Below are 57,671 nucleotides of genomic sequence, written 5' to 3'. Positions count from 1 at the left end.
TGGTAAGATCAACGGCTGATCGTGTTGCTGAAAAAACGTCGTGATTTTTTGTAAGATCTCAGCAGTCCCATTGAACTGCAAAACGGTAAAGGGTGCTGCTAGTGGCACCCGCTGTTGCGCCAGCAAATGGAGGTACTCGCTTTCGTTCAATTCATCATTCAACCAAAGCAGCAGGCTTGATTCTTGGTACAGTTCTTTTTCTGCCAACAGTTTTTGCTGCTCCTCTAACTCAGCTGCAATCGCTTGTACACTGCTGCGTAGTTCTTCTTTGTTAACAGGTTTGACGAGATAATTACGCACACCTAACGCCATGCCTTGTTTGACAAAGGCAAACTCCTGATAGCCTGATAGAATGATCGAGAAAAATCGATTCCCATACGCTTGTGCTTGGCGGATCATATCGATGCCGTTCATTTCTGGCATCCGAATATCCGTGATCAGCAAATCAACAGAATGCTCTTGCAAGTACTCGAGGGCTTCACTAGCACTTTTCGCTGTATGCACCACTTCAAAGCCCAGTTCTTGCCAAGGCAAGATCATTTGCAGCCCCTGCAAGATCATGTATTCATCATCAACGAACATTGCTTTATACATCTGTCTCATGCCCCCTTTGCAAACGTTTCTCATCTAAGCGGATCTTGACCGTAAACCCAGCACCTGCCTGAGACGTAACGTCCATTTGATAGGCGCCGTTGAACATGCCCCGCAACCGTTCGTGAACATTTTTGATCCCGATCGAGGTTTGGGCTCCGATCTCCTGATTTTGCAGTTCTTCTTGGATCATCGCCAACTGCTGTGCATCTGCGCCTTTGCCGTTGTCTTTGACCTCAATCACGATCTGATCGGCTTCTTTATAAGCCTTGATACTGATGGCGTTATCGTTGCGCTGATAATCGATGCCGTGAACAAAATAGTTTTCGACAAGCGGCTGCAGCGTGAACTTCGGCAATTCCAACTGTTCTAATGCTGAATCGATGGTTACATGATAGGCGATCTTATCTGGGTAGCGCATCTGAAACAAGTAGACATATTTTTCACAAAAATCGATTTCTTCTTTTAAGGTCTTCGTCTTTTCTTGCGTCGTATTGTTCCGTAGCAGTGCCGAAAAGGCATAGACGACATCCGCCAGCTCTTCTTGGTTGCGACTCAAGGCATACATTCGAATGTATTCTAACGTGTTATACAGAAAATGCGGATTGATCTGTGCTTGCAGCGCCCGCATATCGGCGTCTCGCTGCTTGATCTCTAACGTGTAGATGTCTTTGATATACTCGTTGATACTGTAAGTCATTTGATTGATGGCTTCTGCGATTTCTTTCAGCTCTTGTTGGACATTGGCGGTATCGATCCGCTTATCAAAATTCCCTTGACTGACTTCTTTCGTCGCATAAACGATCTGTTGTACTTGCGAGGTATAGCGCTTGAAGGTCCGATGGAGCACCCATAGAACCAATAAGAGAATCCCAATCCCAAAGCTAAAGATCCAAATGGCGCTAGAAAAAATATCCCGCCAGATCACACCTTTTGACAACAAGACCAGTGACAACTCTCCGCTGACGGTTGTTTGTTTTTTGATATAAAAGTCTTTCGACAGAGTGTCGTGAATAGTTCCATGAGCCACCGCCTGATCAATTTTCGCTAAGGTCTGCTTGCTAAGGTTCGCGGCATCCTTGTATAGCCGCTGCCCATTGGAGGTATACAAAAAACTGTTAATACCATGCGCTTGGTTGTCTTCTTGTCGATTGGCTAAGACATCGTCTGAGTGAAAAATCACGTAGACTTGCCCTAACGGTTGCGCATAATTACTTGGTTGGGCGATCGAACGAACAAAAAACAGACGATTTTTCAAATCGATCTGCTTGCCGTTGCGTTTTTCTCCATAAGGGGTATCTAGGGTTGCCACTAGTGTCTCATTGCTTTCATCCAGTTGAATAATGATCTCTTCGATACTAGGATGATTACGGATCAAGCGATAGAGGATATTTGGCAAATACACACTTTGTCCCGTCTGGCGAAAAATATCATTACTATAGGAAAAATAGTCTGGCAATGAAAGCTGTAAATAATTGCGCAGCGATTCAAAAGCAGTATCCGAACTGGTAAATTCGCCTAATACCGTTGAGACGACCGCGTTTTGATCCTGCACGTATGCATCCAACTGCATACTGGTAGCTTCCACGAGGCGTTCGCTGCTATTGAAGCGGTCTGCCCCAGTATATGCCGTCAGAACCAGCATGATAATAATCGAGATGATCACCAAAAGGACGCTATACAACTGCATCAACTGATTGATCAAAAAGTCATGTTTAAACAAACGAAAGCGCTGCTTAGTCATGTGCCAAGTCCCGATCAATGACGGTTTTTTCCTGACTAATCGCCACGTGGCACCACAAAATCAATAGACTGAAGGTTCCAAAGAGCAAGAGCCCTTTCATCATCCAAGTAAAAGCGAAAATACTGGCAATCCCCACTAACAATTTTAGAAAGGTCGCCATATGAAGAAACAGACACACGAAGGACAATTTCAGGTTATTCCACAAGGAAATCTCATAGGATGTGTCAAAAACCACACTTAGTAAGTACAATAAGATACTCAATCCGCTGACGACAACTAAAACAAAAGAGATCATCAGCCAAATCAAGCCTTGGATCTGGGTAGCTAAATACAAGTTATACACTAAGAAACCTGTCAGTAGGAAGAAAAGATAAAACTGTTTATTGGCTTTGACAAAGACGCTGCGCCAAATGCGCCATGCGCTGCGAAAGCTTTGATGCTCATAATTTAAACCGTCTTCGTGGATCAAGGTACTAATGGTATGAAACGCTGGACCGATCCCTAAGATTCCGCCACCTGCCAATGTCAATACAACGAAAAACAAATTCAACTTCACGATCGCCCAAATCAAGCGAAAGCCCTTGACCAACCCACTATTTGCTGTTTCTTCCATTTAAAATTCCTCCCTTATTTGTTCCCTATCGAAAATGTAGCATGATTTTAGCTTCCTACTCAAGCTACCTGAGAATCTTTTAATGCTATGTACGTTTTAGATGCTCCATGCTTGCTGCTTGAAGGTTAAAAAACAAAAGTAACGTTATTTTTCCATCAAAAAATTTCGCTATTTACTTTAAAGAAAAAGCAGCCAGAAGCTAGACGTGGGAACCATTGGTCCTGATGCGTTTAGCCTCCGGCTTACTTGATCTATTGATTGGTGAGCGGCGCCTGTTGCTTATTCTTGGCTTGCACGATACTCATCAAATTGTTTTTGCATTTCATCGCGGACCTTCTCCCAGCCAGCGGTTTTTAATTCTTCGTTTAGTTTCGGAACATTTTCTTCTGGATCGATCGTTCCCGTTGCTAAACTTGCTTTGTAACGGTTCATGACATTGGCGATATTCGTGATTTCTGTTTTCACATTATCAGTCTTGAAGTTGAACCCTAAGATTGGTGATGCTTCAGCGTTAGCAATATTTTCATCACGCTCTTTGATCATATCGTCTGTGATGGATTCTTGTGTATAAAGGATCATGTTGTTCCCAGTGTTCCAAGCAGCCATCCGAGTATTTGGCAAGTAGCCATCAAGGAGACGGATTTTGTTGTCTTCGCCCTCGATTTTTTCCCATGCTTCGCCTTCGACACCCCAAACCAATCCATTCAACAATTCAGGGTCGCTGTTCAACAAGCCCAACACTTCCACTGCTTTTTCTTTATTTTTCGAAACATTCGCTACGACAAAGTTTGCCATTTGCGCTTGACCTGTTGATTTTAATTGTTTCGTGATTGGACGTGAAACCAATTCATGACCTGCGGCATTGCTTAAGATCGTATCGCCGTAATCCATTGGTCCTTGGGTTTCTTCACGCATGAACCATGTGTTGCCTTCTAATGGGTAACCAGTCGTATTAGTGGCTGCATCAGTTGGGATCAAGCCTTCGTTGTACCATTTGTGCATCAATTTCAAGTTTTCCATTTGTTCATCATCTTCGTATTGATTGATGATCTTCGTTGTATCGCCGTCCAATTTAACAGCAAATGGGTAATCTTTCCCGATCACATAATCATAGTTTCCAGAAACATTAAAGGTTTGTCCGATCGCAAACGGTGCGATGTTTGGTTCTTCTTCTTTAAACTTCTTCAACACGTCTTCGGCATCTGCATAAGATTCGATCCCGCTAATATCCAAATCATATTTATCTAAATACTCTTTATTGAAGGTCAAGACTTGTTGGGCATAAATATTGCCATTGACTGGAAAGGCATATAATTTTCCGTCGATCGTATTGCCTTTGATATAAGATTCGTCTAATTGATCATACGCTTCTTTGGCATATTTTGGTGCTAACTCCGTCAAATCTGCATACGCGCCTTTTTGCGCATTCGCAACATAGTTTGAGGCAAAGGAAATATCGTAGTTTTCACCCGATGAAATGATGGTACTCATTTTTTGATCCCAATCACCCCAGCCGATATACTGCAGATCGATGCGAGCGTTGGTTTTTTCTTCAATGCGTTTATTGGCGATCTCCATTAATTGATCAAAGTTTTCTGGCTTGTCCCCGACTTGATACATCAATAAAGTCGTTACGCCGTCTGCATTGTTTTCTGAATCGGATGTTGCGCCGTTCGACCCACAGGCAGCCATTCCCAAAGTTGCCGCTGCGGCCATCCCAGCAAAAGCTGTTTTTTTCCACAAATTCATTTTTGTTTCCTCCCTATACTTATTTGATTATTCTTTGACGCCACCAATTGTCAGACCACCGACAAAATACCGTTGGAAGAATGGATAGGTGATCGCAATCGGTAAGGTTGCAACAACAACGATTGCCATGCGAGCAGTTTCGCTTGGCAAAGCGGCCAAACCACCTTGGATCTGGGCAGCCATACCAGAGCTTTTGGCTAGATAGTCCAAGTTGCTTTGAATCCGCATCAAAAGTGCTTGTAACGGCACTAAAGAGTCTTTTTGAATATACAACAATGCATTGAACCAGTCATTCCAATAGCCAAGAGCGGCAAATAGACTGATCGTTGCGATCCCTGGAACGGCTAACGGCAACACGATGGACAGAAAAATCTTCATTTCGCTGGCCCCGTCGATGCGCGCAGATTCTATAATACTATCTGGTACCGTCTTTTTAAAGAAGGTCCGCATAACAAGGATATTAAAAGGCCCTAAGGCAAGGGGTAAAATCAACGCCCAAATCGTGTCTTTCAATTGGATCAAGTTGACCATCACTAAGTAATTGGCAACCATCCCTGGCGCAAACAACATGGTGATCAAAGCGAAGATCGTAAAGAAACGACGGAATGGAAAATTTGAGCGAGAGATGACATAGGCATATAGCGAAGTCATCGTTGCATTGACGAAGGTACCAAAAACAGTGATAAAAATAGATACGCCAAATGCTTGGAAAATTTTGCTGCTCATTTGTCCGCTAAACAGGTAGGTATACGCTGCGAACGAAAATTCTTGTGGCCAAAAGCGATAGCCGTTTTCTGCCAAAGAGGTTTCACTGGTCAATGAGATCGCGATCACAAAGAGAAACGGCAAGACACAGGAAATCGCGAACAGACCGATCACGATATTAAAAATCAGGTTGACCGTTGGGTTAAAGGAGCGGATCTCGACTTTCGTTACTTTTTTCTTCATTTATCCATCCTCCTTAGAATAATGCTGAATCTGGTTCTAGTTTACGAACAACCAAATTCGCTGTTAGTAATAGTAATGCCCCAACCACTGATTGATAAAGGCCGGCAGCTGCGGTCATCCCGAAGTCGCCTGTGGCAGTCAGTCCATTATAAATGTACGTATCTAAAACGGAGGTGACTTGGTACAACGCCCCAGAGTTTCGTGGGACTTGATAGAAAAGTCCGAAGTCGGCACGGAAGATCCCACCGATGTTCAAAATCAACAAAACAGAAATCATTGGAATCAGCTGTGGCAACGTCACATTTTTGATCTGCTGCCATTTGCTGGCGCCATCGACCATCGCGGCTTCGTAATACGTCTGATCGATCCCGACCACTGACGCATAATAGATGATGCTGTTGTAGCCTAAGCTCTTCCAGACATTCATAAAGACGAAAATAAACGGCCACCATTTCGGATCAGCATACCAGTTGATTCCTTCACCGCCCATACCCGTGATCCATTGGTTAATGATCCCTTTGTCTGGACTCAAAAAGGCATAGACAAAGTACGAAATAACCACCCAAGAAAGGAAGTACGGCAACAGGGACATCGTGTGATACACTTTTACCAAGCGCTTATTGCGCAGCTCACTCATAATAATGGCAAAGGCAATCGCAAAGAATAGGTTGAATGCTAAAAATACGATATTGTAGAGTAGGGTATTTCTAGTGATCAGCCAAGCATCATTGGATGCAAATAAAAATTTAAAGTTATCAAAGCCGACCCATGGGCTTTGTTTCAAACTGGCAAAAAAGCCGTCTGGTGAAATGTGGAAATCTTTGAACGCCACCACATTTGCGAATACAGGTATATAGAAAAAAAAGATAAACCAGACAACACCTGGCAAAGCCATCAATATCAATGCTTTGTATTGCCAGACATTCCTCCAAAACCCCTTTTTCTTCACATCTCATCATCTCCTTCATGCTACTAGAATAACGCTTTCATCCCTAAAAAATAAGGAACAAACTAAAGATAAAATGAAACAAATTAAAGGTCTTTGTTTATATTTTGTTTTTATTCTCTAAAAACCTGAAAAACGTCCTACCTTTTGCAAGATAGGACGCTTCATTGATTTGTTTTTTATGAATGATCAGTCGACAAAGCCGTTTTGTAGAATCACTTCGTGGAACCACTCACCAGACTTTTTGATGGTCCGTTTTTGGGTAGCCAAATCGACAGCAATAAACCCGTAACGATTTTTGAATTCATTCAGCCAAGACCAATTGTCCATGCAGGTCCACATGTGATACCCGCGGCACTGGCTGCCTTCTTGGATCGCTTGGTGAACATACCGCAAATGATCTTTGATAAAGGTGATACGGTACTCATCTTGGATCTGACCGCTGGCATCGATAAAGCGTGTTTCATCTTCGACCCCCATGCCGTTTTCTGAAATATAACAGGGGATATTGCCGTAGTTGTCTCGTAGGTTGATCAAGGTATCATAGATGCCTCGTTCATAGATCTCCCAGCCTCGATGGGGATTGATTTTCTTTTCTGGCCAATCATACACATCGAAGTAATCTTCTGGCATTGGTGTGTCCGCTGTTTTGGCAGAACGCTTTTGCTGCACCCGCCGTGGCTGATAATAGTTGACCCCCAAGAGATCGACCGTGTTTTCTTTAATGATCTGCAAATCTTCTGCTCTGGTTTCTGGCATGATCGCCAACTCGTTTAAGACAGCGATCAATTCTACAGGAAAGGTGCCTTTGACCGCTGGATCTAAGAAGGATCGGTTAAAAAAGGCATCTGCCAGTTGCGCCGCTTGGACATCTTTTTCATCGTTCGGATCTTTCGGATAAGTCGGTGTCAAATTCAAGATGATGCCGATTTCGCCTGATTGCTGAGATTGACGGAAGCGTTGGATCGCTAAGGCGCTGGCGAGTGCTTCATGGTAGCCGACTTGCACCGCATGTGCCAAGTTGATTTCTGCTGGGTAATGCTGTTGATACAAATACCCCATCTCCACTGGCACGATCGGTTCATTTTGCGTGAACCAATGACGGACTTGATCACCGAACAACTCAAAACACAAAGCAGCATAATCTGCAAATGCTGTGACAGTCTCGCGATTGAGCCAGCCGCCTTCTTTTTGCAGTGCCATCGGCATATCAAAATGATACAAATTGATGAAGGGTTCGATGCCATTTTCGATCAAAGTGGCGAAGTACTCGCGATAAAACGCCACCGCTTGTTGATTGACCGCCCCTCTTCCTTCTGGCAGCAAGCGACTCCACTGGATCGAGGTTCGAAAAGAATTAAAGCCGATCTCTTTCATCAACGCCACATCTTCTGGGTAACGCTGCAGCAGCTGGACGGTATCTTTTGGTCCCCGTTTTTGATAAAAACGTTCTGGCTCCGTTGCGTACCAATAGTCCCAAATCGAATCACCTTTGCCATCATCGGCCGTTCGTCCTTCAGTTTGCGGACCGCTGGCAGCAGCTCCCCACCAAAAATCTTTAGGAAAATACAGGTTAGTCATGGGCAGTCACCTGCTCTTTGCCTAACAAGAGACAGCCGATAATCCCGCTTTTGTTCGGCAAGCCCCAAGTGACGATGTAGTCTTCCACTGGTGGTGTCTCCATATAGCCTGCCATTTGTTTTTGGAAGGCTTGTTGGATTTGAGCGAGTAGATGCGGCTGATTCATGACCCCACCGCCTAAAATGATTTTCTCAGGTGCTAAGGTCAACGTGATATTGACCAGCGCTTGCCCTAGATAAAAGGCCTGCAACCCCCAAATCTCGTGCGCTTGCGGCAAGTCTTGTCCTTTGATCCCCGTACGTCCTTCTAAAGAAGGCCCTGCGGCTAATCCTTCCAGACAGTCGCCGTGATACGGGCATGTACCAGCATACGTATCTTCACTGTGACGTTTGACATAGGTATGACCGATTTCTGAATGACCGATCCCCTCGAAAATCTTTCCTTCACGAACGACTCCTGCGCCAATGCCGGTTCCTACTGTCAAATAGACACAGCTGTCTTTGCCTTGCGCCGCTCCTTGGCGTAATTCCCCATAAGCGGCAGCATTGACATCTGTTGTCCAAGCAAATGCTGTCTCTGGGTAGCGCTTCTTCAATGCACCGAGAAAATCGAACTGCTGCCAGCCCTGTTTCGGCGTCGCTAGTATGTGGCCATAGGTCGCTTGGGTTGGATCGATCCCGATCGGACCAAAGGAACCGACCCCTAATGACACGAGATCGTAGGGATCGAAAAAGGCAAAGATCGCCGCTAACGTTTCCTCCGGTGTTGTCGTTGGGATCGACTCTTGGGCGATGATCGTCAACTGTTCATCGGCAACGGCACAAATCATTTTTGTGCCGCCGGCTTCAATTCCTCCATAAACCATCATTTCTCACTCCTTTACTCCAATGGTACGAATTTCATATGGGTGTAATTGCTGATTGACGGTCGATGCTTGTTCTTCCTCTAAAAGGTTCAACAGACAGAGCGTCGCCTGCTCTTTTTGCACGTGAAAGGCAGTGGCTCGATCCGCCAAATTATAGCCCCGCAAAACGATCTGCTGGTCTTGGCGATTGCGTTTTAAAGCGGTGATAGCTACCGTCGTTCCATGAGCTTCCATGTATTGGTTGCTGCTGGCTAGCTTGCCTTGATGCTTGTCGGTCTGACTTGCCGTCCAAGGAACTTGGGCAGCTTGTGCTTGGCGATACGTTTCATAACGTTCTTCAGGAGCCCCATGACAGGCTACACCGTATTCAAAGGTGTGGCTGCCTAAGCATTGCGCTTCTGGTGTTGGGAAGTAGCCCCAATCGCCTAGCTCTCCCGTACAGCGCAACAAGGTCAAGCAGATCTGATCCTTCACGATTTCATATTCGTTCAAACCAAAATTAGAAACCGTCATGCCGCCAGTTTCATCATGCAAGTTGACAAAGGCGTGCTGATGCTGCGGATTTGTTGGGTTTTCCCAATGACTGGAAACCTGATTCGGCCGTTTTACGACTTCATAAATGCTGTCAGCTTCATGGAAATCCGTGATGATCCCTGTTGGGAATAACACCCGCAGTCGGTGATCTTTGCTTTGGTTGTTGACGGTGGTTTTAAATGCCAGGCGGTTGCTGGTTCGTTCTAAGCGAATCTCCGTCTCGATCTTGAATGCAACCAATTCTTGACTCCGCTGTGCCTTACGGAAACGGAAATCGACAACAGCTTTTTGTTCTTCTAACAAACGGTCATCTGCTGAAACGGGAATCTGCAATTCTTGCGTCAGTCGCACGATCCCCACCAGTGGATCGTTTTGTTCGATCGTCACGTGATGCGGAAATTGTGTCGATAAGATTGCTTGATCCCCTTCTGGTTGTTTGAAGATGTACTCATTGGCGATATCCCCCACATCCTCGAAAACCAGTAAATTGCGATACGTTTTTTGGGTTGCTTTGTCTGTAATCGTCAAGCTGCCGTTTTCAGTAATGACGGCTTCCAAATGTGCGTTGGCAAGTTTGCGCCCTCCTTCTGAAACGATCGGGGCGCTCTCTACTGGCGTAGCGGCTTTTTCTACTAGGGCAAAGGTCTGCCATGAAAATTCTGGCAACTGGTTTGCTTCAACTTGGACCTTGACAAAGCGTTTCATGAAAGGAATCCGAAAAGCATCTTTAGGCAATTCATAGTCAAAAAGGACCTCTTCTTCACTGATAATCGCAGCAACAGGGTTCCCCTGTTCATCGATCACCGAATAAGAACCTTTTGGCTTCGCCAACAATTCGTGGTAAAGCTTGCTTGGCAATCCTTCACGGAATGTTTTACGCTCAAGTTCGATCACGACTTCCACTAAACCAGAACGGGTGCTGCCAGTGGTGTTGAAGACCACGAAAGGGCGACTCTCCTCAGGAAACTGGCTCGTGTCGATGGCGGCTACTAAATTGCGTAACGCTTCATCTGCCACGAACTTGCCGATTTCATTGGCTTTTTCAAAGCGCGGCATCATTTCTCGGTGTACTTCGTCCACTGAACAGCCGCAGATACTGTCGTGAGGATGATTTTGCATCAGGGTTTTCCACGCATGATCCAACATATCGTGAGGATAGCTGCCGTTTGCTTCATAAGCCATAGTTGCTAATGGCTCCGCAACATTTTCTAATTGGCGGGAAACCTTTGTATTCCATTGTTTTAGATAAACTCGGGAAGAGGCGGTATTGGCTAAAGTATACCAACCATCGGTTTCTTGACTGGTCAATTCACCTGTGACAGTTCCTAGGTCATCTGGCAGATCTGCTTGCACCGCTTCAAGGTATTCGGTAAAGCTGGCGTGTTTGAATTCATACTCTGGGAATAGCTCGTTGGCTGTACGAATCGCTGCCGAAATGTCTTTTTGGACGGGTTGATGATCGACCCCATTCATCATTAAGTAATGATTGGTGGCACCAAATTTTTCTACATCTTGCAGTTTTTGTGTCCAAAAAGCTTTGGCTTCTGCTTTATCCACTGGAATCTCATTGCCATTGGAGTACCAGTTGGCAAAAAGTAGACCAAAGATTTGACTGCCATCTGGACCTTCCCAATGCATTTCAGAATATTGGGAAGTAAATTGATCATCGGGTAAAACTTCGTTGTCAAAGCCGATCGGTTTGACGCCACGCCCAAATGCAGCACTTTCAAGATTGGCTTGCAGCATCATTTGCGGAGTTTGTCCCATATTGCCGAAAGTATCTGGGAAATACCCCAACATAACGGGGGTGCCCCACTTTTTGCTTTCTGCCATTCCAATCAGCATATTACGGGTGTTTGATTCGGCACTGATCAAAAAGTCATCTTGCAAAATATAAAACGGACCGATCTGTAATTTCCCTTGTTTGATGGCCGCTTTGACCGCCTCGCGTTTTTCAGGCCGCACTTCTAAATAGTCATCCAAGATGATCGTCTGTCCATCTAGATGGAAGCTGTGGAACTCAGGGTCATTTTCAATTAATTCTAAAAGATCATCCATCAATTCCACTAGCCGCATGTGATGCTGTTCGTAAGGCATGTACCATTCCCGATCCCAGTGGCTGTGTGAGATGATATAAACTTGTTTCTTCATTGATTTTTACTCCTCGCTGTTTGCGTCGTTGGACTGCTTTTTGTGTCACTCGAATGGTGATGGGTCGTGCTGCTTATTTTTCCACTCGGATATCGAAATAATCCATAACCAATTCACAAAACATCATGTTCGCCCACGAGAACCATTCTCTCGTGTATTGCGAAGGATCATCGACATCGAACCCTTCATGCATCAAATTTGTACCCGCATCTGTCGCCACTAACTGATCCAAAATTCGTTTCTTTTCTTCTTTGTCAGTGGTGGTCATCCCTTCCATTGCCATGGCGATCGGCCACACATAATTTTCTGGCGTATGAGAGCTACCAATGCCTTTGGCGTATTTCCCTTCATAGAAATACGGATTTTCACTGCTCAACAACGTTTTACGGGTTTGAAGATAAAGGGGATCTTCCATGCTGCCATACCCCAAGTAAGGGGCGGCGATCAAATTCGGCACATTGCTGTCATCCATCAGGGTGCCATTGCCGAATCCATCCACTTCATAGGCGTAGACTTCTTCGCCAGCTTGGTTCGTGGTCAACCCATATGCTTTAATCCCTGCTTCGATATCTGCTTGCAATTTTTTCGCTTGTGCCACGATCGCTGCATCTTCTAAAACCGTCGTAAAGATTTCTCGGATATAGCCTAAGACCACCACCGCAAACATATTGGAGGGAATCAAATAGCCGTATTTGCAGGCATCATCACTTGGTCGAAAGCCTGACCAAGTCAAGCCGACGGGTTTCACTGGTGCGCCTTTGCCGTCATGAGTCAAGGTATCTTCTTTTCGCCAGGTATCCCGTTCAAAGCGATATGGAGACTCCTCATGGTTTTGTTCTGTCACAAACACCTCCAAGGCTTTTTTGATGCCTGTTACAAAATCATCATTGAACTGATCGGTTCTGCCTGTGTTTTTATATAGCAGATAGGCCAGTTGGATCGGATAACACAAAGAGTCGATCTCATATTTGCGTTCCCAGATCCAATCGTTCATTTCTGTATCGTCTGTTTGGTGGCCAGCGCCATTGGCTGATTCGTTAAAGGCATTTGCGTAAGGATCGATCGTAATATAGTAGAATTGCTTTTTAACTAACCCGCTGATCATGCTTGCTAAGTCTTCATCTTCTTTGGCGATCACCAAATACGGACGAACTTGTGCAGTGGAATCTCGCAGCCACATGGCTGGAATGTCCCCCGTCAGTAAAAAGGTCGTGCCATCCTCATGACGCTTGACCGTCGTTAATAGTGTATTGGCAAAGGCTGCGTTAAAATTTTTCGCCCAATCGGCATGCGTTTCTCCGCATAGATCCGTAATCGTTTCCATAAATTTTGCTACTGAAGTTGGTATTTCTTTATAAACCATTCCATCACCTTCCCTGATTTGATATATCAATTTACGAACCTAGTATATCATGAATTAATTGAATGTCTAGCGCTTTTTCAAAATAATTAAAGGGTTTTCATTTTTATTGGTTTATGGTATGCTAACAAATATGATATATCAAAAGGGGTTTTCTTATGAAACAACCATTATATAAAAAAATTTACGCGGAGCTTCACGAAGCCATCGTTGAAGGGCGATTAGCGCCTGGCAGTCGTGTCCCTACTGAAAAAGAACTATCTGAACAATACCAAGTCAGTCGGATCACCTCTAAAAGAGCCTTGACGGAACTGGAACAAAATCAGCTGATCTATCGCGTGCAAGGCAGCGGCAGCTTTGTCCGAGAATTGAAGGAAAAAAAAGCGACTGGACGAATTTTGTTTGTCTTGCCCTTTGCCAATGATCTCTCTTTAGGAAACTTTACCGAAGGCATTTACCCCGTGATGCAAGAACACGGCTTTGAACTTTTGATGACACCAGTGGATTATTTGGAAAAAACGACGGCAGCTGAGCTGATGCAAGAATTCGACGGCCTGATCTATTACGCCAGCAATACGTTTTCTTACTATGACTTGCTGTTCGAATGTGCTGAAAAGCACTTTCCTATCGTGACCTTAGATAAAAAGCTGCATGAGTTTGATTTTCCAGCGGTGATGCCAGATAACTTTCAAGGCGGACAGCTAGCCACGGAGCATTTACTTGCGTTGGGGCATCAACGGATCGCTTATATTTTTGGTGATACCCATCATCCGCAATCCGTCCGTCAGCGTTATCTAGGTTACATCGATGCGCTGAAAAAAGCCCAAAGAACCTTTCGCACCAAGCTCGACGACACGGCTGCCAGCATCGCGAATGCGCTTGCCTACTTGGAAGAACATCAGGTCACGGCAGCCGTCTGTGAAAATGACTTGATCGCCATTGAATTGATGCGTGCTTTGCGCCAAGCAGATTTGCACGTCCCTGCCAACATTTCCCTAGTTGGTTTCGATAATATCCAAGCCGCAGCCCTCGTTGATCCAGCACTAACGACTATCGGGCAGAATTTTGCCGAGATGGGGCGCTTGGCAGGAAACCAAGTGATTGAGAAAATCAACGCTGCGAAGGCAGCAACCCCAGTACCAACGGAGACGACCACCCATCTAGTGGCGGTTTCTTTGATCAAAAGAGAATCAACCCAATTAAAGGAGTGAACCAAGTGAACGTATCAATGATCGACACACGACACGGAACAGACAACCAATATAGTTTTTCCCACGGCAACTGCCTGCCTTATACAGGGGTTCCTTTTGGCATGAACTACTTTGCCCCGCAAACCAGCGATCAACGCGGCAGTTGGTGGTTTCATCCAGAAGATCGAACCTTTCAGGGCTTTCGCCTCACCCATCAGCCTAGCCCATGGATGGGGGATTTCAGCCATCTGACGATGCTGCCGATAAACGGCACGCTTTCTGAAAATACCCTTTTCCATGCGCAAAGCTCGTATCGTCCCGAAGAAAGCACCTTTAATCCAGCCTTTCTTAAAATCAAGACGCAGCGGTATTTAACAACAACGACTTTGATCCCCAGTATGTATGGCGGTGTGCTGACTATTGAAAACTGCGGGGATCAGCCAGGTCTTGGCTTGTCACTGCCGGGTGACTATGTCTTAGAACAGGTGGATGAACAAACAGTGGCTGGTCAACTGATCGTATTTTCAGGGTGCGAAGATGAACGCTTCACCTTCCATTTCGTCTATCGTTTTGAAACACCCACCACGGCGATCGAAGGTGCCTTGACAGGCAAAGAAGCCTTCGTCGTTCTCCGCTTTGATGATTGCCAAACACAGACGATCCGTTTTGCGACCTCGTTTCTCAGTCGCGAACAAGCTTGTTTGAACTTGCAACGGGAACAGCAATGGGCTCCTGACGATTATCTGGCTTCTGTCCAACAGCAATGGAATCATTTTTTGCAAAAAATCGAGATTGAGCATCACGATCAAACACAAGTTTCTACTTTTTATCATAATTTTTATCGCTTATTCTTGTTTCCTCAAACCTTCTTCGAAATCGACCAAGAGGGCTGCAAAATGCATTGGGATACCTTGGCAAAAGCAATCAAACCAGGACCACTGTATACAAACAACGGCTTTTGGGATACGTATAAAACTGTCTACCCGCTCTTTTCACTCTTGGCTGTCGAACAATTGGAAGACATGCTGGAAGGCTTTTTGAACAGTTATCGCGAAAGCGGCTTTTTACCAAAATGGCTATCGCCAGATGAGCGTGGATTGATGCCAGGGACGCTGATCGATGCCGTGATCGCTGATGCCGCAGTAAAAGGCATTCGTCCTGATTTGATGCCCGAATTTTTAGCAGCGATGAAAAAAGGCGCCACCGTCCAAAGTGAAAATCCCAATTATGGTCGGCGCGGCACGACGGACTATTTGACTTATGGGTATGTGCCATTGACGCATCATGAATCGGTCAATCACACCCTTGATTATTGTTACAGTGATTTTTGTATTTCACAAGTCGCGCAACAGCTGGGTGACGAGCAAGCAGACTATTATCAGCAGCAATCGCAAAACTACCGCAACATTTTCGATCAGGAAACTGGCTTTATGCGGGCAAAAGATCCCGATGGTGCCTTTCGTCCAGAATTCAGTGACATACGCTGGGGCTTAGACTATGCAGAAGGCAGTGCGTGGCAAAGCAGTTTTGCTGTTTACCATGATTTCGCTGGCTTGATCGCCGAACACGGCGGCAAAGCGGCCTTTGAAGCAAAACTGATCGACTTGTGCAATCAAGAACCTCGCTATACGACAGAAGGCTACGGCTTTGAGATCCATGAAATGAGCGAGATGGCTGCACTCGATTTTGGTCAGCTGGCGATCTCCAATCAACCAAGCTTCCACTATCCGTATCTATTCAGCTATTTGGGCAAACCAGAAATGGCACAGCCCTTGATCAAGCAGCTATTGACACAATGCTTCAATTACTCGCCCAAAGGCTTTCCTGGCGATGAAGACAACGGTAGCATGGCTGGTTGGTACATTTTCAACTCCTTGGGCTTTTATCCAGTCACACCAGGGACGGGGGAATATGTCATCGGCATGCCATTATTTGATCAAGCAACACTACATCTTGCTTCAGGCAAAGACTTAGTGATCAAGAGCACGCCCAATGCGCCGCAACAGCTCTTCGTGGATAAAATCACATTGAACGAAGAACCCTTCGAGCGATTGTTTTTCACCCACCAAGAATTGACTGCCGGTGGTACATTGAACTTCCAGCTAGGTATCGTCCCTCGCAGCAAAGAGTGGTCAGCCGATGCCTATCCTTATAGCGTCAGTCAACCACATGCATAACGAAAAAACCGCGCCTTAGCAACAGGCAGCACTCTACTTTCAGTCAAATGAAAGTACGTGCTATCCCTGCTAGGGAGCGGTTTTTTTATTGGTTCATTTGTAGCGGTAACAGACATTCGATGGTTTTCAGCACGCCATTTTCATCGTTTGACTTGGTCACAAACGCTGCCGCTGCCTTGACTTCCTCAAAGGCATTGCTCATGGCGAAACTAAACGTGCCAGCTGCCATCAACTCCAAATCGTTCAAGCCATCGCCGAAGACCATAGTCTCTTCTGGTGTGACGTGCAGCAATTCTTGCAAGTGTGCCACAGTCGTTCCTTTGTGGACGCCTTGATTGGTGATATCGATCCAAGCGGCTTCCGAAGCCACGATGTAGGCGTCGTTTGTAAACTCACCTAACTGTTGGACATGCTTAAAGCAACGTAGTTTGGGATCAAAAATAGTGAGCTTCACAAAATCTTCGGTGATGGTTTGATAATCCGTCACCGTTTTGACCACCCGATAAGAGCCTCGAACTTTCTGGGCATCTGCTTCATTGGTCGTTTCCGCAATGTATGCCGCAGTCGGTGTACAGGCGATGATCACATGATCTTGCGCAATCGCAGCGAGCTTCGCAATGATCCGCCGCCCTAATTCGTTTGGCAGCAGTGATTCAAAGATGTATTCGCCTTGATGTTTGATGCGGGTCGCGCTATCCCCAAGAATCCAAACATCCGCTGCTGCTTCACCAAACAGTTCTTCCACTCGTTCACACTGTTTGCCGGTACACGCAGCAAAAGCAACACCCGCTTCTTTCATTTGTTGGCTGACTTGTTCATAATAAGGCCGATCAAAACTGCCTTGGCTGTTCAAAAATGTACCGTCTAAATCTGTGATGACTAATTTGATCATACGTTTCTCTTCCCCTCTACCTCGTGTCCTCTTTATGGCGAACCACTTAATTAACATTGTTAATTAAGTATACTTATTTTCAAGTTTTCCGTCAAGTCAGTCTTTTAAAAACTTTACATCGTTCCATCCCGTCGGTATACTTAATTAAATCACTTCATTAAGGAGAACACCTATGGCTTCTACCACCCATTCCATTCGCCAGCAAAACAAACAGCTGGTTTTAAAAACCTTATTTCAAAACGGGGCATTATTCGCCTCCGATTTAGTAAAGAAAACCGGCATCAGCATGGTCACCACTAACTCATTATTAAAAGAATTGTTGGCAGAGGGGGAAATCACTAAAGGTCCGCTGGAGCAAAAAGAGCTAGGGCGCCCTGCTGTGACCTATCAGCTCAACCAAGACCGAGGTCATTCTCTTTTGCTTAGCTTTATTGATCACGATGGTTCCTTGGCTCTTTGGTCCATGCTGATCGACCGCAAGGGGAAGGTTTTGGCAAAACACGACCAGCCGTTTCCTGATGTTGCCCCTCATCGCTTTCAAGAATGTGTAACGAACGAGCTAGCATTATTTCCCTCTGTGGAACAGATCGCCCTCTTTTTACCAGGAAAAATCAGTGGAGGAACCGTGACTTCCAGCTGGTATGAAAAATTCAATGGCTGGCACCTGGCAGCCCTCGTGGCAGAGGTCACTGCACTGCCCTTCTACTGTCAAAACGATGCCCATATTTTAACGATCGGCTATTGCATCGCCCAACAGATCTCTTTGCAGCAAACCATCGTCGGCATGTACAATCCCGAAAAAAGCATGCCTGGTATCACGCTCCTGGTCAATGGTGCACTTTTAGAAGGAAAAGACGCCCTAGCGGGAGAGGCAAAGTTTTTGCCCGGCTACTTGGATCAAGGGGCACCGCAAGACCGCACGGCTTTGGTTCAGCGCCTGACAAGCTTACTGCCATTTTACAATGCAGCTTTTGCCCCCCACTGTATTATTTTAGCCAGCAGTGATGCAGTAAAAACCGATCTCTTAGACGCGATCCAAAAAAATCCATTGCTGCAGCAACAACCCAATCAGCCTGCTTTCCATTATATCGATGCCATCGAGGAAGCCATGGTGCTAGGCATGCACTGGCTGATTTTCCGCAAGACACCTTTTGACTTAGCCCGTTGATGACACAAAGACCATAGAATAATTGAGGCGGTGTGATATGAAAATAGCTATCATTGGTGCTGGTCCTCGTGGACTTTCACTTTCAGAACGACTGATCGCTCATAGCAAACAAAACAAACAAGCCATCGACTTGCTGCTGTTTGATCCCTTTCTTCCTGGGGCAGTTTGGCGCACGGACCAATCGGCGGATCTGCTATTGAATTCTGTAACCAGTCAAGTCACCCTTTTCACGGATGACACATTAAGCACCGGCGGTCCCGTGGTCAAAGGACCTACCTTATACGAATGGGCAGTGACAGAAGGGAAACATTTCGCAGCCACGCATGCTCCTGAGCTCGTTACGGAATGCACAGCACTTGATTCACTTGATCCTAACGGGCATTGCTCGCGGGCGTTATATGGCCTCTATCAGCAGTGGTTTTATCAGCAGCTATTAAAAGAGCTGCCTGAATCCATTACCGTCAACCATCTGTCAGACAGTGTCAGCTCCTTGACCCCTCTTTCCAAAAATCGCTACCAGTTGACGACGGCTCACCAAACATTTCTTGTTGATGCCGTCGTCTTAGCTACAGGCCATTCACAAGCCCAACTGTCAGCAGCAGAACAACGATTGGCGGCGGCCGCAGAAAATAATGGCTGGTTTTATGCACCGCCAGCCAATGCGGCAGATACGGATCTAACGGCGGTGAAAGCTGGCGAACCTGTGATTTTACGGGGACTAGGACTTGCCTTTTACGATTACGTCACCCGCTTGACCAGCGGTCGGGGCGGCACCTTCGTCAAAGTCAATGGATCCCTCGTCTATCAACCTTCTGGTGAAGAACCACAAATCATCGCAGGTTCTCGTCGGGGTGTCCCGTATCATCCTCGTGGCCGCAATCAAAAAACACCGACGCAGCAGCAAAAGCCCGTTTTTTTGACCCCTGAACGCCTCGCTGCTTGGCAAGCAGCCAAAACGGTTGCTGGCAAGACCCTACTCTTCTATTTAAAAAAAGAGGCAGAACTCGTCTATTATCAGACGCTGCTTTTAGAAAAACAGCTGCTGGATAAAGATCAGCTTGCCGCTTTTACCGCCGCCTTTGTTGCCTCTGAAGGAGCTGAAGACTTGCTGAAAAAATGGCAGCTTCCTACGACGGAGTGGTGGTCATGGCAACAACTAGCCGACCCCTTTGCTCAGAAAAAGCAACAGTCGTTGCAAGACTTTTTCATTGCACTATTACGTACCCAAATCCAAGATGCCGAAAAAGGCAATCTAACAGGACCTATCAGCAGTGCCTTGGAAGTCTTTAAAGATCTGCGGGACCCGATTCGGTTTGTTCTCGATCATCAGCTAATGCCAGTACAAGACTTTAAAACACTCTTTTGGCAGTCTTTCGTTCCCTTGAACAGCTTTTTATCGATCGGACCGCCAGTTCAGCGACTGCAGGAACTGGTGGCATTGATGGAAGCGGGAGTGGTGACCTTACTAGGTCCTGACATGACTGTTGAGATCGAGGAGGCTTACTGTACGTATTCAAAGCGATTTGACGACACACGCTATCACGCGACGCAACTAATTGAGGCTCGCATTCCATCGACAGCGATTCGTCGAACCAACAATTCCTTGTTGCGGCAACTGCTAAACGATCGGATTATTCACCCGCACCAGTTGGCGATCCCCAATGAGGTGCCTTTTGAGACGGGTGCGATCGCCATCGATCCTGAGACCAATCAGATCCTCGGACCAGATGACCGCCCTTACCCTACCCTCTATTGTTTTGGGATTCCCACAGAAGGCATCCACTGGCTGACGGCTGCCACTGCTCAGCCAGGAACCGATGCTTGGAATTTACGGCAGGCGGACCAGATCGCCGCTGACCTCTTGCACCACACCTTCTAGTCGCTTCTGTTCTATCAAACGCAAACTTCCGAGGAAACGCTTCGGAAGTTTTTTGTTTTTCTTTCGCAAATCCGCAGAAAGGATTTCTCTTTTTTGAATATTCTTGAAATTTTCTTTAATTGTTACACGAAAATTGCGACAGTCCTAGAAAACCGTTACAATGGAAGAAACGAACGTAGGGAGGTTATCAGATGACCGCTGAATTACAAAAAATAGATGCCTTGATCGCAGAAGTGGAAAAAGTGATTTTAGGCAAACGAGATGTGATCCAATTTACCGTGACTGCGCTGCTTGCTGGCGGACACGTTTTATTCGAAGATATCCCTGGTGTTGGGAAAACGATGTTGGTCAAATCGTTAGCCAAAGCCATTCAAAGTGACTACAAACGGGTACAGTTTACCCCAGACCTTTTACCTAACGATGTGTTAGGTGTGTCGATTTTTAATTCCCAAAGCCACCAGTTCGAGTTTCGTCCTGGCCCGATCTTCACCTCCGTCCTCTTGGCAGATGAGATCAACCGAACCACACCAAGGACGCAAGCCTCACTCTTAGAAGCCATGTCAGAAAATCATGTCACCATCGACAATCAAACGTACCCATTGAGTCCCCACTTTTTTGTTTTAGCCACGCAAAATCCAATCGAGTATGAAGGAACGTATCCTTTGCCTGAAGCCCAATTGGATCGTTTTTTGTTCCGCCTGCATATCGGTTACCCAGATTTTCAAGATGAGCTCGCCCTCTTGACTGGAAAACGACAGCAAAGCTTGGATCAGATCCAAACCATTTTACATGCTGATGAAGTGACTGCTTTAAAAGCGATGGTCGATGACGTGTATGTCGATGAGCGGGTCGCCCGTTACGCATTGCAGCTGGTTCAAGCGAGCCGTCAGCATAATGCCATTGACCTTGGTATCAGCCCTCGTGGTGGGATCGCCTTCTTAAAAGGGGCAAAAGCGTTAGCGTTGACGGAAGGTCGGACCTTTGTCACGCCGCAAGACTTGCAGCGAATTTTACCAGCAGTCTTCGGTCATCGTTTATTACTGAAAGGTGGCGTTCATGCCAGCACGGAGACCCTTTCAGACTTGATGAAACAGATGATCCAACGAGTGCCTGTCCCAACGAGGAGATAGCGATGAAGAAAAAGAAGCTTGAACGCCTGCTGCGCCTCCTGTTGTTTAGCGCTGCCTATTTTCTGCTGCTGGCTTATTGTGTGATCTTCAATAATAATGCTGGCTGGAGCCTTTGGTTTTTACTGACTTTGTTATTGTTGCTTGATGCAGTATTCTTGCTCCCCTCCCTCAAGAAGGTCCAAATCATTTTAGAAGAATCGATCCAAGCTGAAACACACACAGCGATCACCTTACCGCTGCAAGTCTTCAAGTATCGCCCGACGCTGCTGCCGCTGGTCGATTTCACCTTAAAATTTGACGATCGTTTCAAGGAAAGTCATCACAGCGCCTTTTATCGAGGCAATCTGATTCGGCTGCAGCTGCCTTGGACCCCAAAGGAGCGAGGCATCTATGAAGAATTGCCCGTTCAATTGTACAGCCATGATCTCTTTGGCTTTTTTGAAAAAAGCTACGCTGCAGTTGCGAAACAATCGATTTTGATCCTGCCTAAATTGGCGCCAGAAGCCGTTACCCTGCTGCCATTTTTTAAACAGCAAGTCCGCAGCCAAACCCACGGGGAACCCAATTTTTCTATTCGACAGTTCCGTCAATACCAGTTAGGGGATTCCTTAAAAAATATCGATTGGAAATTATCCAGCAAACAACAGGAATTGATCTATCGCGAACGAGAACATGAAGAAGAACAAGACATCGTTCTGCTCTTTTGGGGAGAAGATCATCCTGCTTTTGAAGAGACTTTATCACTGTTTTATTCGATCCACCATTTCTCGCAAAATCAACGACTTTTTCAGCCGCTCTTGATTGGTGACGGATTGACTTCTCCTTACCAAACGGATGCCGCTGCCTATGCCCAGATCCTTCCCTTCGAGAAAGTTCCTGAAGGGGTACCGCTTTTGACTGGCAGCCATCTTGTCTTCATTACCCCGGTTTTTACCCCACAACTGGAAGACTACCTCAGTCAGTTGGAAGCAAAAAACAGCTGCCAAGTGTTTACCTACGCTGATTTAATGAGGCAGTTGAATAAACTTGAGGAGGCGGTAGGATGAGATTTATTAAGAAAGCGCTGATTGGTCTTCTGACCTTTCTCAGTCTATCACTGGTGATCTTGCCGTTTATCGCAGTTTATGACCTTGGCAATCAGTTCACCCTTTTAACTTATGCCTTTAGTGTCTGTTTGATTTTGACCGTGGTGCCGAAAGTCCGTTACAGTTTGCCTTTGCTGGCAGCCGCTTGGCTGATCGTCTTGTATCGGATCTTTCCTTATGGGACTGCCTTTTCTTTTGATTGGCTGCTGCGTTTTTGGCTAGACCTGCACCGTGCCTTTCAAGAGATCCTCAGCGGTGAAGTCGGCTATATCACCGAACTGGCGGCGGTGACATTGATTGTTAGTTGGGTTTTGTTTTTAGCGATCTTACCGATCGCTTATCAACGCTTTTTCTTGATTTACGCTACCATGATCGGCTACTTGCTAACAGTCGTGATTTTTAATCAATTTGATCTGACGTGGCATTTGATGGGTATTTTTCTTTGTGCCTTGGCTTCTTCACTGATCCAGCGCAGCGTCTTTCAATCCAGTCAAACGATCGCTCCCTGGTTCGCTGTGATGCTATTGATTGGTGGACTAGCCGTCACTGCTGTCTACTTGCCGCAAACGAGCCTGCGGGAACAGTTGGCAGCCCGTTCCACGCCTATACGGACAAATCTGAATCAGCTGGGTTTTTATCAATTTATTGAAGAACATGGCACGCCCAGCGGCTCTCGCACTGGATTCAGTGAAAACGACCGTCAATTAGGCGGACCACTACTGGATGATGCGACGATTTTATTTGAAGCGCAACAAGAAACCCCGCATTACTGGCGGGTGGAAAGCAAAGATTTTTATTCTGGTAAGGGCTGGATCAGTACGAGCCGCGAAGAGGCTCGCTTAGAAGCAGAGGGCGTCACGATCGCGGATCAAAGCTATCAGCAAGCCTATCTTGAGAACGAATCCGTTCGGGTCCAATTTCAAAACCATGGAGACTATGTCCCATTGCCCTATGGACGCAGCACGTTGTCCCTTGAAAACGGTGCTCGCGGATTTCAGATCAGCGACGCCATCCAGCGGGTCGATCTCATTGATCCACTCCCAGACACCACCTTGACCCTCGATTGGGACCATCCAGACTTTGCCGCAGAAAATCTCCAAAATCTGCCTTTGATCTATCCGGATTCTCTGATCGATTATATCCAGTTACCCGATTCTTTGCCGCAGCGGGTACGAGATCTCGCAGCTGAGATCACCGCTGAAAGCAACAGTCTGTTTGATCAAGTCACGGCGGTTGAAAGCTATTTGAAAGATCCGCTCGTATTCCGCTATTCCAAAACCGATGCCGTCGTGCCTGCAGAAGAGCAAGATTATGTTGATCAATTTTTATTTGAATCACAAGTCGGCTACTGCGACAATTTTTCCACGGCAATGGTCGTGCTACTACGGAGTTTAGAGATCCCTGCTCGCTGGGCAAAAGGCTTTTCTCCTGGATCTCCTGCAACAGAAAACGGCATTACTACCTATACCGTTCGCAACTTGAATGCCCACTCATGGGTGGAAGTCTACTTTGACGGCTACGGTTGGGTACCTTTTGAACCGACCCCTAGTTTCCAAAATCCAGATCGTCCCGTGTTGACTCAAGAATCTACTAAATCCGAAGAAACACCGACCGCTAGCAGCGAAACAACACCATCGAGCAGCAGGGAAACAGAAAGCAGCGAAACCACGACCAGCAGTTCTGCAACAGCCGCGGTTTCCGATGACGTTTGGTTGACTGAGGAGTTGAAACAAACGCTGCGCAATGGCTTCTTTGGAGGCTTAGCTATCCTAGGACTTGGCCTACTTTTCTATTTCCGCCATTCGTTTTTCCGTATTCATTTATGGTTGATCTGCCGCTTTACCAAACAGCCGCTAGTTGCTGCCTATCCTTTGTTTTTACGGCAAACGACGAAAGTTCTGTACCGTAACGAGGCGGAGCCGTTGATCGATTATGCCCAACGACTCGAAGCATTCTATCCACTGTTCCATGGTGATTTTATCCGCTTGACGCAGCAATACGAAGCCTACCTTTACAGCCAAGAACAGCCGGCTGGTCAAGAAGCCTTCTTGAAGCAAGTCGCTGCCCAAATCAGTCAGCTGAAAAAAATCAACTAAGCAGTGAGGATAAACGACAAAAAAACGTATCGATCAAACGATCGATACGTTTTTTGCTTTAGGCGTTTCCTTGACGTTTTTGAACGGCAATAATAATCAGTTTCGTGATTTCCATCAAAACAACTGCCACAGCAGCCATTGCGATACATAGACCGACATGTCCTAAAGTGAAGGTTGCTGGAATCGCAAAGACTTCACGGATGCCAGGAATCAAGGTAATGCTGTATAGTCCACCACAAACGACGATCGCCAACCACACCATTTTATTGGCAAAAAGGCCAGCTTGCCAAGCAGTCTCAGTGTTTGAGCGTGCTGGTAATGTTTGCAATGTTCGGCTCCAGATAAGTGTTGAGAAGGCCATCGCTACACCTAATTCAGGTGATTGGTTCATTCCTAACCATTGTGCCAAAATCACGACAGCGGCAATCAAAATACCACGATACGTTACTGAGATCAATGTTTTTCCAGTGAAGATACCAGCATTTGGATCTCTTGGCTGGCGCTGCATGATCGTTGGTTCGGCTTTTTCCATTCCTAGAGCAATCGCTGGTAATGAGTCGTTGACTAGGTTGATAAAGAGCAGCTGCAAGGCAGTAAATGGATTGTCCCAACCCATCACTAAGGCAAAGACGATCGCAATGATCGCACCTAAGTTTCCAGCAAACAAATACGAAATAGCTTTTTTGATGTTGTCAAAGACGTTTCGGCCAACTTCTACGGCACGAATGATCGAGGCAAAGTTGTCATCCGTCAAGACCATCGCCGCTGCGTCTTTGGCAACGTCCGTTCCGGTTCCCATTGCGATCCCGATATCCGCTTGTTTCAAGGCGGGTGCATCATTGACCCCATCCCCGGTCATGGCAGAGATCTTGCCTTTGTCTTGCCAAGCCCGCACGATACGGATTTTGTTTTCTGGCGAAACACGAGCATAGACTGTGATTTTGTCTAATTGATCCGCTAGTTCGGTTTCAGAAAGAGCATCCAATTCCGTACCGGTCAAGGCTAAGTCGCCCTCGGCTGAAATACCGATCTCTTGTGCAATCGCCACGGCTGTCGTTTTGTGGTCCCCTGTGATCATTACTGTTTTGATACCAGCAGATTTAGCATCCGCTACGGCTTGTTTGACTTCTTTACGAGGAGGATCGATCATCGCCATCAAACCAACCAAAATCAGCTCGTTTTCATCTTCAAGTGTCAATTCTCGTGATTGGGCATCGGTCAATGGACGGTAAGCAAACGCCAAGACCCGTAATGCCCGTTTTGAGAATTCTTCGTTTTGATGTTGTAATTTCTGCTTGATTTCATCTGTTAAAGGCACGACTTGATCATCGATCAAGACTTTGGTACTGCGCCCAAAGACGATGTCTGGCCCACCTTTGGTCAACAATAAATGTTCGCCATCGATCTCATGTAAGGTAGACATCAATTTACGATCAGAATCGAAAGGCAATTCTTGCAAACGAGGAAACTGTTGACGAATTGCCCGATAAGGCTGATTTAGTTTCTCACTGTAATCCAGAAAAGCAATTTCAGTAGGGTCTCCTAGCTTCGCCCCATCTTCACTGATGGCAGCATCATTGGCCAAGACACTGATCTCTACTAAGCGTTTTTCAGGCAATGTCCAGGTGGTTGGCTCATCGGAGAACGTGCCCGTTTGCCCATTTGGTAAATAGTAGTCAACAACGGTCATTTTGTTTTGGGTCAAAGTCCCGGTCTTATCGGTACAAACGATACTCGTTGAACCCAATGTTTCAACCGCTGGTAGTTTTCGAATGATGGCATGACGCTTCGCCATTTGTTTTGTTCCGATCGAAAGAACGATCGTCACGATCGATTGCAAGGCTTCTGGAATCGCTGCAACGGCTACGGCTACCGCAAACATAAAGGCGTTGACTAAGTCTTGTGTCATATCACCTGTTCCGTCACCTAAGAACAACCGTGCGACTTGAACCCCTAAAATAATCAATGAAAGGACTAAGATCGCCAAGCTCAGTTTTTTACTGAAGCTGTCTAATCCTCTTTGCAATGGTGTTTTGTGTTCAACTGTACTTTCCAATAAGCCAGCCACTTGACCGATTTCCGTCACATTACCAGTCGCAGTTACGATAAACCGACCACGTCCATAAGTGACGATCGTTCCACTGAAGACCATGTTGTCACGGTCGCCGATCGGTGCGGTACGATCGATCACCCCTAATTCTTTTTCCGCTGGCGTTGATTCCCCAGTCAGCATTCCTTCATCGACCTTCAAAGAACCCTCTTCGATCAATCGACCATCTGCTGGTACATAGTCCCCAGCTTCTAAAATAACGATATCGCCGACAACCAATTCTTTCGCCAGCACACTTTGTTCTTTGCCATCCCGAATGACGTTAGCATCTGGTGCCGACAGGCTTTTCAAAGCGTCTAACGACCCTTCGGCTTTTTTCGTTTGAATCACACTGACGACGGAATTCAACAAGAGTACTGCGAAGATAACGATCGACTCAACGTGGGCACCCATAACCATTTGGATGATTGCCACGATCAGCAAGACGATCACCATCGCATCTTTGAAGGTATCTAAGAATAAGGCAAAGCTAGATTTCTTAGGTGCTTCCTTCAGCTGGTTCAAGCCATTTTCTAACCGCTTGGCTGCCTCTTGCTGCGTCAACCCCTCTGGACTGCTCTGGACCTCTGCCATAATTTCCGAGATTTCTTTTTGATACATTTCTTTCGCCAATTTTTTTGCCCCTTTTAATTTTATTTTCCTTAGGCACTCTGCTAGAAAAAAAGAGACCTAAGACAAGTATACGCTTGTCTTAGGTCTCACCATTTCAAATAATACCAGAAAGCTGTCGCCAGCTTACTTACTGTTGATATTATCGCAGCTTGCGCCACCGGTTACTCCCCTAAGGAATAATAATAAGAATGTATCATTATCATAACGGAAACTTTTGTGCTTGGCAACTATAAAACATCAATTTGAAAATTTTTTGAAAACATTCTTTTTGTTCCCATTCCTTTTTTTCTGTTACACTAAGGAAGAAAGAAATTTGTACGTTACAGGAGGAAAAACGATGGATCTTTTTGATACTTTTACCCGCCACAGCTCTGTCCGAGATTTTCAACCCCGCCCACTATCAAAGGAACTCAAGCAAAAATTAGTAACGGTTGCCCAGAGCGGTTCCAGTTCGAACTTTGTTCAAGCCTATTCGATCATTGAGGTCAGTGATCCTGAAAAACTGGCTGCCATCGAAGAAATTGCCGGTGCCCCAAATTACATCACTCGAACGGGCGTCTTCTATCTTTTTGTCGCCGACTTACATAAACACCAGCAGCTGCTGACCCAAGCAGGGGTGCCTGATACCCACTTAACCACGATGGAACCATTTATTGTGTCTGTCGTTGATACGACCATCGCTGCCCAAAACATGGTAGCTTCCGCTGAAGCGCAAGACTTAGGAATTTGTTACATCGGCGGCATCCGCAATGATTTGCCTCGTATCGCAGAACTTGTCGGCTTACCAAAATTGACGTTTCCGTTATTCGGTTTAACGATCGGCTATCCGCAACACAGAAATGAGCCGAAAGTCCGCTTGCCCCAAGAAGCGATCGTAAGTGTCGATCAGTATCAACCGCTGACGCAGGAGCAAACAGCCCAGTACAATCAAACGACAGAAGCCTATTATGCACAGCGCAGCAGCAATCAACAGCAAACCAATTGGCAAACGAAAATGACGGAATTTTTCCGTGAACCGCGACGTCCAGATGTCGCGGCCTTTATGAAACAACAAGGCTTCTCAGACCACTTCGGCGAATGAGGACACTAATTACCACGGGAAAATAAAAAACGATCTTTGGCAAGGAATCTTGTCAGGATCGTTTTTTGCTTAGTGTAAAAAATCAGGTTCAGGCGGCTCTTGTATCTTTGTCATGCTAATCAACGTGCGGCTTCTTGTGCGGCTTCGTTGACGGCAACTGCCTGCTCACATTTTTCCATTAATGCTACTAACGCTTTATCTAACACTGCTTCATTTTCGGAGGTTCGCTGACTGATTTGCGTCATAGGCTGCGCCGCAAGATCCAGCAAATAGGTAGGGATTGCTTCTTTTTCAGCAAAAGTGCCCTTGATCAGCGGCTGGTAGACAGACTCGCCACAGGGTCCGGTTTTGATAAAGGCTAGTTCGAACTGCGCCTTCCCTGACAAACGCAACCGATAGACCCCTTCTTTGGTCAGCAGTTTTTCATCGGCAAAGCGTGCCTGTAATCGTGCGAAACGTTCGTAATCCATGGTATCTGCTCCTTTTTGATTCCTTCTTTTCTCTAGTGTAGCAAATTTCTTGTTAGCATAACATCTTTTTCATAGAGAACGCCTCCTTTTTCCTCGCTTGGTAATTTTTCACTTTACAAACAGAACAAACGTTCGTATAATTCGAGTGAGGTGAATGTGTATGCCAGCTGCAAAAATTGCTTATGCAAAACAAGAAACCTATGCATTTGAAAAACACTATTATGAATTGGTAAACTTTCCCACACCAGTGGCGCTTTTGTTTGATGAATTCGCACTGACGATGGAGCGCAATCAAAAATCGTATATTGCGATCCCCGCGCGCTATTCCGTCTTAAAGGTTCCGCTCGTCTTTGTTTTTCGACTAGAGACTAAGGATGCGCCTGTTTATTATTATGAGCACGTACTCGCTGAAAATAAGATCATTCGCCGCTACAACCCCGAGCGTAACTATTTGCCCGGCGGAAGATAGACCAATGGTTCAACCCGTTTGCCATACTTAGCGGTTGCACTCTCCTGATGCATATCACTGAGCAGCAGTTCGAATATTTGTCATCCAAACGAAACCCCTCTATACTAAAAAGAAAGGGGTTTTTCACAATGACGAAAAAACCGCCGCAAACGTCTGAAGAAAAGGAAGCCGCTTCTAACAATATGGGACTGGGGATCGGTGTCGGAATGGCATTAGGTGCTGCGTTTGGGATGCTGTTTTTTGACAATCTAGCATTAGGCATGGGTTTAGGCATCGCACTAGGTGTAGCGATCGGTGCGGGCATGGATCAAAAAAGCAGCAAAGACAAGAAATAGCTGCAGCAAGGAGCTGTGTTTATCTGTCACAGCTTGCTGCCCAGTAAATACCAAAAAAGCCTAGGTTCTGCACTTGTTGTGCAGAACCTAGGCTTTTTTGCTACTTCGAGCAATATTCTCGAAAGCAGCTGCTTCACAGTTGGTTACAACAGATTTCTTTTCGCCATTTCTGCGCGATACAGTTCATAGACCGCATCACTTTGCTTTGCATGGCTGCGGTAAAAGAGCCCATAAGAGAAAATCGCTTGGAAATTGCTTCCTTGATTTGCTCGTGCTACAGCGTGGTACAAATTCGCCAACTGCTGATCAGACATCTTCCCGCTTTTGATTCGTTTGGCAACTGCTTTTTGGGAAAGGGTAAATAAAATCGTCGTAAATACTTGATAAACCACCCAAATCGCCAGAATAACCAAAATAAATTTCACTAAATCAGGCATCACTTTTCAACTCCTTACAAAAAGTAAATCATTCGGATGATTTGATGTCAATAACAAAATATAACATTTTCATTAATAATAGACACAAAGATTTTTAAATTACCACAAAAGATGATGTTCTTTCAATCATCAGAATTTCTGAATTGATACTCTCCTCTTAAAAAAATATTGCCTATTGTTCAGTATTTATGACACTGGTACAATAAAAAAGCAACAACTCTTGCTTAAGACTACTAGGTACTAGTGAAAAATAAGAGCGCTACCATTGCAATCAGATCTGTAGAGAATCGCGAAAAAGGAGTTGTACACTATGTTAGCAAGTTACCCTGCATTGTTTTATTACACCGATACAGACGAAAGCGAAGTGAAGTATTTTATTTCTTTTCCTGATTTTCCTGAGCAAGTCGGCACTCAAGGCTTAGACATCGCCGATGCTTTATTCATGGCATCCGATTGGCTCGGAATCGTTTTGGCAGATTGTATTGAAAATAATCGGGAGATTCCGCTCTCTACCCCCATTAATTGTTTATCACTGGAAGCGAATAATCCGTTTATAACGATTTAGATTTTGAATTCGATTACGACAAAGAAAAATCATTTCTATCGATGGTCCTTGTTGATGTTTCAGAATATTTAGAGAATCAAACCTTCGTCGAGAAAAAACTGGCGATTCCTCAATGGGCGGATAAACTAGGACGAACTATGCATTTAGATTTTTCAGAAATCCTCACTGACGCAATCCTAAAGAAAAAATGTAAAGACTAATTGCTTCTACACCTCATCACTATGAGGTGTTTTTTACTACTCATCCCCCTGTTCCATACTAAAAAAGTGCGGCATTCTCTCACATGAAAAAGATACGAGAATGCCGCACGAAACGTTCAATTGTATTTATTTAGCGAGTGAACAGACCCAATCAATCTCTCTTTATTTCGCCAAACGGTAGATAGCATCTGCATAGATCACCGCTGCGTTGAATAGGTCATCCAAGCTCATGAATTCATTGGCTTGGTGCATGGTGTCAACATAGCCAGGGAACATTGCGCCATAAGCAACGCCGCGTTTCAATAGACGGCCGTATGTGCCGCCGCCGATGATTTGTTCGAAGCCTTTTTCGCCAGTATGTTCTTCATAAACCGCCAATAAAGTTTCTACCAATGGATCATCTGCTGGCACGTAGTGAGGTTCCATGTTGCGGTCATTGCGGGTAACGGTTGCCCCTTCCATACCGACGGTGCGTTCCACACCGATTTCAAGTCCTTCCGCAGTTACGCCTTTAGGATAACGGAAGTTCAATGCGATAAAGTTGTCTGCTTGCGTTCCTGCTTGGTTCGCTTTAAAAGCAAATAAACCAGCATTCATAGTCAATTTACCCATTTTTTCATCTTCGTACGCCACACCTAATTTTTCACCGTAGAAATCTTCATGGACATAGGCTGCTGCTGCATGGATGAATTGTTTTGCGCCGCCGCCAAAGGCATAGTTATCTAAGAAGACTGCTAAGAAAGTCCCCGCATTGATTCCTGATTGTGGGCTGGCACCATGAGCACCTTTACCGACTAATTCGATCGTCACTTGTTCATTTTCTGTTTCAATCGTCCCCGTCACTGGATTGGCTTCAACGTAATCGAAAAAGGCTTTTTCGATCGCTAATGCTTCTTCTGTTGATGGAGCAATGAAGCTTGCTGTTGCCGTTCCTGGTACCATATTTTCTCGCAAGCCAGCAGTAAAGCTTTGCAGCGTGAAGTCTCCTTCATTGTTGCCTTGGAAATGGATCCCTAATGTCACATTTCCTTTTTCTCCATTAATGATTGGGAAATTGGCATCTGGTGAGAAGCCAAAATCAGGCTTTTCTTCATGCTCAAAGTAGTAATCCATATCTGCCCAGCCGCTTTCTTCATCAGAACCAACGACAAAACGGATTTTTTTCGATAATGGCAAGCCCAATTCTTTGATGATCTTCATCCCATAATAGGCAGCCATTGAAGGACCTTTATCATCAGAAGAACCACGAGCATAGATTTTGTTGTCATTGATGACTGGATCATAAGGATCGGTTGACCAGCCGTCACCTGCAGGAACAACATCCATGTGGCCGAAGATCCCTAATGTTTCGTCTCCTTCACCAAATTCGATGTGACCAGCGTAGTTATCGACGTTTTTGACTGTGAAGCCATCACGTTCGCCATAAGCTAGCATGTGTAGCAACGCATCACGAGGTCCAGGACCAAATGGCGCATCCGCAGTCGCTTTATCATCTTCTCTTTCACTTTTCACTTTCAATAGATCAATCAAGTCGTTCAGCAAATCGTCTTTGCGGGCTTCGACCTCTTTTTTCCAATCGATTGTCATAGTGTTCCCTCCATTTCTGTTCTCGCTATTTATGATAACACTCTTAAACCAAAAAAGGAAAAAAAATTGCGCCTTTTTCCATGGGTCTTTTCTATGAAATTTCTAGGAAACAGGTATAATAAATATAACTCGATTTTGATTAACGAAAGGAGTCATTGCATGGAGCAACTTGATTCTGCAATTTTATCCAAAGTGATCCAACAGCGCCCGACAAAAAGCCACAAAGGCACTTTTGGCCGAGCCGTTTTAGTAGGGGGGAACCGCCAATTCGGTGGGGCGATCTTAATGGCTGCGCAAGCCTGTGTGTATGGGGGAACTGGTTTGACCACCGTGATCTCCGATGGCGTCAACCGAACCGCCCTGCACGCCCGCTTGCCTGAAGCGATGTTTGTCGATTGGCAGCAAACAGAACTGATCGATACGGTCACCGAATCGGCGGACGTCCTACTGATTGGTCCTGGATTAGGCGAAGGAAAAAGCAATTTTGATCTGCTGCAGCGGATCGTTTCTGCCCAAAAAGAACACCAATGGTTGGTGATCGATGGTTCGGCGATCAATTTGGCTGCCAAATATCCGCTGATCATCCCCTTTCCTGAACAAGTCGTCTTCACGCCGCATCAGATGGAATGGCAACGGCTCAGCGGACTGGCAATTGCCGACCAGACAGAAGAAAACAACCAGCAAGCCCAACAAAAACTCGGAAGTCTGGTAGTCTTAAAAAGCCATCGCACACAAATTTACGGCAGCAACATCGCCCAAAATCCCCTCGGAACACCCGCAATGGCGACTGGTGGGATGGGTGATACGCTGGCAGGCATGATCACCAGCTTTTTGGCACAGTTTGAAAAAACAGAGGAAACGATCCAAGCGGCTGTCTATCTCCATAGCCTGATTGGCGAAGCATTGGCAAAAGAGCACTATGTCGTTTTGCCGACACAAATCAGTGCCGCATTGCCTCAATGGATGAAAAAGCACCAAGCATCCGATCCAGAATGATTTCTGATAAACCATTCATCAAAAAAACGTCCCTTTCTGCATTTGTCGAAAGGGACGTTTTTTCCAATGGTCAGCTAATTGTTAAAATAAACCACTCGCACTTCATACGGCGCCAAGGTTGCTGTTTGAGGGACTGCTTGATTGGTCTCTAAATCAACGACTTCTTTGATCAAGTGTAGTGTCTGCTCTTTCTCAGAAAAATTCATGATGAAAAAGTACGTTCGTTCTGGACTGATCCTGCCTTGGATCGAGACTGCAGGATTGGCATGCGCGATCCTTTCCTCTGCCAAGGACAGCTCACGGACCAAAGAGGCATAAAACTGTTCGAAAAAGTCATAGTTGGTGCGAGCCGCCAGATAGTAGGCGGTGCCGGCACCAAAGGTATGTTTGGTGATCGCAGGTGTTCCTTGGTAAAAATCCGCTTGATACTCCCCTAGTACCTCCGCTGTTTCGGCTTCGATGATTGCAGAATAGTCCCGTGTTTCAAAGGGCTGTCCTTGAAAAACCAACTGATTGTGTTCAGTGTCAAAAAGAGTTTCCAGCTCCAACACGTTGATGCCTAATAATGCTCGCAACGGCTGTGGCAAGCCCCCCAGATACAACAAGTCGGTTTCATTGACCATGCCGCTAAAGTAACTGGAAATCAAGGTACCACCGGCTTGTGTATACTGGCAAAGTTTTGCCATCGTCTCTGATGTCATCAAGTAAAGCATTGGAGCGATCACCAACTGATAGTCAGAAAAATCTTGCTCTGGCGTCAAAATATCGACAGCGATGTCTTGTTCCCAGAAATAACGATAATGCTCCTGCAACGTTTGCGGATACCGTCTGGTTGGTCGACCAAACCCGCCGCCTCGCTTCAATGCCCAGTTGCTTTCCCAGTCAAAAAGGATCGCCACTGCTTTTTTTCTTGTGGTTCCTTGAATCTCTTTGATTTTTTCCAAGCGCTTGCCGTAAGCCGCAACTTCTTTGAAGACCCGATTCTCCGTGGAATCATCATGTCCCACGACTGCTCCATGGAATTTTTCTGAATTGCCGCGGGATTGGCGCCATTGAAAATACAAGGTACTATCTGAGCCGTGAGCGATCTGCTGCATGGCACTCAACTGATGGACACCAGGCTTTTTCGCTTTATTAAAGGAATGCCAGTTAACAAAACTCGGCGTGCATTCCATCACTAAAAAGGGCTGTTTCTTCAATGACCAGTATTGATCATGTACATAGGCGGATTTCATCGCTGTCGCTGCCAAGGATTCAAAGTTGTTGTTCCAATCAGGGTAACTATCCCAGCTAACGATGTCCACATGACGAGCGAACTTGCTGTAGTCAATGCCTTCTAAAGGAATAAAATCTTGGGTAGCATGTCCTTCCGCCATAAAATTCGTCGTCACAGGAATGTCCGGTGTCAGCTGACGGATCGGCGCACATTCATGCAAATAAAAATCGATCGTCCTATCTGTGACAAATCGTTTCCAATCAAGATCCATGCCATGCACTTTGTGTTCCCCTAAAGGTGAAGGCGGTAAAACCTGCGACCAATCAGAGTACGTACCGCCCCAAAAAGAAGTCCACCAGGCATGATTCAACGTGGCTAAATCACCATATTTTTTTTGCAGCCAGCTGCGCCAGTTTTCCTGACAATAGGAGCAAAAGCATTCCCCAGAGTACTCATTGGAAATATGCCACATGGCTAATGCCGGATGCTTGCCGTACCGTTTTGCCAACTGCTGATTGATTTGCGTCACCTTTTCCCGATAGATCGGTGAAGAGTAACAGTGATTGTGGCGAAACCCATGGGTATGTTTTTGCCCTTGGGCGTTGGTCCGATTGACTTCGGGATACTTTTGGCTCAGCCATTGAGGACGCCCACCGCTAGGAGTGGCCAAAATGACTTTGCCGCCGATGCCATGGATCTGATCAAACACACGATCCAACCAGTCAAACTGATAAACGCCTTCTTGCGGCTCTAAGGCACTCCAAGCAAACACCCCTAATGTGACAGTGTTGACATGGGCTTGCTGCATATAAGCAAGGTCCTTTTGCAAGATTTCTGGATAAGCCAGCCATTGATCGGGGTTGTAATCCCCGCCATGCATAAACTGCTGATCAAACAATTGATTGCTCATCATTCTACTCCTTTTTAGCTTGTAACTGGTAGACAAATGATTGAAAATCGCCAGTGACTTGCGCTGTTCCATGGTTGACGGCATTAAACTGATAGGGTTTACGCAACCCTAATTGCCTTAACAGCTGACCAGAGACAGTTTCGCCATTGACCTGATACACCTGTTGGGCATTAAGAAAGGCTGCGGGCAAAAAGTCTTCCGCCGTCGGATTGGCTTGTGCCAACACGCGAAAGAAAGCAATCAATGCTTCTTCGTTTTGCGGATCATACACTGCCCAAGTCGTTTCATTGGCATGGTCCAACTGCTGCAGCTGGTAAAAAGTGCCAAAGGTCAGCAATTGCCGCTGTTTTTTATAAAAGACGATTTGGGATTTGATTGCCTGCTTTTCAGCGTCAGACAAATGAAAGAGATCGAGTTCATACCCCAAAGGCCCAAACATTGCGACGGTTTGCCGAAAGTCTAAAGACGTTGCCCGGCCGACTTGGTGGTTTGGTGCCGCCGACACGTGATTGCTGAAGGAGGACAAAGGATACCCTAACAACGTTCCGCTTTGGATGGCTAAACGTTCCACTGCATCACTATCATCACTAGGCCAAATCTGCGGACTGTAAAATAAGATCCCTAAATCGTATCTGCCCCCGCCGCCAGCACAGCCTTCAATCAAAAGGGTCGGAAACGCCGCTAAGATTTTTTCATATAAGCGATAAAGACCTAAAATGTAGCGATGATAAAACTCCGTCTGAGAAATTCCCTGTTCCGCTAAATAGGGAGAGTAAGCTTCCGTGATATTGCGGTTCATATCCCATTTGATGTAATCCAGCTTGGTTTCAAGGATCACTTTTTGCATCACTTCGAAAATCGCCTCGACCACTGCTGGATTGGCAAAATCCAACACGTATTGCCCGCGCCCCACAGAGATCCGCTCATAAGGATGCTTGACTACCCACTCAGGGTGCTCTTGGTACAACTGACTATCTGGCGAAACCATTTCTGGTTCAAACCAAATCCCCAGTTGCAGCTGCATGGCATGAATTTTCTCAGCAAAAGACCCGATTCCTTTTGGAAATTTGGCAGGGTCCGCCACCCAATCGCCTAATGAACTGCGGTCGTCGTTGCGTTTTCCAAACCAACCATCGTCCAGCACAAAGCACTCCATCCCTAATGCCTTGCTTTCTTGGGCTAAGGTCAACAGCTTTTCTTCATTAAAATCAAAATAAGTCGCTTCCCAATTATTAAAGACGATCGGTCGCTGCCGCTTTTGCCAATAAGGGGCAATCACATGCTTTTCGATAAATTGGGCGGATTCTTGACTCAAGCCATTCAGACCAGCAGCGGTGAAGGTGAAGAGACATTCTGGGGCTTCAAAAGTTTCTCCTTGTGAAAGCTGCCAGCTGAAATGCTCAGGATGTATCCCCAACATCAATCGAACGTTGTCCCACTCATCCATTTCCGCTTGCGCCAAAAAGTTGCCGGAATAAATCAGGTTGGCACCATAGACGTGACCAGTGTCATTGGTGGCTTGCTGTTCTTTTAAGGCGACAAAAGGATTGTGCTGATGACCAGACGCTCCTTTTAACGAGCCGACACTGATCGTCCCTTGGGTCAAAGGGACCGTCTTGATGTGCCGTTCTTTCAGCCATGCGCCTGAAAGATGCAGCAGTTCAAAATCGCGATTTTTCAGTTCCAAGACACCACTCAAAAAGCGCTGGATGGTTCTCGGCTTGCTCCCCGTATTGGTCAGTGTTTGCTGCCGCGTGATCGTTCCTGATCCTTTGAAGATCGTATAGGTGATCGCCAGTTCCAGCTGCCGCTCTTGATCTACTAATTCAAAGACGATGCTTTGGCTTTCATCAGCAGAAGCAAAGCTGGCTGGTTGCGCCAGCTTTCGTTCTTTGCCCTCAAAACAGTGAAAAGCCACAAGTTTAAAATCAACATAAAGTGGGGTTTCTTCCTCAAAGACCGACACTGCCCCTTCTCGAAAATCAGAAGTCCCATACGTTGGCAATTCTTGAAAACGGTCCGCCAAAGTAAAAAGATTGTCTGCTTCAAAAAATTTGACGGTTCCTGCCGATTTATTCTCTTTTTTCTCAAGGTACGCTTGATCAAACGGCGCCAGTGTGCCTAGAGATGGCCCAAAATAGACATGACCCAGTTGCTGATTTGGTAACACATTTATGATATAACTGATTTTTTCATTGTATAAGTGAAAGAGTTGTTCATTCCTAATTTCTATCATTGCTATCCTCAATTTTCCCCATTTTTTTCATTTGTCCCTGCTCGTTGACAAGCTGCTTCAAGATAACGCAAGCGTTTTTTGACACCGCGATTGAAAAAGAATTTGTAAAACAGCGCCGCCAGCATAAAACTGTAGGTTGTTTTCTGCTGCTCAAAACGGCTTTGTTCCGAATACGTGACTTGCAACTTCCCTTTTCGTCCTGGTGCAAAACTGTACCGTTGATCGATCACTCCTTCTTCATGGGTCGTACGAAGCCACAGCTCATCCGCGGCAATTTTTTTGACCGTCATGACGGCAGGTACCAACCGCGGGGCGGTTTTGGTTTGGATCATCGTTTCAATACGGCAGCCTTCCCCGAACGGTTCTTGGGCTTGTTTGGCTAGAAAGAATTTCTCTTGTTCCGCCAATAACACACGGGAAAAGTCCGTAGGTGTGGTATTCATTTGATAACTGCAAGACAATGTATCGGTTCTCATCACAAATTCCTTTCTAAAGGGTGCGCTATTGCATTCCTTTCCGTTTCTGGGCTTATCTTTCTTCTACCCTTTGATTGATCGTTTCAGATGCCGCTTGTTCATTTAATGCCGCTTCCGCTTTTTCTTCTTTCAAGTACCCGCGATCCATTACGATCAAGAATGGCACCCAAATCAAGGTCATTACGGCAACCGTCACTAACTGTAAGATTGTGCCGGCAACAGAACCCGTGCCTAACCAACCAGATAAGAAGACCGGGGTCGTCCAAACAACCGTTGCTCCGATTGGCCGCGGCACCAAGCCTGCGGCAATCGCAAAGTAAGAGATCGTTGTACTGGCTAATGGGGCTAAGATCCATGGGACAAAAGCGATCGGGTTCAAGACGATCGGCAAACCAAAGGTCATCGGTTCAGATACGTTGAAAACAGATGGAGCGATCACCGTCTTCATTAATTTTTTCATCCGAATCGAACGAGCGATAAAGAAGGCCATCGTAATCGAGATCCCCAGCTGCATTCCTTGATTGACGAACACGCCCATAAACGTAGTGTTAATGATATGGGGCAGTTGTTCCGCCCCTGCTTTGTAGGCTTCATAGTTTTCGATCGCTAACGCATTCATGATTGGATCGATCACCGCATTGACCACTAGTGTTCCGTGAATCCCAAACCACCAGAAGAATTGGGTGAACAAGACGGCGATCAGTACTGCTGGCAACGTACCGCCTAAGCCCATTAATGGTTTTTGCAAAATCTCATAAACGAAATCAACGGCATTGCCCCATGAAGTAAAGGTGAACAAGTAGCGAATCAAATTGAAAAGGAACAACGGTGCCGCACCAGGAATGATGGCGACAAAGGATTCTGCGATCATTGGCGGAACCGAACCTGGCATTTTGATCGTCAGCCCAGCCGCACTGATTTTGCAATAGATCTGCGTAGCGATAATGGCCGTGATGATTCCGACAAACATTCCCTCAGCCCCTAATTTCGACAAGGGGATCACTGTACCTAACTCTTCGGATGAGCCAAAAGGCAGCAGCATCAAAAACGAAGACAGTGAGATGGCACCCGCAAATAATTTGGCTTGTCCATACTTGCCAGCCAACTGATAGCCGATCCCAAAAACAACGAAAATAGCGGTGATACTCATGGTCGCATTTCCGATAGGACCAAAAAAGTCGTTTAGAAACGTGATGAATCCCTCTGGAAGTTTTTCCGAGAGTCCGAAAGTAGCAGGCAGATTCTGAATAATAATCATAATTGACGCAAACATTGTTGCAGGAAAAGCGACCATAAACCCATCACGCAGACTTAACAAGTATTTGTTGTTGGCAATGATCTGAGCAAAAGGCACCATCTTTTCGGCTAATTTATCAATAAACTTCATTTCGTTTTCTCCTTTATTTTTAACTGTAAACGTTTACTACAATCAGTATAGTTGTTTAGTTAATGTTTACACAACCCCTAAAATAAAAAAAGATCAGACGTCACTGATCTTTTTCGGCAATCGATTCTCTAATGATCAATTCACTGCCACAAACGACGCGAACAGGCATCGTTCGCACCCCAAGGATTTTATTTTTCGCTAATTCGACACTCATCTGCCCCATCTCTTCAGCTTTCATCTTGACGGAAGACAGTGCGGGCGTCATAAATTGCGCCATTTCGATATCATCAAAACTAACGACTGACACATCTTTAGGAATCGATAGCCCCGCTTCAGCGAGTGCCTTGTAAACCCCGACAGCCATAGGATCGCTGGCAACGACGATCGCTGTGGGGCGAGGATTCATTTGCGCGATCTGCTGACCAAAATGCAAACCAGTCTCTGGTGACCATTTCCCCTGCAGCACGGTTGTGAACTTTTCCAATTTATTGAGCAGCATCCATTGGCGGTAGTTTTCTGCTCGAATCTCTTGTTCATCGTAAACGACTTCGCCAGAAATCGTCACTCGGCTGGCAACACCGCCCACAAAGGCAATATTCTCATGGCCCTTCTCTTTTAACAACGTGAGGATCTGGTGAGTCTTTTGGGCAAAATCGGTTTGGATGCAATCGTAGCTGGGTGCTTCACTATAATTATCCACCAGGATAATATTGGCATTTTGCTGACTGATCTCTGCCAAAGCATCGCTGGTCATCTCTCCAATAATAATGACTGCGCCATACTTCGCCAATTGTACCAAATCTTTTTGAGGCTCCCGCATGGAAAAGGCCCGAATCGTTTTTAAGCGCCACTTCGCCGCTTCCTTTTCGATCCCATTGCGGATCATCATAAAATACGGATCGTTTCTTTCCGACTCTCGATCGTGGCGGGTAATGATGGCAATCGTGTTTTGGTCGCCGACTTCACGGGAATGGGGTTGATTTTTTTCTTTTGAATAATTCATTTGGTTGGCGATCTCAATGACTCGCTGACGCGTGTGTTCATTGATACTGAAGGTTTCATCATTGTTAAGGATTCTAGAAACACTTGCTACCGACACCCCGGCTAATTTCGCGATATCTCTCATACTTGCCATAGCTGCACCTCATCTGTTTACTGTTTACTAAATTTACATTCAGCATAGGCATAATTTTTGACCCTGTCAACCTTCTTTTCACAAAAAAACCGAAACTCCTTAGCTTTTCACTAAGGAAGTTTCGGGATACCCATTTGTTTTCTATTTGAGCGCTTGGTCACAGAGCACGACATTGACCAAATACAAGGTGCTGATCCCTAAGACCAATAAGTAGACAGGACCAAACAGCAAAAAGGTCAAGACAAGCGTCACTGTTGCTAAAAGATGCGCCAGTACTCGTTTGGGTGAACGAGCAAACTGATAAAAACTATAAAACAATGAGCTGGGCTGCTGCGGATAGGTGTGAAGCAGCCTCGTTTGATAAAGTAAGACCAAGCAAAACAAGCCAAAGGTGAACGCTAACGCGTAACTAGCGATCTGAAACAGCGGGTGCTGCAAACGGCTAAAGATAAAGCTGTCCGCCAAAAGCAGCAGGAAGAATAGACTGAGCAAACGGTCTTGCCCTTTTCTTGTTGTCCACTGTTGATGAAATGCCTGCTGAAAACGAGCTTTGCTGCTTGCCTCCAAGCCATCGTTACGCAGTTCCGTCAACGTCTCGATCAATGCTCGACTAGCGGTGGTACTCGTGATCAAAGGCAAGGAATACAACAGCCACATGCCTTGTAAAACCAGTAAATGCGGAAGCCAGTTGATGCCAGTCAACAGCGCTTGGTTTAAGCGTTGCGGGGTAACTTTTGTTCTCATCCTTTGGAACCTCCCGTCAGATCCATTCCCTCAATAAAGTAACGTTGAGCGAGGAAGAACAGCAAGATCGTCGGCAATAGCACAAGCGTTGCTCCTGCCATCAAGTAGTTCCACTGGGTCGTTGATTGGTTTTGGAAAACTTGCAGGCCAATCTGCAGCGTGTACTTTTCTTGGTTTTGAATATACAGTAATGGTCCTAAGAAATCATTCCACGCCCCATTGAAGGAGTTGATGGCAATCGTGATCAGCGCGGGTTTCGTCAATGGGATCATTAGATGGCTCCAAATATAAAGATGATTGGCGCCATCGATCTTAGCGGCTTCGATCAATTCATTGTTGACGGACAAGTAAAACTGCCGCATCAAGAAAATGTTAAAGGCGTTGCCGAAAAACGCTGGAACGATCAGCGGCAGATAGGTGCCGACCCAGCCGATTTTGGAAAACAAGACATATTGCGGGATCATCGTCACAAAGCCAGGAATCATCATGGTAGACAAGACGAGGGCAAAGATCAGATTTTTTCCTGGAAAGGCCAATTTTGCAAACCCATAAGCAATGAAGGAATTTGATAAGACATTCCCGAAGACTACTAAGACAGTAATGAATAAGGTGTTTTTTGCATACTGCCAAAAAGGAAAGGCGTTGATGGTCTCCAAATAATTGCCAAGATTGATTTCTTCTGGGAAAAAGGTCGGCGGGTAACGCACGATCTCCTCCATCGGTTTCAATGACGTAAAGACCATCCACAGCAAAGGAATCAGCAGCACGATCCCGATGATCGACATCACCACATAGCTGATGATTTTCTTGACTCGCTGTTGGCTTGATTTGCTTCGCGTTTTTGTCGTCATTTCCATTAGCTGCCACCTCCGGTATAGTGAACCCAGCGTGGTGCCAGCTTGAGATTGATAAAGGTCAAGACTAAGACGATCAAGAACAAGATCATCGACATTGCCATCGCATAACCCATATCAAAGGCAACAAATGCTTTGTTCCACATATGCAAATTATAGAATAGCAGCGAATTCGCCGGACCGCCGGTACCATTTTTGGTCATCACGTATGCTTCTTGGAAAATTTGAAAAGAACCGATCGTTGAAGTAATCACATCATAGAAGATGATTGGCGTGATCAAAGGGATCGTAATATTTTTGAATTTCGCCCAGACTCCCGCCCCATCGATCTCAGCCGATTCATACAGCGTCGGTGAAATATTTTGCAAGGTAGCTAGATACAAGAGCATCGCGCCCCCCGAACTCCAAATCTTCATCAAAATCAACGCTGGTTTCGTCCATTCAGGATCAAACAGCCATGCTGGACCTTTGATATTGAACCAGCTCAAGAAGGTATTGATCAATCCTGCGGAAGGAGATAATAATTGCATCCATAAGACGTAGACGGCAACCCCTGAAAGGATCGCTGGCAAGTAAAAGGTGGTTCGGAAAAAACTGATTCCGCGGATTTTTTGATTCAATAACGTGGCTAGAAAGACACTGAACAACGTGGTTAAGGGAACATTGAAGAGTACAAAATACGCCGTGTTATAGAGAGATTTCCAAAACAGGGTATCTTGCGTAAACATGCGGGTAAAGTTCTTAAAGCCGATAAAATTCATTTTCGAAGTCAGATTGTAATCGGTAAAGCTTCCTACGAAGGAAAACAGCATGGGCCCTAACATAAACACCACGAACCCAAGCAAAAATGGTGCTACGAAGAAGTAGCCCCAAAGAGCTTCTTGCCGTTTACTTTTTGAACGCTTTTTTGGCATTCCTTCCACTCCATTCTATTTTTACTCATTGTTTGTTCAAGAAAACATGTCCGCTTCGCAAAGCAGAAAGCAAAGCCCAGTCCGCTAACCGACTGGACTTTCCTTCTTTTTTAAAAACGCTCGTTTTGAGGTTTATTTGTTTTGCTCAACAAGATCTTCCACCGCTTTTTGCGCATCTGCCAACCCTTCAGCCGGTGTTTTGCTGCCTAGCATGATTTGGTCGATCTGTTCATTGACAAGACTGCTGAAGTCAGGCGCTGTCAATGGCACAGGCGTGATCACCGTATTGGTAAAGTTTTCATCCGCCATTTGGTAGATCATTTGGCCGTTTTCATCTAGATTGTCGTTGTTGACCAAGTTTTCGTTGGCTGTCCGATTCGCCATGATATCAAAGCTCTTCTCACCAAATTTCTCTTGAACTTCTGGTGTCGACAAGTATTTGATAAACTCATAGGACGCTTCAGGATCTTTGGCACCGTATGGCACTTCTAGGACGAACCCGCCGCCCCATGACCAGTGACCAGAGCCGCTTTCTTTTTCAGGAATTTGAATGACCCCAAATTCAAAGTCATCTGGTGCATTTTCCGCCAAACTTGAGTAGTAGTTGATGTTTTGCGCACGCATCGCCACTAATCCAGAAATGAATGGATCGGCAACCCCTGAACCAAATTCAGCTTCTAAGCGATTGATGGTATCTTGACCATAATACTCTTGCCAGTCTAAGATCCATTCCAACGCTTCCACTTTGTTGTCTGTATCGATTTTGACGTTCTCGTCCTTGTCAAACCAGCTGACGCCATCGTCGGCATTCAACGCCCACACGTCAGCGCCTAAATTCCACAATGGGTAAAAGCCGATCCGCTCAAAGTCATCACCGTTTTTGACATCTAATTTACGAGCAACTGTTTCTAACTCCTCCCACGTTTGTGGCAGTTGCTCTTCACTGATACCAGCCTCTTTAAAGAGTGTCTTATTGTAGAAAATCACTTGCGTATCTGTATTGAATGGAACGGCATAGGCATCCCCTTCGTACTCCACCGTATCCCATAATTGCGGATAAAATTCATCAGAAAAGCCCTCTTCGATATGCTCGCTTAAATTCGTTGCTTGCTGCGCTTCTGCCCGCTGAGCAACAGAATTGATATCTTGTACAATAACATCAGGCGGATTGCCAGCAGTGATCGACGACAGTGATTTTGTCCAAATATCGCCCCAAGGCTGGTAGCTGTATTTGACCTCGATTTTATCTTGTGACGCATTAAAATCATCAATAATTTCTTCAATTACTTCTTGTCTTGCACCAGACCCCCAGAAGGACCAAAAGTCCAACGTCGTTTTGCCATCTGCTGACTCATTCCCCGAGGAATCAGCGGTTTCACTGTTGCCGCATCCTGCCGCCAGTACACCAACTGAAAAAAGCAAAGTCCCCATATAAAATAACTTTCTCATTTAACCTAACCTACTTTCATTTATTTTTAATGTACTATTTAAAAGCTATCACTACTTCTTCTTTTCAGCAAACAAAAAGCATCGTGATTCGAATAAAAAAATAACGTTTTTACCGTTTCTCGACAAGAAGAGCGTTTTCTTTGAAAATATAAAAAAAGTGGGGCATCATAGAAATAGCACCTATTTTTCAACCTCACGTCAGACCATTTGAAAAACGATGTTTATAGAAAGGGAGTAACCACATGCTAGTCATTGTCGATATGCAAAACCAAATTCTCGATGAAGAGAACGAAGCGTATGTGCCAGATGGCGCCGCTCTCGTCAAACGAATCGCCAAGCGCCTAGAACAAGCACGGGCGGATGGAGAGTACATCTTACACACCCGCGACATTCCAATCGAAGTCAAAGGAACGCCTGATGAAGAAGCCGATGCCCTGCAGCTGATCCCAGAACTTAAGCCTCTCGAAAATGAAAAAGTCGTCAAGAAATACTATTACAGTATTCCACCTGAAGTCTTGATCGACATTAAGAAAAATCTATTTGAACCTGAAGAAGAAAAGAAAATCGAAATCACTGGTGTTGAAACCAACATCTGTGTCCTTTCCAATACCATCGAGATCCAAAGCGCCTTTCCTGACGCTGATTTCACTATCAATAAAACATTAGTCGCTGGTAAAAACCACGAGTCGCAAGGACTCGACATCTTACGAGACTTCAATGTCCAAATCATTGATGGCACAAAACAAACCAATGACCAATAGGTAACGAAAGCTCCCTGTTCAAGGAACAGAGAGCTTTTTCAATTTGATTATTCATTTAATTCATTGAGCCATCTAATAGCTCGGTCGGAATTTCAATCCGAACCTCATTTTCAGTCTGACAGTTTGGACATACGAAGGTTCCTTCGATGGCTTCCTTCACTTCCCCGTAAGCATAATGAATAGCGATTTCATCTTCTGCCAATTCATTCGTTTCCAACGGTGGTACCATGGTTAATTGCCCCTCGCTGTCTTCTTGTAAATGAACGACCAGCTTCCCATCAAAGTTTTCATTGCAATTCGTGCAGGAAGCTTTTCCTCGAATCGTTAGATCCATGATCATCCCTCCTCATTTCTTGTCACTGGTTGATGCAGGTTCCGTTAGATACTCGTAACGCATGCATGCTTCACTTTAATAGTGTCACGCTTTCACTTTTTTAGCAAATCATCTGTTTTTCTTTTTTTAAACCATTGATGAAGAAAAAACAAATCAACCGTTTTGAGCGTTTTCGTTGTCAAATCGTTAAAATCCTTGCAGAATTAAATTATCTGTTACTAAAAAGTAAAAACGTGTTGTTGAAAAAATTAGTGATTGTCCGAACTTATCTGAACAAACAAGGAGGAAAAATGATGCAAGCAGTAACCTGGCAAGGAAATCAAAAAATGGACGTTCGTCGTGTAGAAGATCCAACGATTTTAGAACCGACGGATGCGATCATCCGAATCACCGCAACTGCGATCTGCGGCTCTGATCTCCACCTTTACCACCATGGCGGCTCGGTTTTGGAAGAAGGCTATGTCGTTGGTCACGAACCAATGGGTATTGTCGAAGAAGTTGGCAGTCAAGTACAGAAACTAAAAAAAGGCGACCGCGTCGTCATCCCTTTCAATATCGGTTGCGGCCATTGCCACTTTTGTCAAAATGAAATGGAAAGTCAATGCGACAATTCTTCAGAAGATACATTGTATGGCGGCTTATTCGGTTTCGGAAAAATGAACGGCAACCACTGGGGCGGTCAAGCCGAATTCTTGCGGGTTCCTTTCGCAGATTTCACTTCGTTTATCGTACCTGAATCAACGATCCCTGATGAAAAAGTATTGTTTTTATCTGACATCTTACCTACAGCGTATTGGAGTGTCCAAAATGCTGGCGTCAAAAAGGATGATACCGTGATCGTCTTAGGCTCAGGCCCAGTTGGGTTGTTTGCCCAAAAATTTGCCGTGATGGCAGGCGCTAAGCGGGTGATTGCCGTGGACCCTGTTGCTCATCGCTTAGAAAAAGCCAGCAGCTACAATCAAGTCGAAACATTCCAATTGGATGATTTGGCTACTAGTGCTGATGAACTGTATGAGCTGACCAAAGGTGGCGCTGATGTGATCATCGACTGTGTTGGGATGGATGGTTTAGAACCCGTCAAAGAAAAAGCCAAAAACCTAGTCAGCTTGCAAAGTGGAACGATCTCACCGATCCAGATGGCCGCCAAAGCAGTCAAAAAATTTGGTACCGTCCAAATCACTGGCGTTTACATGACACCAGCTTCTTCTTATCCATTACAAGAATTCTTTATGCGTAACATCGATGTCAAACACGGGCAAGCACCTGTGATCCATTTGATGCCAAAAATTTATGACATGATTGCGGACGGTTTGTTTGACCCGTCACAGATCATCACCCACACGATGCCTTTAGCAGATGCTGCCAAAGCGTATGAGATTTTTGACAAAAAAGAAGACAAGAACATCAAAGTTGTCTTGAAACCTTAGCACAAATAAAGGAGCAGTGATGGCACCTATGCCAAAAATCAAACGGAGTGAACATCAATTCGATCCGGGAAAAGAAGAAGATGTGATCATCAAGGCAAGTCGCTTTCGCATCTATTTTCAAAATCGCTACATGTTGATCTCACTTACGAATGATATTTTGACGGGCTTGTTTTATATTTTCGGAAGTATCGTTTCATTAACTAGTTTGCCTGCGATATACGGAACGATCGCCTATTTGATCGGCGGTGTCTTTTTGACCATTCGCCCGCTGATTAAAATCGTTCGCCATGTCTATATCTATAATGAGCGCAATCAAGAAGGCGAGAAAGAAAAAGATGTCACCATCACCGACGATGAACGTTGATGGGGCGACAACTAGAGAGGAGTTTCCTATGTTAAAAACATTTGATGGGATCGCACTGACCTTATTGATCATCGGCGGTATCAATTGGCTGCTGGTCGGCGCCTTCGAGTTTGACCTTGTCGCAGCGATCACCGGCGGCAGCACGTCGATCATTGCCCGCGTCATTTATATTCTAGTTGGGATCAGCGCATTGTATAGCCTGAAATTCTTTCCAGCTATCGCCCGCCAACAAACACTCGACTAAATGAAAATAAAACCTGCATCTGCGGTATCCTGACCCTAAAAAGTTAGATTTTTGGTCTAACGTTTTGAGGTCGCATCTGTGGATGCAGTTTTTTTGTCTACAATCATTGAAAAAAAACACTAGTTGTACTACTCTTGTATTTAACCTACTATTTTCGAAAAAATAAAAAGGACGTGACTCATGACCCCACCTACTAGACCCTCACTGATACGTCGGATACTCGGCCGGATACTTTTGCTATTGATTTTCTTATTTATTCTAAGTATTATTGGCGGAATCATTGTTTTAAATAACCTCACCATCGCAGAAAATTGGTTTGGTCTGAATGAATACCAAGTCGTTGAAACCAGGCATCAGATCATTCGTTTGTTCCCCTATTTTTGGGTAGCAGGGATCCTGCTGGTCTTTTTGATCGGTCTGATCATCGGCATCAAGAAACGCAAAAAATCGCCATTCTATTGGTTATTCTCATTGCTCTTGCTGCCAGTGATTCTCTTTTGTATTGGCGTAGTTTCCACCTTTTTACCTGTAGACCGCCAACTCTTTCGAGAAGAAGCCAGTGCCAAAGAAATTATGGCTGCGCTGCCGAATCAATCCTCATTCAAAGACAAAGAGCTGCAACTGGTCAGCTATAGTTTTCACATCCGCAATGTCCCGCTAAAAAGCGGCATTTATGCAGTTGCGCGAGTGATCAATCCAAACACAGGCCTGCAAGACGAGTATTGGTATTACCCAGAAAATCTGTTGACCAAATGGAAAAAAGACGACGATACGATCGAGCTTTCGATGGAAGATACGATTGCCTTTGATACCATCGATTGGGGCGTCATTCCCAAGATCATCAAGGATTCTGAGGCACGAGCAGCTCAGCTGGATCACTATGTCCCTGGCGTCAGCATCGTCATTTTAAACGGCTTCCAAGGTGAATGGACTTGGACCGTTGGTTTAAATGGGATTCGTAATCGCACCGAGATCAATTATGTTTATGATCTCAAAGGAAATTATCAATCCGAATGGCAATAAAATAAGCGGTACCTATCCACGTGAATAGGTGCCGCTTTTGCTTTTATCGGTTTACTGATCCAAGTCTTTGACACACCGAAACCCTAAATTATTGGCTGCCGACATCCCAGAATTACCATTTCTAGCGGCAATTCGGTATCGTTTGCAATAGGATTCGTGGCACAAAAACGAACCGCCGCGAGTCGCATACACTTGATCATCTTGTGTTTGATTCCTTGCCCAAAAGGTTTGTCCCGTCTGTTGTTGAAACTGTGTCAGCGGGATGCGGGCAGGATTGACGCACCATTCCCAGACGTTACCGATCACTTGATACAGACCAAAGCCATTGGGCTCATACCATTTCGCAGGCGCTGTATTGGCAAAGCCATCTGCTTGCGTGTTGCTTTTTGGAAACTCTCCTTGCCAAATATTGCAATGATAGGTATTTTCTGCCAAAAATTCCCTTCCCCAAGGATATTTTTCAAAACTTGTCCCGCCTTTTGCAGCGATCTCCCACTCTGCTTCTGTCGGGAGGCGTTTTTTTGCCCAGTGGCAATAGGCGATCGCATCGTTGCGAGACACCTGAACCACTGGGTGATCCATCCGCTGGGCAATCGTTGAATCAGGTCCTTCAGGATGACGCCAATCTGCGCCGCTAACCGCGTACCACCAAGCCATATTCGGTACCTTTTGACTGCGGTGTTTCGTTTGCTCACTTAAAAAATAGTGAAAAACGAACGACCAGCCAAAGCGCTCAGCTTCTGTGACATATCCTGTTGCTTCCACAAAAACTTGGAAAGCTTGGTTCGTCACCGTCGTGGCATCAATGGCAAATGCTGGGCTGTCGAGGCTGATTTGCGGTCCCTCAAGATCCTCGGCAAAGCCGTCCATCGTATTCGTGCCGATTCGATAAGTTCCTGCTGGAATCGTTGGCATCTGCTTGCCTCCTTTTTACAATAATTGATAGCCATTGTACAGATTGATCAGTAACACCAGCACGATCACAGTTTGAAATACCAGTGTCACTCGCTGCGGTGACAGGACGTTGCTGGCCTTGGCGCCTAACAGTCCTCCCACGATCGCGGCTGGAATAACAAACCACAAAATTTGCAGATCATACGCACCAAAACCTGTCGTAAAAGCGATCGTCAAAATTTTCGCCAGCTGTGAGAAAAAAATCGTACAAATTGAATAAATCGTCGCCTCTTTGATCGGCATGGCAAACAGCAGCATCAATAAAGAAACATTGATGGGTCCGCCGCCGATCCCCAGCAAACTGGCTAGAAAGCCGAGAATCAAGCCACAAGCTGCATACCAGCCAACTTTTTCCAACGCAAACCCGCGCCAGTTATATTTTGTATACAAAAAAGCAAACAATAGTGTCAGCACGGTCACAAGGATTTGGATCAGCTGAACCATCTTGTCGTCTCGAAAGACCAGCAATAACCGTTCAAAGGCAACATTGCCTAAAACACCGCCTAACACAGCGCCGCCAGAAACCCACAAGGCAATCGACCACTTGATTTTCCGTCCACTGGCTAATTGTCTAGCTGTCGAAACGATGGACATTGTGAAGACCGCTGTCGCCGAGTAAAAAGAGATCGCAGCAACAGAATGGGCGCCGATAAAATCGAAAATCGGTTTGATCAGCACGCCGCCTCCCATGCCCGAAACTGCCCCTACGGCATTTGCTAAGACGATCACGAGAAAATAAATCAGTCCGATCATTGTCTCACCCCTTGCAAAAGCCCCAGTATCTCATTGATTCTAGGTGTAAAGTCTTTTAACAGCTCCTGATAGCCGCAAAAACCCTCACTATCCACGTACATTGCATCTTTCATTCGTTTACAGCCTCCTCGGCACATTTTTTGGAAAGGACATTGCGTACACTTCGAAGGCATGTCTTTTTTCTGGCACAAAAACTGCTGCGAACAGTCTTGAGAAAACAATTCCCGCAACGTTTGCTCTTGGATATAGCCCATGCGAAACTCATCTAATACATAAAAGTCACAAGGATAGACACTGCCGTCGGCTTCGATCACATACTGCACTTGGCAATTGCCTAGAATCCCGCAGGCAGTTACTTGCTGCCGCACCAATAGATTCAATAAGTCATCGAACAGCTTGATACTTAGGTAGTGCCCTTGCGTCAATTCCTGCAGCCAAAACGCCAACAGCTGCTGATAAAAGCCAGCAAAGTTTCTTGGTGTCAAGGCATAGTCGTTGGTTGATGTGGCATCCAAATCAGCCAAACAAGGAATGAATTGCACAAATGCAATCTGCTCTTCCTTGAGAAAGTCAAACACACGCTGGGCTTCCTTTGCTAACGGATTTGTCAACACGCACAAGACATTGTACTCGATCTGATAGGCATCCAATAACCGCTTGGTCTGTAAAACCCGCGCAAAGGTTCCCCGCCCTTTGGCGTCTAATCGATGCCGATCGTGCGCAAGCGGATGCCCATCGATCGACAGCCCGACTAAAAAGCGATGCTCTTTCAAAAAACGACACCACTTGTCATTGATCACCATGCCGTTGGTCTGGATCGCATAGTGCACTGTCACTTGCTTTTTTTGCGCCGCAACATAAGCCGTTAGTTTTCTAAAATAACTCAGCCCCGCCATCGTCGGCTCTCCGCCTTGAAATGCCAACGTCAAATGATCGCCAGCTTCTAAGTCTGCATAAATGTTTGCAATCATCTTTTCCATTACATCCTCTTTCATTTTGCCAAAGGAACGCACTTCACGCAAGGAACTGACGTTGGCATAAAAGCAATAGGTGCAGCGCAGATTGCAAAGAGAGGATGCTGGCTTGATCAATACGGAGATGTGTTTCATTTTTTGTTCCTCGCTTTTTTATTTCTTTTGTGCAATTGTATGCCTCTGACTATTGCTTAAACCTAAGCGCTGATACTCGCTTTCAGGGGCTTCAATCTGATCCATTACTTTAATCAATTTCTGAATCATTTCTTGTTCAATCAGTGGGTCATGAAGCGGTGTTAACTGCTTTGGATCATTCTTTAGATCAAACAGCAAGTGGCCTACCGAATAAGAATCGATATAGGTGGAAACTTCAACTTCTGTGTAAGGAAAATGATTTGTAAATCGATTGCCCTCTTTCAAGACCATGCTGTCTAAGACCTCTTTATTCAAAAAACCACGCAATGAAGCATAACTAAGCGTCTGCATGGTGATTGGTCCATTCGAAGGGTGAATCGATGCACGCATATACACATAACGACCATCGTAGATATTGACATGACCGCCGTTTGTACCAAAAATAATTTCTTGATGAAGCGGTTGCGAATGCTGTTTTTTCAACACAGGCAACAAAGATTTGCCATCCATATCTAAGGTGTTCTCAATTTCAAAATAATCCAATAAAGTTGCTGGAATGTCGATGGTTTGACTCAATACTTGAGTATGGGTTCCCGATTCAGCCTGTGGGTAACTGATGAAAAAGGGCAGATGGATGATTTCTTCATACATCGGTGCGACATTTTTTCCTAACCAGTCATGTTCCCCTAACAAAAAGCCATGGTCGGTATTCACAATGATCAAGGTATCCTCCCACATATTATTTTTTTCTATAAAGTCCAGCACTCGTCCTAAGTGATGGTCACACATACTGATCAACGCTGCGTATTCTTTTTGCAGCTCAATCAAATCCTGCTCACCAACGTCTTCTGTTACACGACCATATTTTGGCCAAAAGTAAGGTGATTCATTTGGTGTCTCCTGGTACAATTTGCGATAGGTTTCTGGCACATAAAATGGTTCATGGGGGTCAAAACATTCGACTTGCAAAAACCATTGATCTTCATTTTTGTACTGTTCCAAAAAATCCAAGCCGGCTTGGATCGTTTGAACCGTGGACAGGTCTTCTTCTACTGCTTGCCGTGTTCGATTCGCAAAATGCTGTTCCACAGAAAGACCACTTTTATTTAACGGATTCAGCGGTGGATGATTCTCTGCCTGTTTTCTTGGAACCCATCGGTCACCTTCTTGTCCTCTAAATCCTTCCCATGTGGAATAACGGTTATGATAAGTGGCACCGCCATCTTCAAAGTAATGGGAATGGTCGGTTACCAAATGACAATAGACACCATTTTGCTGCAGCGTATCAAAAATTGACAAATCAAACGGTTCTAATTGACCCCACGAACGATGCATAAAATTGTAACGACCTGTATGAAGTTCTCTTCTTGCTGGCATACAAGGCATGCTGCCACCATAAAAATTGTCAAATGTAACCGTTCTTTCTCTTAGCCGTTCAAAGTTTGGCGTGTTGATCCAATCGTTTCCGTAGTTTGATAAAAAATCTCTAGCCAGAGTATCAAACATCAGCATAATTGCTCGCATAGCATTCTTTCCTTCTTTCTTTTCTTTCCTTTTCTTGGTCATTGCAACTACTTGACGATCGTTATCGCCCCTCGATTATCATCAGCGATCACATCTAAGTATGCGGAAGTATTCGTAACGACGATCGGCGTCACTAACGAGTATCCTGCCTCTTCAATTTCTTCTTTATCAAATGTAAGCAGCACCTCTCCTTGCTTGACCTGATCCCCTTGCTTGACTTTTGTTTCGAAAAAACGACCATCTAAGTTCACTGTATCCATGCCGATGTGAATCAACACTTCCACGCCATCGTCCGACTTCAAGCCAATCGCATGCTTCGTTGGAAACAGTGTTTCAACAACTCCGTCAAAAGGTGCTCGAACCAGTCCTTCATCTGGTGAAACTGCTAAGCCTTTTCCTAATAATCCATTTGCAAATGCTTGATCTTCTACTGCCGACAAAGGCAAAACGATGCCTGTTAATGGTAACGAAAAAGTGATTTCTTTCGCTGCTCTTTCTGATGGAATCAAAGGTGAGGCTTCATTATCACTAGCTTTTGCTTCTTGTCGATCTTCTTGCGGATCATACAAGAAAGTAATCGTTAAAATAAATGATAAGACGAATGCTACAGCGATTGCTAATACATACCCATAAAAGCCGCTTCCGATGCCTTTTGCTGGATCAATGTAGTTGGGTAAACTGAAGATACCCATCCCACCTATAATAAAGGATTTTGTTCCCATTGCACCCATGATTAACCCGCCGATCGATGCTGAAATCAAGGTTGCAATAAATGGTTTTTTTCTAGGCAACGTGATACCGTACAAGGATGGCTCCGATACCCCAAACAGACTGGAAATAAATGCGGGAATCCCGATTGCCCGAATAGAATTATTTCTAGACTTAATAATAACTGCCAGCACCGCTCCTGCGGTCGCAAAAGGAGTCGCTTGTCCTAAGACCATCACTGGGTCGTAACCAAGAACACCGATATTGTTGATTGCGATCGGAATGATTCCCCAGTGAAGACCAAACATGACCAACACTTGCCAAACAGCACCAACTGCAATCCCTGCAATAATTGGGCTGAAGTTATAGATCGCCAACACAGCCGCACCCAACAAATTGCCGATCCACGTCGCGATCGGACCAATGACAATGAAAGTCAGCGGAACCATAATCAAGACGGTTAGAAAAGGAACTAAGAAACTCCGTACAATACTAGGAATGATTTTTGTAATGCCTTTTTCTAATTTGGCACCAAAATAGGTAGCAATGACGATTGGAATAACGCTGGAACTATAACTCATTAGAATGACTGGTATTCCTAAAAAAGTGACATAAACAGGCGATTCAAAAACAGTTCCTGCAAACAAGGTATACAACGGTTCGGCATTTGCCGTCAAGCCAGACAAGGCTGGATAAACAAGGGCAGCACCGATCGCCATACCGACAAATTGCTTTAAACCAAATTTTTTCGCTGCGGTATATCCTAAAAAGATTGGAAAGAAGTAGAAGAAACAATCGCCTGCTGCTTGCAAAATCGCATAGGTTCCTGACGTATTCTCAATCCATCCCAAAGAAACAAATAGCGCATTTAATCCTTTGATCATTCCTGTGGCAGCTAGAAGACCCAATACAGGTGTAAAGATACTGGAGATCACATCGATAAAAGCATCCAGCGGTCCTTTCTTTTCTCCCGAAGGTGCCGCATCATTTCCTGCCAATCCTGCATGTTGAACAAATTCTTGGTACACCTCTGGCACATGATTGCCGATCACGACTTGGTATTGACCGCCGCTTTGAACGACTGTCACGATCCCTTTCGTCTTTTTCAGTGTTTCGGTGTCTGCTTGCTCCTCATGTTTTAAATCAAAACGCAGTCTTGTGATGCAGTGGGTCACCCCATTGATATTTTCTTTTCCGCCGACGCCTTTTAAAATTTCATCGACCAATTCTTGATATGCCATCGTTCTCATCCTTTCAATGTAAAAATAAAAAGCAAGACAAATAACTATTCCTTGATGGAATAATTATCAGTCTTGCCTGCATTATCAGTAACAACCTTTATTCGTTCTCTATTAACTTTTGAATGTGTAATGTTAAGTACAGCTTTTCATCATCGTTCAAGGGAACATCTAAATACTTTTCAATCAAAAGCATCGTCTTATAAGCGTCTGCATACTGTCCACTCACGTGTCCCAATAGTGGATTTGCTTTTACCACATCTGGTCGAGCCTTCAATCGTTGGAAAAAAAAGCGCAAATGGGTGATAAATCGATCGAATGCCAAAGAGTTTTCATCAATTTGTATCTTGTTTGAAAATCGTATAAGTGAAATAATATCGCGAATCTTTTTTGCAATCGATTGGACATCTTTTGGCTGATCAACCTCATCTGTTACTTGTGCATTGATCAAATGCATTGCTATATTTCCTGCTTCTTCTTCCTCAAAGACGACCCCTGTTTCTTGTCCGATCATTTCCAATGCTTTTTTACCAACTTCAAATTCCTGCGGATAAAACTTTTTTATTTCCCATGATAATCGGTTCGTAACTGTGATTCCTTGTTCATGCAGTTTGAACAGGTTATACAGATGATCGGTAAGTGATACATACAGCGTCTCGCTTAACTCCTGTTTTATTTCCGCTTTTGCAAGTGAGATAATATCATCCGCTAAAGACACATAGTTTGTCGGTATGGATGACAATAAACTTAAAAACCGCTCGGAAACTTTGTTCTTATGAAGCACAAACACTTTTTCAATTTTTGATTCATCGGCGGTTTGTCCTGGTTTCATTTTGAAGCCAAGGCCGGTACCGATCCAGATAAAATCTTTGCCATCTTGTCCGACCAAAACTGCATTGTTGTTTAAGATTTTTTTGATCTTCAAGACGCTTCTCACCTCCTTAAAATGAAAAAAGGCGATACCTTAATACATGTGTAGGATCCATACACACGTAAAAAGGTATAGCCTGCATTATCAGTAACTACCCATTTGATTGCCTTTACTATACTATTTTTCTAGAAACGTTGCAAGCGTTTTATTGATTTTTCTTTTTTTTTGCTTCGTTTCAAATAGACACGGATCAGCCTTTCTCCAAACTGCTCACTGATCCAGCAACCGGCTTTGCCCTTCGATTGTTTGGATCTTTGTAATGTCTTGCGTGACTTCTAGACAACCTAAATAGATGCCTGCTTCATTTTTTAATGCAAAGTAGCGAATATAGATTTTACGGCCCCGCATATCGATCCAAAATTCAGCAGTCTCCCTTGTACCCGCTCGAAAATCATCCAAAATCTGTTGCACTAGATGCATGCTTTTCGGTGGATGGCAGTTGACGACTTCACGACCTAAAACCGAATTCGTTCGTGGAAAGACGCGACTCTTGCCTTCTGAATAAAAGCGCACCCGCTCTTCACTATCTACAAAGGTCAAGTCCACTGGCAACGTTTGAAAAATGGCCACCAATTGCTCAAATTGCAGATTACCAGTAGGCAATGAAACGGTCGGCTGTTCAGCAATTTGCGGCGAATCTTCCGTTTCTGTGACTTGAAAGTCATTGAATCCTAAACCGGCTGCGATGCCAGCGGTTGTTTCTTGGGCTTGTTTGATCGCCGCTTGCCGTGCGGGTTCTGCCGCCTGTTCCTTTTCAAGGGCTTCTTGGCTCGGTTTCCAAGGAAGCGGTTCTGGGATAAAGGCAAAGCCGATGTCAAAACTGTCAGCCGCGATTTGTTCCCAATCTTTAAGACTGAAGACATCCAGCGTCATGGGCACCATGATTTCTTCTTCTTTAAAAATCATCTCTTCGATCTCGTTTTTGACTGCTTCCCATTGGACAGCGATTGGATTATAGGCAGCTTTTTCGGATGCCAAAAGCTCATTGAGCGCTTTGATCATAACCCGAATATCATCATCAACACCCCACATCACTTTTGGCGGCGCAGTAATGCCGTACTTCTCCATGTAAGAAAAAATCAACGTTTCTTTTCGCGCATAGTGTTTGTCGATCTGCATTAAATCATTGCAGGCAGCTTGTAGACGCTTTTTAGGCGTCCAATCACCGGTTTTGATTTTGGCTAAGAGGCTGTCGATCTCATCGGTCAACAGGGATTGCAGGACTTGGTTCTCCAATTTCAGGGTATGCACAGGATGGCCTGGTTGCCCATATTCTTCATTGGAGTGATGGATCTCATTGATCGATCCTTTAAAAACAGCAGCATGAATATTGCACAAACGCTGAATCTCAGAAGGGTCCAACCCCGTTTGGATCAAAGCTTTTTCAGCAGCAGTGATCTCCGTCACATCCACACCATC

The 57,671-nt window shown here is 45.2% G+C and carries 48 protein-coding genes and 1 pseudogene (2 of these 49 only partly in view); 17 read left to right on the top strand and 32 right to left on the bottom strand.

Annotated elements, in window-relative coordinates; genetic code table 11:
- The 10 genes from IGJ25_RS06320 to IGJ25_RS06275 form a co-directional block, all read right to left on the bottom strand.
- Nucleotides 1-594, bottom strand: the start of a protein-coding gene (locus IGJ25_RS06320) for a response regulator transcription factor (protein ID WP_225000967.1). It extends 891 nt beyond the left edge of the window; the window shows 594 of its 1,485 coding nt (coding positions 1-594); it begins with the start codon at nt 592-594; its stop codon lies beyond the left edge, outside the window.
- Nucleotides 587-2,335 carry a sensor histidine kinase gene (locus IGJ25_RS06315; protein WP_413118809.1) on the bottom strand — a complete coding sequence of 583 codons (1,749 nt, stop codon included), beginning with the start codon at nt 2,333-2,335 and terminating at the stop codon, nt 587-589. The genes IGJ25_RS06320 and IGJ25_RS06315 overlap by 8 nt, the downstream gene beginning before the upstream one ends.
- Nucleotides 2,328-2,948: a DUF624 domain-containing protein gene (locus IGJ25_RS06310; RefSeq protein ID WP_074535016.1), complete on the bottom strand. Its 621-nt coding sequence runs from the start codon at nt 2,946-2,948 to the stop codon at nt 2,328-2,330. The genes IGJ25_RS06315 and IGJ25_RS06310 overlap by 8 nt, the downstream gene beginning before the upstream one ends.
- A 279-nt stretch (nt 2,949-3,227) precedes the next feature.
- Entirely contained in the window at nt 3,228-4,697 is a 1,470-nt protein-coding gene (locus IGJ25_RS06305; RefSeq protein WP_005225517.1) for an ABC transporter substrate-binding protein, read from the bottom strand.
- A 27-nt stretch (nt 4,698-4,724) separates the two neighbouring features.
- On the bottom strand, nt 4,725-5,645 hold the full coding sequence (locus tag IGJ25_RS06300; RefSeq protein ID WP_005225516.1) for a carbohydrate ABC transporter permease: 921 nt from the start codon (nt 5,643-5,645) through the stop codon (nt 4,725-4,727).
- 13 nt (nt 5,646-5,658) lie between these two features.
- Nucleotides 5,659-6,540 carry an ABC transporter permease gene (locus IGJ25_RS06295; RefSeq protein WP_086294872.1) on the bottom strand — a complete coding sequence of 294 codons (882 nt, stop codon included), beginning with the start codon at nt 6,538-6,540 and terminating at the stop codon, nt 5,659-5,661.
- A gap of 240 nt (nt 6,541-6,780) precedes the next feature.
- On the bottom strand, nt 6,781-8,172 hold the full coding sequence (locus IGJ25_RS06290) for a glycoside hydrolase family 1 protein (protein WP_010747779.1): 1,392 nt from the start codon (nt 8,170-8,172) through the stop codon (nt 6,781-6,783).
- Nucleotides 8,165-9,040, bottom strand: coding sequence for an ROK family protein (locus tag IGJ25_RS06285; protein WP_438779167.1), 876 nt, complete (start codon nt 9,038-9,040; stop codon nt 8,165-8,167). Before IGJ25_RS06285 ends, IGJ25_RS06290 begins: the two co-directional genes overlap by 8 nt.
- Before the next feature lie 3 nt (nt 9,041-9,043).
- Nucleotides 9,044-11,722, bottom strand: a complete 2,679-nt coding sequence (locus IGJ25_RS06280) for an alpha-mannosidase (RefSeq protein WP_194185455.1) — start codon at nt 11,720-11,722, stop codon at nt 9,044-9,046.
- 73 nt (nt 11,723-11,795) lie between these two features.
- Nucleotides 11,796-13,085, bottom strand: coding sequence for a glycoside hydrolase family 125 protein (locus IGJ25_RS06275; RefSeq protein ID WP_438779166.1), 1,290 nt, complete (start codon nt 13,083-13,085; stop codon nt 11,796-11,798).
- Between the two features lie 155 nt (nt 13,086-13,240).
- Between IGJ25_RS06275 and IGJ25_RS06270 the strand changes: the two genes are divergently transcribed.
- Both IGJ25_RS06270 and IGJ25_RS06265 read left to right on the top strand, forming a co-directional pair.
- On the top strand, nt 13,241-14,293 hold the full coding sequence (locus IGJ25_RS06270) for a GntR family transcriptional regulator (RefSeq protein WP_096741437.1): 1,053 nt from the start codon (nt 13,241-13,243) through the stop codon (nt 14,291-14,293).
- 5 nt (nt 14,294-14,298) lie between these two features.
- Nucleotides 14,299-16,449, top strand: coding sequence for a GH92 family glycosyl hydrolase (locus IGJ25_RS06265; RefSeq protein WP_096741438.1), 2,151 nt, complete (start codon nt 14,299-14,301; stop codon nt 16,447-16,449).
- Nucleotides 16,450-16,534: 85 nt separating this feature from the next.
- Here the strand turns inward: IGJ25_RS06265 and IGJ25_RS06260 are convergent, their stop codons facing one another.
- The gene (locus tag IGJ25_RS06260; RefSeq protein WP_438779165.1) at nt 16,535-17,341 is read right to left on the bottom strand and encodes a Cof-type HAD-IIB family hydrolase; all 807 of its coding nucleotides are present in this window, start codon (nt 17,339-17,341) and stop codon (nt 16,535-16,537) included.
- A gap of 172 nt (nt 17,342-17,513) precedes the next feature.
- Here IGJ25_RS06260 and IGJ25_RS06255 point away from each other — a divergent pair, with 172 nt between their 5' ends.
- The 5 genes from IGJ25_RS06255 (at nt 17,514) to IGJ25_RS06235 (ending at nt 24,699) form a co-directional block, all read left to right on the top strand.
- On the top strand, nt 17,514-18,509 hold the full coding sequence (locus IGJ25_RS06255; protein ID WP_096741440.1) for an ROK family protein: 996 nt from the start codon (nt 17,514-17,516) through the stop codon (nt 18,507-18,509).
- 37 nt (nt 18,510-18,546) lie between these two features.
- Nucleotides 18,547-20,388, top strand: a complete 1,842-nt coding sequence (locus tag IGJ25_RS06250) for an FAD/NAD(P)-binding protein (RefSeq protein ID WP_438779164.1) — start codon at nt 18,547-18,549, stop codon at nt 20,386-20,388.
- 191 nt (nt 20,389-20,579) lie between these two features.
- Nucleotides 20,580-21,518 carry an AAA family ATPase gene (locus IGJ25_RS06245; protein ID WP_225000972.1) on the top strand — a complete coding sequence of 313 codons (939 nt, stop codon included), beginning with the start codon at nt 20,580-20,582 and terminating at the stop codon, nt 21,516-21,518.
- Between the two features lie 2 nt (nt 21,519-21,520).
- Entirely contained in the window at nt 21,521-22,564 is a 1,044-nt protein-coding gene (locus tag IGJ25_RS06240; RefSeq protein WP_010747771.1) for a DUF58 domain-containing protein, read from the top strand.
- The gene (locus tag IGJ25_RS06235; RefSeq protein ID WP_010747770.1) at nt 22,561-24,699 is read left to right on the top strand and encodes a transglutaminase-like domain-containing protein; all 2,139 of its coding nucleotides are present in this window, start codon (nt 22,561-22,563) and stop codon (nt 24,697-24,699) included. The genes IGJ25_RS06240 and IGJ25_RS06235 overlap by 4 nt, the downstream gene beginning before the upstream one ends.
- Before the next feature lie 58 nt (nt 24,700-24,757).
- Here IGJ25_RS06235 and IGJ25_RS06230 read toward each other — a convergent pair whose 3' ends face one another.
- Nucleotides 24,758-27,409 carry a cation-translocating P-type ATPase gene (locus IGJ25_RS06230; RefSeq protein ID WP_016608271.1) on the bottom strand — a complete coding sequence of 884 codons (2,652 nt, stop codon included), beginning with the start codon at nt 27,407-27,409 and terminating at the stop codon, nt 24,758-24,760.
- Between the two features lie 349 nt (nt 27,410-27,758).
- Between IGJ25_RS06230 and IGJ25_RS06225 the strand changes: the two genes are divergently transcribed.
- Entirely contained in the window at nt 27,759-28,502 is a 744-nt protein-coding gene (locus tag IGJ25_RS06225) for an NADPH-dependent oxidoreductase (protein WP_154694288.1), read from the top strand.
- Nucleotides 28,503-28,621: 119 nt separating this feature from the next.
- On the opposite strand, the gene IGJ25_RS06220 is transcribed toward IGJ25_RS06225, so the two are convergent.
- Nucleotides 28,622-28,972 carry a hypothetical protein gene (locus IGJ25_RS06220; RefSeq protein ID WP_005225497.1) on the bottom strand — a complete coding sequence of 117 codons (351 nt, stop codon included), beginning with the start codon at nt 28,970-28,972 and terminating at the stop codon, nt 28,622-28,624.
- A 160-nt stretch (nt 28,973-29,132) separates the two neighbouring features.
- Between IGJ25_RS06220 and IGJ25_RS06215 the strand changes: the two genes are divergently transcribed.
- A complete protein-coding gene (locus IGJ25_RS06215; protein WP_008378984.1) occupies nt 29,133-29,441 on the top strand; it encodes a DUF5960 family protein in 309 nt (102 codons plus the stop codon).
- Between the two features lie 128 nt (nt 29,442-29,569).
- Nucleotides 29,570-29,776, top strand: a complete 207-nt coding sequence (locus IGJ25_RS06210; protein WP_015509297.1) for a hypothetical protein — start codon at nt 29,570-29,572, stop codon at nt 29,774-29,776.
- Nucleotides 29,777-29,919: 143 nt separating this feature from the next.
- Here the strand turns inward: IGJ25_RS06210 and IGJ25_RS06205 are convergent, their stop codons facing one another.
- A complete protein-coding gene (locus IGJ25_RS06205; RefSeq protein WP_005234725.1) occupies nt 29,920-30,213 on the bottom strand; it encodes a hypothetical protein in 294 nt (97 codons plus the stop codon).
- A gap of 310 nt (nt 30,214-30,523) precedes the next feature.
- On the opposite strand from IGJ25_RS06205, the pseudogene IGJ25_RS06200 reads away from it, so the two are divergent.
- Nucleotides 30,524-30,978: pseudogene (locus IGJ25_RS06200) on the top strand (type II toxin-antitoxin system HicB family antitoxin).
- A gap of 162 nt (nt 30,979-31,140) precedes the next feature.
- Here the strand turns inward: IGJ25_RS06200 and pepV are convergent.
- Nucleotides 31,141-32,565, bottom strand: coding sequence for a dipeptidase PepV (gene pepV, locus IGJ25_RS06195; RefSeq protein WP_005225493.1), 1,425 nt, complete (start codon nt 32,563-32,565; stop codon nt 31,141-31,143).
- A 159-nt stretch (nt 32,566-32,724) separates the two neighbouring features.
- Here pepV and IGJ25_RS06190 point away from each other — a divergent pair, with 159 nt between their 5' ends.
- Complete coding sequence (locus IGJ25_RS06190) at nt 32,725-33,561, top strand: NAD(P)H-hydrate dehydratase (protein ID WP_034857687.1); 837 nt, start codon at nt 32,725-32,727, stop codon at nt 33,559-33,561.
- 74 nt (nt 33,562-33,635) lie between these two features.
- Here the strand turns inward: IGJ25_RS06190 and IGJ25_RS06185 are convergent, their stop codons facing one another.
- The 9 genes from IGJ25_RS06185 to IGJ25_RS06145 all read right to left on the bottom strand — a co-directional run bounded on the left by IGJ25_RS06185 (nt 33,636) and on the right by IGJ25_RS06145 (nt 44,882).
- On the bottom strand, nt 33,636-35,690 hold the full coding sequence (locus IGJ25_RS06185; RefSeq protein WP_225000974.1) for a beta-galactosidase: 2,055 nt from the start codon (nt 35,688-35,690) through the stop codon (nt 33,636-33,638).
- Between the two features lies 1 nt (nt 35,691).
- The gene (locus IGJ25_RS06180) at nt 35,692-37,923 is read right to left on the bottom strand and encodes an alpha-galactosidase (protein ID WP_438779163.1); all 2,232 of its coding nucleotides are present in this window, start codon (nt 37,921-37,923) and stop codon (nt 35,692-35,694) included.
- Between the two features lie 8 nt (nt 37,924-37,931).
- Entirely contained in the window at nt 37,932-38,399 is a 468-nt protein-coding gene (locus IGJ25_RS06175; protein WP_010747761.1) for a hypothetical protein, read from the bottom strand.
- 52 nt (nt 38,400-38,451) lie between these two features.
- Entirely contained in the window at nt 38,452-39,786 is a 1,335-nt protein-coding gene (locus tag IGJ25_RS06170; RefSeq protein ID WP_438779162.1) for a PTS sugar transporter subunit IIC, read from the bottom strand.
- A gap of 100 nt (nt 39,787-39,886) precedes the next feature.
- On the bottom strand, nt 39,887-40,921 hold the full coding sequence (locus IGJ25_RS06165; RefSeq protein WP_225000976.1) for a LacI family DNA-binding transcriptional regulator: 1,035 nt from the start codon (nt 40,919-40,921) through the stop codon (nt 39,887-39,889).
- 141 nt (nt 40,922-41,062) lie between these two features.
- Nucleotides 41,063-41,665 carry a hypothetical protein gene (locus IGJ25_RS06160; RefSeq protein ID WP_005225485.1) on the bottom strand — a complete coding sequence of 201 codons (603 nt, stop codon included), beginning with the start codon at nt 41,663-41,665 and terminating at the stop codon, nt 41,063-41,065.
- Nucleotides 41,662-42,522 carry a carbohydrate ABC transporter permease gene (locus IGJ25_RS06155; RefSeq protein ID WP_005225484.1) on the bottom strand — a complete coding sequence of 287 codons (861 nt, stop codon included), beginning with the start codon at nt 42,520-42,522 and terminating at the stop codon, nt 41,662-41,664. Before IGJ25_RS06155 ends, IGJ25_RS06160 begins: the two co-directional genes overlap by 4 nt.
- Nucleotides 42,522-43,433 (bottom strand): carbohydrate ABC transporter permease, encoded by a 912-nt coding sequence (locus tag IGJ25_RS06150; protein WP_005234717.1) that lies wholly within the window; start codon nt 43,431-43,433, stop codon nt 42,522-42,524. Before IGJ25_RS06150 ends, IGJ25_RS06155 begins: the two co-directional genes overlap by 1 nt.
- A gap of 132 nt (nt 43,434-43,565) precedes the next feature.
- A complete protein-coding gene (locus tag IGJ25_RS06145; protein ID WP_438779161.1) occupies nt 43,566-44,882 on the bottom strand; it encodes an ABC transporter substrate-binding protein in 1,317 nt (438 codons plus the stop codon).
- 242 nt (nt 44,883-45,124) lie between these two features.
- On the opposite strand from IGJ25_RS06145, the gene IGJ25_RS06140 reads away from it, so the two are divergent.
- Nucleotides 45,125-45,643 (top strand): isochorismatase family protein, encoded by a 519-nt coding sequence (locus IGJ25_RS06140; RefSeq protein WP_010747758.1) that lies wholly within the window; start codon nt 45,125-45,127, stop codon nt 45,641-45,643.
- A gap of 55 nt (nt 45,644-45,698) precedes the next feature.
- Here the strand turns inward: IGJ25_RS06140 and IGJ25_RS06135 are convergent, their stop codons facing one another.
- Nucleotides 45,699-45,983, bottom strand: a complete 285-nt coding sequence (locus IGJ25_RS06135) for a hypothetical protein (RefSeq protein ID WP_026008050.1) — start codon at nt 45,981-45,983, stop codon at nt 45,699-45,701.
- Nucleotides 45,984-46,270: 287 nt separating this feature from the next.
- On the opposite strand from IGJ25_RS06135, the gene IGJ25_RS06130 reads away from it, so the two are divergent.
- From IGJ25_RS06130 to IGJ25_RS06115, 4 genes are all read left to right on the top strand, one after another.
- On the top strand, nt 46,271-47,404 hold the full coding sequence (locus tag IGJ25_RS06130; RefSeq protein ID WP_074534994.1) for an alcohol dehydrogenase catalytic domain-containing protein: 1,134 nt from the start codon (nt 46,271-46,273) through the stop codon (nt 47,402-47,404).
- 19 nt (nt 47,405-47,423) lie between these two features.
- Nucleotides 47,424-47,768, top strand: a complete 345-nt coding sequence (locus IGJ25_RS06125; protein ID WP_015509287.1) for a YrhK family protein — start codon at nt 47,424-47,426, stop codon at nt 47,766-47,768.
- Nucleotides 47,769-47,796: 28 nt separating this feature from the next.
- A complete protein-coding gene (locus IGJ25_RS06120) occupies nt 47,797-48,012 on the top strand; it encodes a DUF378 domain-containing protein (protein WP_008379021.1) in 216 nt (71 codons plus the stop codon).
- Between the two features lie 180 nt (nt 48,013-48,192).
- Nucleotides 48,193-49,035, top strand: a complete 843-nt coding sequence (locus IGJ25_RS06115; RefSeq protein ID WP_225000979.1) for a hypothetical protein — start codon at nt 48,193-48,195, stop codon at nt 49,033-49,035.
- 51 nt (nt 49,036-49,086) lie between these two features.
- Here the strand turns inward: IGJ25_RS06115 and IGJ25_RS06110 are convergent, their stop codons facing one another.
- The 7 genes from IGJ25_RS06110 to IGJ25_RS06080 form a co-directional block, all read right to left on the bottom strand.
- Nucleotides 49,087-49,950 (bottom strand): formylglycine-generating enzyme family protein, encoded by an 864-nt coding sequence (locus IGJ25_RS06110; protein WP_225000980.1) that lies wholly within the window; start codon nt 49,948-49,950, stop codon nt 49,087-49,089.
- Nucleotides 49,951-49,965: 15 nt separating this feature from the next.
- Entirely contained in the window at nt 49,966-50,742 is a 777-nt protein-coding gene (locus IGJ25_RS06105; RefSeq protein ID WP_225000981.1) for a sulfite exporter TauE/SafE family protein, read from the bottom strand.
- The gene (locus IGJ25_RS06100) at nt 50,739-51,851 is read right to left on the bottom strand and encodes a radical SAM/SPASM domain-containing protein (RefSeq protein ID WP_225000982.1); all 1,113 of its coding nucleotides are present in this window, start codon (nt 51,849-51,851) and stop codon (nt 50,739-50,741) included. The genes IGJ25_RS06105 and IGJ25_RS06100 overlap by 4 nt, the downstream gene beginning before the upstream one ends.
- An 18-nt stretch (nt 51,852-51,869) precedes the next feature.
- Complete coding sequence (locus IGJ25_RS06095; protein ID WP_438779160.1) at nt 51,870-53,375, bottom strand: sulfatase-like hydrolase/transferase; 1,506 nt, start codon at nt 53,373-53,375, stop codon at nt 51,870-51,872.
- A 47-nt stretch (nt 53,376-53,422) separates the two neighbouring features.
- The gene (locus IGJ25_RS06090; protein ID WP_194186141.1) at nt 53,423-55,324 is read right to left on the bottom strand and encodes a beta-glucoside-specific PTS transporter subunit IIABC; all 1,902 of its coding nucleotides are present in this window, start codon (nt 55,322-55,324) and stop codon (nt 53,423-53,425) included.
- A gap of 97 nt (nt 55,325-55,421) precedes the next feature.
- Nucleotides 55,422-56,246 carry a PRD domain-containing protein gene (locus tag IGJ25_RS06085; protein ID WP_205820711.1) on the bottom strand — a complete coding sequence of 275 codons (825 nt, stop codon included), beginning with the start codon at nt 56,244-56,246 and terminating at the stop codon, nt 55,422-55,424.
- A gap of 216 nt (nt 56,247-56,462) precedes the next feature.
- A protein-coding gene (locus IGJ25_RS06080) for a DUF438 domain-containing protein (RefSeq protein WP_225000985.1) crosses the window boundary here: on the bottom strand, nt 56,463-57,671 show its 3' portion. It continues 105 nt past the right edge of the window; 1,209 of the gene's 1,314 nt are visible here — the last part of the coding sequence; its start codon lies beyond the right edge, outside the window; its stop codon occupies nt 56,463-56,465.

The organism is Enterococcus sp. DIV0240d (genome assembly GCF_051711245.1).
GTDB lineage: Bacteria > Bacillota > Bacilli > Lactobacillales > Enterococcaceae > Enterococcus_D > Enterococcus_D casseliflavus.
The sequence above is the reverse complement of the archived record's forward strand: the minus strand, read 5'-3'. Positions and strand labels throughout refer to the sequence as shown.

Bases quoted from the DNA above. Each gene is read 5' to 3' on its own strand.
- IGJ25_RS06315 (WP_413118809.1), bottom strand. From the start codon at position 2,335: ATGACTAAGCAGCGCTTTCGTTTGTTTAAACATGACTTTTTGATCAAT.
- IGJ25_RS06310 (WP_074535016.1), bottom strand. From the start codon at position 2,948: ATGGAAGAAACAGCAAATAGTGGGTTGGTCAAGGGCTTTCGCTTGATT.
- IGJ25_RS06305 (WP_005225517.1), bottom strand. From the start codon at position 4,697: ATGAATTTGTGGAAAAAAACAGCTTTTGCTGGGATGGCCGCAGCGGCA.
- IGJ25_RS06300 (WP_005225516.1), bottom strand. From the start codon at position 5,645: ATGAAGAAAAAAGTAACGAAAGTCGAGATCCGCTCCTTTAACCCAACG.
- IGJ25_RS06295 (WP_086294872.1), bottom strand. From the start codon at position 6,540: ATGGCTTTGCCAGGTGTTGTCTGGTTTATCTTTTTTTTCTATATACCT.
- IGJ25_RS06290 (WP_010747779.1), bottom strand. From the start codon at position 8,172: ATGACTAACCTGTATTTTCCTAAAGATTTTTGGTGGGGAGCTGCTGCC.
- IGJ25_RS06285 (WP_438779167.1), bottom strand. From the start codon at position 9,040: ATGATGGTTTATGGAGGAATTGAAGCCGGCGGCACAAAAATGATTTGT.
- IGJ25_RS06280 (WP_194185455.1), bottom strand. From the start codon at position 11,722: ATGAAGAAACAAGTTTATATCATCTCACACAGCCACTGGGATCGGGAA.
- IGJ25_RS06275 (WP_438779166.1), bottom strand. From the start codon at position 13,085: ATGGTTTATAAAGAAATACCAACTTCAGTAGCAAAATTTATGGAAACG.
- IGJ25_RS06270 (WP_096741437.1), top strand. From the start codon at position 13,241: ATGAAACAACCATTATATAAAAAAATTTACGCGGAGCTTCACGAAGCC.
- IGJ25_RS06260 (WP_438779165.1), bottom strand. From the start codon at position 17,341: ATGATCAAATTAGTCATCACAGATTTAGACGGTACATTTTTGAACAGC.
- IGJ25_RS06255 (WP_096741440.1), top strand. From the start codon at position 17,514: ATGGCTTCTACCACCCATTCCATTCGCCAGCAAAACAAACAGCTGGTT.
- IGJ25_RS06250 (WP_438779164.1), top strand. From the start codon at position 18,547: ATGAAAATAGCTATCATTGGTGCTGGTCCTCGTGGACTTTCACTTTCA.
- IGJ25_RS06245 (WP_225000972.1), top strand. From the start codon at position 20,580: ATGACCGCTGAATTACAAAAAATAGATGCCTTGATCGCAGAAGTGGAA.
- IGJ25_RS06240 (WP_010747771.1), top strand. From the start codon at position 21,521: ATGAAGAAAAAGAAGCTTGAACGCCTGCTGCGCCTCCTGTTGTTTAGC.
- IGJ25_RS06235 (WP_010747770.1), top strand. From the start codon at position 22,561: ATGAGATTTATTAAGAAAGCGCTGATTGGTCTTCTGACCTTTCTCAGT.
- IGJ25_RS06230 (WP_016608271.1), bottom strand. From the start codon at position 27,409: ATGTATCAAAAAGAAATCTCGGAAATTATGGCAGAGGTCCAGAGCAGT.
- IGJ25_RS06225 (WP_154694288.1), top strand. From the start codon at position 27,759: ATGGATCTTTTTGATACTTTTACCCGCCACAGCTCTGTCCGAGATTTT.
- IGJ25_RS06220 (WP_005225497.1), bottom strand. From the start codon at position 28,972: ATGGATTACGAACGTTTCGCACGATTACAGGCACGCTTTGCCGATGAA.
- IGJ25_RS06215 (WP_008378984.1), top strand. From the start codon at position 29,133: ATGCCAGCTGCAAAAATTGCTTATGCAAAACAAGAAACCTATGCATTT.
- IGJ25_RS06210 (WP_015509297.1), top strand. From the start codon at position 29,570: ATGACGAAAAAACCGCCGCAAACGTCTGAAGAAAAGGAAGCCGCTTCT.
- IGJ25_RS06205 (WP_005234725.1), bottom strand. From the start codon at position 30,213: ATGCCTGATTTAGTGAAATTTATTTTGGTTATTCTGGCGATTTGGGTG.
- pepV (WP_005225493.1), bottom strand. From the start codon at position 32,565: ATGACAATCGATTGGAAAAAAGAGGTCGAAGCCCGCAAAGACGATTTG.
- IGJ25_RS06190 (WP_034857687.1), top strand. From the start codon at position 32,725: ATGGAGCAACTTGATTCTGCAATTTTATCCAAAGTGATCCAACAGCGC.
- IGJ25_RS06185 (WP_225000974.1), bottom strand. From the start codon at position 35,690: ATGATGAGCAATCAATTGTTTGATCAGCAGTTTATGCATGGCGGGGAT.
- IGJ25_RS06180 (WP_438779163.1), bottom strand. From the start codon at position 37,923: ATGATAGAAATTAGGAATGAACAACTCTTTCACTTATACAATGAAAAA.
- IGJ25_RS06175 (WP_010747761.1), bottom strand. From the start codon at position 38,399: ATGAGAACCGATACATTGTCTTGCAGTTATCAAATGAATACCACACCT.
- IGJ25_RS06170 (WP_438779162.1), bottom strand. From the start codon at position 39,786: ATGAAGTTTATTGATAAATTAGCCGAAAAGATGGTGCCTTTTGCTCAG.
- IGJ25_RS06165 (WP_225000976.1), bottom strand. From the start codon at position 40,921: ATGGCAAGTATGAGAGATATCGCGAAATTAGCCGGGGTGTCGGTAGCA.
- IGJ25_RS06160 (WP_005225485.1), bottom strand. From the start codon at position 41,665: ATGAGAACAAAAGTTACCCCGCAACGCTTAAACCAAGCGCTGTTGACT.
- IGJ25_RS06155 (WP_005225484.1), bottom strand. From the start codon at position 42,522: ATGGAAATGACGACAAAAACGCGAAGCAAATCAAGCCAACAGCGAGTC.
- IGJ25_RS06150 (WP_005234717.1), bottom strand. From the start codon at position 43,433: ATGCCAAAAAAGCGTTCAAAAAGTAAACGGCAAGAAGCTCTTTGGGGC.
- IGJ25_RS06145 (WP_438779161.1), bottom strand. From the start codon at position 44,882: ATGAGAAAGTTATTTTATATGGGGACTTTGCTTTTTTCAGTTGGTGTA.
- IGJ25_RS06140 (WP_010747758.1), top strand. From the start codon at position 45,125: ATGCTAGTCATTGTCGATATGCAAAACCAAATTCTCGATGAAGAGAAC.
- IGJ25_RS06135 (WP_026008050.1), bottom strand. From the start codon at position 45,983: ATGATCATGGATCTAACGATTCGAGGAAAAGCTTCCTGCACGAATTGC.
- IGJ25_RS06130 (WP_074534994.1), top strand. From the start codon at position 46,271: ATGCAAGCAGTAACCTGGCAAGGAAATCAAAAAATGGACGTTCGTCGT.
- IGJ25_RS06125 (WP_015509287.1), top strand. From the start codon at position 47,424: ATGGCACCTATGCCAAAAATCAAACGGAGTGAACATCAATTCGATCCG.
- IGJ25_RS06120 (WP_008379021.1), top strand. From the start codon at position 47,797: ATGTTAAAAACATTTGATGGGATCGCACTGACCTTATTGATCATCGGC.
- IGJ25_RS06115 (WP_225000979.1), top strand. From the start codon at position 48,193: ATGACCCCACCTACTAGACCCTCACTGATACGTCGGATACTCGGCCGG.
- IGJ25_RS06110 (WP_225000980.1), bottom strand. From the start codon at position 49,950: ATGCCAACGATTCCAGCAGGAACTTATCGAATCGGCACGAATACGATG.
- IGJ25_RS06105 (WP_225000981.1), bottom strand. From the start codon at position 50,742: ATGATCGGACTGATTTATTTTCTCGTGATCGTCTTAGCAAATGCCGTA.
- IGJ25_RS06100 (WP_225000982.1), bottom strand. From the start codon at position 51,851: ATGAAACACATCTCCGTATTGATCAAGCCAGCATCCTCTCTTTGCAAT.
- IGJ25_RS06095 (WP_438779160.1), bottom strand. From the start codon at position 53,375: ATGCGAGCAATTATGCTGATGTTTGATACTCTGGCTAGAGATTTTTTA.
- IGJ25_RS06090 (WP_194186141.1), bottom strand. From the start codon at position 55,324: ATGGCATATCAAGAATTGGTCGATGAAATTTTAAAAGGCGTCGGCGGA.